Source organism: Bradyrhizobium sp. LA2.1 (assembly GCF_040547725.1).
In the GTDB taxonomy this organism is placed as follows: domain Bacteria; phylum Pseudomonadota; class Alphaproteobacteria; order Rhizobiales; family Xanthobacteraceae; genus Bradyrhizobium; species Bradyrhizobium barranii.
The window spans coordinates 1-52,862 of sequence record NZ_JBEPQI010000042.1; the positions used below are offsets into that span (position 1 = coordinate 1).

Genomic DNA, 52,862 nt, shown 5'->3' on the forward strand with positions numbered 1-52,862 from the left:
GACGTTCGGCGTCACCTCCACGACACGTGATACGACCACGACGCGCCCGTTCGGGCTGAGATAATTCAGCATCGCCATGAAGACGTGAAGACGGCAAGAATGGCAATGCCTGCAAGGGCCGCGACGGCTCCGGACGACCAGGTCAGGCGTATCAGCTTGAACTTCGAAAATGCCAGCCAAATCAAGACAAGGTAGCTGACGAGAATGATGAACATCGCTTGTCCTGTCGTAGCGGTGGCGGGCTGACGCTAACGTTCTTCAGTCAGTGCCGTTAGAACGGTTTTTTCCCTTGTCTAGGGCGCACGACGTTACTCCGGCTTGGCTGGGAAGATGTCTTGCCATTTCGCGCCAGTCGCGACGGCTTCTGCTGATTGCCCGCATGCGGCTCCTTGCCGAGTCGGGACTTGTCATTTCTTTGAACAGCTCGCTGCCGCCGATAGATGACAGGCTGTATCTTTGTCAAACGCATGAAGACACGGCTGAAGCTACTCGTTCCCGCATAGCCGAGGCGCAAGGCGATGTCCGATATACGCTCGTTGGAATCTAGAAGCAGGAAGCAGGCTGTATCGAGGCGCACTTCCGCAACCAAGTCACTGTAGCTGGTGCCCATTCCGGCGAGATGACGCTGCAACGAGCGCGGGCTCAACCCCAGTTGGAGTGCTGTGCGTTGAAGGGCTGCGTCACCGTGACACAGTGAGGCAGCAATCGCTGCCCGCACCGAGTATCGGGAAGGTATTTGAACTGGCTTCATGGGACCGAAGACATCTGGTGAAGAGCCGTGACGCCTCGTCTAGCCTTCTTCTTGCTGGAGCATGAGTGGGGAATCGTGAGCGGTCTTGCCATAAGCCGCCAAGCCGAAACCGAACAGCGCGCCTGCTCCCAGCGGTCAACCCAGACCCTCCCCCCTTCCGCCTCCAAATGCATCTGGCAACATTTTGCAATACGCGCCAACCGAGAACTGTTAGGCTTTCGACAGTTCAGCCAAGCCGCATCTCGAAACGGGAGAGGCCGCCGAAACTCAAATTCTGCACGAAAGACAGAAAATGACCATTCCTTTGACCCGTTGCCAATTCATCATTCCTGTCGCTGCCATTTGTGACGAGATCGGGGCTCCAACAGAAGCGTTGCTGACCAAGTTTCGCCTTCCAGCTTCTTTGGAAGAGAAGGCCGACCGCTATATCCCAATCCTGCAAGCGGTACGTTTCGCGGAAGCCGCACAGCGGTCGCAAGCCATCACAGACATTGGATTTCAAGCTGCGCGCCGGCTGCAATTCTGCCACGTGAGCGAAAAGATGCGCGCCATCATCCGCTTCTCACCGACGCTACTTGTTGCCCTGCGGCAATTGTGCAAATGGGCGTCGCTTGAAGACACGACTGTGAGTGTGTGGCTGGAGCGCAACGGCGATCACGTGAGAATTTGCAGCAAGATCGCGGGCACGGCCAAGATGCCGCACCTTGAGCATTCGCAGTGGCTTCAGAATGTTTACATGATGCAGATCGTAAGGCAATTTTCCGGCCCCCATTGGGTTCCGGCGACCATGGCCTTCGAGGCCCGCTATGAACCGAGCCTTGAGACTCGGTCGTTCTGGCAAAATACCCGCTTCATGTCGGATCAGGATTCCTCGTGGATCGATATTCCCGTTTCATTTCTGGATCTCCCCAATCTCGCCGTCGAGACGTCGGCGCCTTCACATAGCGACGACGTTGGGCCGTCCGGCCACGAAATCGTCTCAGCAGTCAAATTGATGCTGCCGTCCTACCTGGACGATAGAATTCCAACTATCGCAGAAATCGCAGAGATGGCCGGCATCAGCATCAGGAGCTTTCAGCGCAAACTTTCAAGCGCGGGCGTTACATATTCTGACTTGCTCGATGGCGTCCGCTTTGAGAATGCCGCTAAACTTCTGCGCGACACGAATGCCAAGATTATCGATGTCGCATTTTCCTCGGGCTACACCGACCCTGCGCATTTCACTCGCGCTTTCCGTCGATTTTCCGGAATTACACCGAGAGAGTTTCGCGGCAAATGGAAGCCGCAATAGGCGTCGGTCCCGTGATATGAGCTTCCAACGCGAAGCTCGGCTTTCGATCGGCGTATACTGGTAATTTTCGGCAGCATATGTCCGCTGCTGAGCGTGAGGCCTCGGCCTGTCGCCGCATGCAAAACCAAAGATATTACAGTTGCGAACCGACGCCTTGGTGGACGGCCACCGGCAATATCAAGTGGGGCTCAACGTTCCCGTAAGACCTCGAGTCGTGGGACGATTTGGTCGCGTTGATGGAGGTCAGCCCACTTCGACGGGCGCACGAAATCGCTGAAAGTCGTAGGATCGCAAGCAATATCGCAGATTGGTGGCGGAAGACCCTACCGCCTTTCCCCACACGGAGCGAATCTGCGATATTTCCTCCGATCGTCCGCCTAAAACTCAAAACCTTGTCGAACGGTAGGTTCAAATCGGGGATAGGATTTGAACCTATGACCTTCAGGTTATGAGCCTGACAACTACCAAAGGGGCTATTCGACACGCTGGCCCGCGCGCCAGCCCATCTCCCAGAAGTCTGCCTCGAGTCGGGTGGCTTCCTTGAAGATCGCAATCAACTCTGCCTCGCGGGCCGGCCGGCGATCGCGGCCGCTTCTGGTACGTCCAGTATCCCTTCGGTTTCGCGCCCCATCTGGTCGAATATGAACCGTTTTTTTCGGGCAAGCGGTTGCTGCTCACCCCGAGCTTCCGCGAACTCTACAAGGCGCAGCTGGTGGATGAGGGCGAGAGCATCAAAGTCTCAGACATGACTTTTCTGTTCACCGATCTGAAGCAGTCGACCCCGCTGTATGAAAGCGTTGGTGATGTGAACGCGTATTTCTTGGTTCGCCAACACTTCGAGATCTTGAACAGGATCATCAGTGAGCGATCCGGCACCATTATCAAGACGATTGGCGACGCGGTCATGGCCGGGTTCGAGCGTCCCCAGGACGCGGTGTGCGCCCTCCATCGAGATGATCGAAGAGCTGTCGCGATTCAACCGGACTGCTTCGCGACCGCTGGGCCTCAAGGTCGGTGTCCACAGGGGGCGGGCGATTGCGGTGACGCTCAACGACCGGATCGACTATTTCGGACAGGACGTGAATATCGCCGCACGCGTGCAAGGTCTCGCAGAAGTCGACGAAGTTTGCATCAGTGCAACGGTGATGGAGGCGCCAGGCGTGGGTGATATCGTCAAATCAAGCTCGGTGTCGCGCAACTACGAAAACCTGAAGGGCATCGGTCAAAAGATGGAAGTCCATCGCATAACAATCAGTCCCATGCCGACATACGCGATCGCAGCAATGCGGCGAGGCGAAGGCCGACGGTTCTCACGGAAGAACCTGTTGCGAGAGTACAAGAGCACGATGCGCGCTGCGTTAAGTCGCGATGGCTCGCGTCGCTCTCTCGCCGCAATGACCTACGGCTTCGATCCAGGAACGTCTGCAGGGCGCCATTACGCAGAGGAAGCGTTCGCCCGGGCCCGTTCACGCGCCTCGCGCGCACGCTCGCGACGTTCGCGACGGCGCTTCGCCCGCTCGGCCGGCTGCGGCAGCGGCGGCAACGGCGCATCTACGGCCGGTACCGTCTCTATCGCCAGGTCGGCGACCGGGCGCGCCTCCATGAGTTCCAGCACCGTCCGCCCCTCGGCAGTGATCTTCCAGCCGCCACTCTCGCGCGCGACGAGGCCTTGCGAAAAGATGTCCAGGTCCGGCACGCGCGCCGCCAGCCGCTTGGTGCGGTCGGCCCAGTCCCGACCGCTGGTCGCCAGGATCGCCATGTCGCGCTTGAGGTCGGCCATCACGGCAAATCCATCCGGGTAGCTCACCAGGATCTTCAGCACCGTGACCTGAAAATTCACCCCCGCCTCCTCGCCCGGTCAGCGCCACATGGTCGGGGCTTGCGAGAGAGCTTGACGCCCGACCTGCTTGAGAGTTTCGGGCGACACCTCTCCGCGGGCGGCGGCTTCCAGTATCTTCGTGGCGACGTGGGTGCGCGCTCCGATCTCGCGGCGCGAAACGCTCTCGCAGACTTCGTCGAGAACCGCGCGCAAAAGCGCGGTGGTGGAGGTGTCGAACATGAAATGCCCCTATGCGGGAAAGCCCGATCCTAGCGCAATTTTTCGATTTTGGGATTCGGAATCTTGAACAAGGTGAGCGGTCAGAGTAGCTGCCCCAATTCCCCCAAAGACAGGCGACCCAGTCCCGAAACCACGGAGGACAAGGTCGTCTCTACCGGCGGACCTGCGCTGAAAACCGGTTCGCAATATTGCTCTCATTCAGCGCAACCTCCGGGAGAGCGCAATCGAAAGCTCGTGAAGCGCGGTGGGGCGGCCACCGGCGGAGCACCCTCTGTTCGACTTCGCAGCCACCGGGGCTGGCGCGCAGGCCGGCCACTCAGTGCGACCGAGCGGCAATGGTATACGAGCCCTGCTCCTCGGCTCCGTTCGCGGCGGACCGCTCGCTAACGGCCTGGTGTTTCACGTCGGACGGCTTCGAGGCCAGATCGCACGCGCGCGCCCAAACGTCGCCATTGTTGCTTTCGTGCATGAGTCGTTCGGTCATTCCGGTCGTCGAGGGGATGACTTTCCGTTCCCGATTACGCAGGCGACGCCGGTCCCTCACCTGTGCCATCATTGGCCGTTTCCCACCGGCGCCGGTAAAGATGCTGGCCATAGTGCCGCCGCCTCAGCAGCGCCATGGGGCTGAAGAAAGGGACCGATCATGTCATCCGAGCAACCCGATCCAGAGCCATCGGAAACCACGGCGCAGCAGATCAACGATCTCTTCGACTCGGCGGAACTCTCGAGGGCGCTCGAGACGGAAGAGTTCAAGCAGTTCCTCGATTGCATCCCCATTGCCATCGTGGTGTCGAAGTTCTTTCGCGGCGATCAGCGCATCTGTTACGCGAACAAAGCATTTGAAACTCTAATCGGCCAGGACGTGAACGATTGCCGCGGCAAGGGCTGGTCGATTCTGGCTGGGTTCAGGGACGAAAACGATTCAAACGTCACGCTGGATCTGTCCGTGCTGAAAAGCGAAGAAGAGTTTCTCGGCACCTTCCGGGCGGAGCACCCAAGGGCGCTTGTCGTCGAAGCGTTCTCCGGTCTCATTCAAAACGAGGACGGGACCGAGAAATTATCGCATCGCCGCGCTGATCGACATAACCGACAGGGCGCGCGCGGAACGGGAGGAGTACGCACGGCAGATTCGCGACAAGGATATCCTGCTCCGGGAACTGCAGCACCGCGTGAAGAACAATCTTCAACTGATCGTCGCGCTGATGCGGCTCGAGGCCCGCAACGAAAGACGGGGCGAAAAGGTCAACCTGCAGACGCTTGCCGGTCGCATCGAGTCCTTGCATCTGCTTTACCAGACGCTTTCGAACGACGGCGCCGGCGATGAGATCGACCTCGGCCACTACTTGAGCCAGATCGCCGCCGCGGTCATGAACACCTGCGCCGTCGAGGAATTAGGCTCGAGCAGAAAATGGAATATGCGCCTGTCTCCGTCAACACCGCGCTGTCGGTCGGACTAGTTGTAAATGAAATCCTGACCAACTCCTTCAAACGTGCATTCGATGGTCGCGAACAGGGCGTGATCACGATCGAATGTCTGCGCCGGAGCGACAACCGGTATCGCGTCTTCGTCGCGGACGATGGAGTTGGATTGCCGGAAGGCATTTGCTGGCCGGTTCCGGGAAAGATCGGCGCACTTATTGTTCAAACGTTGAAGGAAAATGCGAAAACGGACTTCAATGTCGAGTCCGCGCCCGGCCGGGGCGTTCGGGTGACGATGAATGTCGATCGAAAGCTCGTGGCGCGAAATCCTTCCTAATGTTGGCGCGACCCAGAGTCCGTCGGGATCGTCCGCCAGCGAGAACAACTGAAAGTTCGGCGGGCTTGGGGACGCCATTTGCCCGAATCGATGGCGGCATCAACGAGGGCTCGCCTGGCCCTCATACATGAAGGTCATAGGTTTCAGTCCATTCATGTAACCGGTGTGCATCACTTCGATATCAAAGCCGTTTCTGCGAAGCACGTCAGCAATGTCTCGATTGAGATGACAACCGCCTGAGATGCGCCTCCATGCGGGCGTCAGGCGATCTTGCCACCACCGCACGCGCGGTTCGGGCGCGCGGCCGTGCTCGACGAAGACCAACTTGCCGCCCGGCGTCAGCACCCGGCGGGCCTCCGCGAGAGCGCGGTCGATATCCGGGATGCTGCACATAGTCCAGGTCGTCACAACGGTATCCATGCTGCGGTCCTCTATCGGAATCGCCTCGGCCGAAGCTTCGACGAATTCGACGGGAATATCCGGCTGTCGGGCGTGGCGCGCCATCTCGAGGAGCTTCGGACCGGGTTCGAGCCCCACGACTTGCTTCACGGCCGGCCCGTAGAAGGGGAGATTGCGGCCAGATCCGATGCCGATCTCGAGCACCCGGCCCCGTGCCGCACGGATCGCCCGCTCGCGGTAGGGCAGTAGATCCTTGTTCCGCATCGCAAGATCGCAGAGCCGCGGCAAAATGACGTCGTTGTAGAAGCCCATTGGGAATCTCCTAGCAGTGCGGTTCGATTGTCTTGCTGATCTCGGCGGGCGCGGCAAAAATCACATCGGCGCGGTCGCCCATCATTCCCGCACGAGCGCAGGCGCGCCGCTTTGCGGGCTATCTTTGCCGGAATCCGTCTTCATGCGAAGATTGCGTTCCCAGAATGCGCGCGTTTTGCCGTCCGCGGTGGTGACGCGATAGGTGTCGTGGCAGTAGGTGATCGCCTTAACCTGCATGTTCGGATCGAGACTTTTCAAGTTGGGATCGCGGCCGCCCCCACCCATCATTCCGCCCATCATGCCTCCCATACTGCCCATCGGAGCCTGGGCATTCCGCTGGGCCGGGCCGCCGGGTTTCGTGGCTTCCTTAAGGAACGCGAGCAGATCGGCACGGGCGCGGCCATCCTTGATGCCATTGAAAGGCATTTCGTTGCCCGGCACCATGCGATCCGGGGCAGTCAGCCAGGCGTCAAGGGAGCGGTCGTCCCAAATGATTCCGGACGACTTGAGCGCGTCGGAGTAGCGCTCCAAGCTTTGCAGGCTACCCGCCTTGCGGCCCCACACGCCTGCGAGGCTGGGGCCGGTCATGTTCCGATCCGGCTCGAGGGAGTGACAGGGCATACAGGCCCGGAAATCCCGTTCGCCTCGCGCGGCCGCATCCTGCTCCGCGAGAACAGGTGAGCACATCAGGGTGGCAGCCAATGCTGCAAGAACGGGACGACGCATCCTCAATCTCCCTTGGAGAGATATTTGATCAGCGCCGCAGCCGCCAAGACCAGAACGATGACGACCAGGGCGAACGTGAGCCCCATTCCTCCCATCATTCCTGACGTCATGTCGTTCATCATGGTTCACCTCATTCGGCTCGCTCGGGAATCGGCTCCCGACGCCGTGTGGACCTGATCGGCGGCAGAGGCACAACTTCCGCGGGCGACTCGGGCGGCAGACCGACGCCCTTGATCAGCCCGAAGATCGCTGGGATCACGATCAGCGTCAGCAGCGTCGAGGAGGTCATGCCGCCGATCATCGGCACCGCGATGCGCTGCATGATCTCGGATCCGGTGCCGGTGCTCCACATGATCGGCAGCAGGCCGGCCACGATGGCGACCACCGTCATTCCACGAACATTAGTCGAGCTCAAGGCTGTCCGGAGCGTCGGATCAATTCCTCTGCGCGGTCCAAGTGCCTGCACAGCGCGACCCGTCCGCGCGACCGCATCCAGATGCCTCTGCCCGACGCTCCGGACAGCCTGCCCGATCCCGATGCGTACTTCTGTCCGACTCTGACCGAGGCGCGAACGGCCCCGGACGGCGTCACACGGCCTCTGAAGGTCAGGATGTTCGGGTGGCTGACGTTGCCATTCACGACATTGACCGTAAAATTGTAGGTCGAGTCGCAAGCGCCGCGCTGGGTGATGAAGACCAGATTCCAAGTCCCGTCGAAGCGGGAGCCTGCGAGCGCCTGGTTTTGGAGTCCCAGGCCGGATCCGCCGAGCACGAGGTACAGGGCGAGCATCCGCGCCGTCCGATGAATGGCCTGCCGCACTTGGTCGCTCATGGCTATTCCTCCTTGACGTTGCCGCCAGCGATGTCCACCGGAGTCACAGCGCGCTCAAATCGTGCCGAACGGATGACCGCTCCTTGAGAGCGGCCCTTCCGTACAAATCAATCGGTCCGGGCGGCGGCCGTTCCATCGGATGTGGGTCGCACACTCGAGCTGCTCCTCGGCGATTCCAGGTTGCATCATCGGCCGAAGGGGCCGTCGCAGCCTCAAACGCGCTCCTTTGTAGGAACTGCCGGACGCGGCCAGGCTTCGGTCGGGGAAGCAGCGAAGGCGATACTGATCGCCGCGAGTGCGGCGACAAGGACGGGCGACGAGCCGGATTGAGGGAATAAATTTCGTCCCGTAAACAGGAGCCGCTGCGCGGCGAACGCGTTGGGCAGCATGCGTAGACGTTCGGCCGAGATCGGCGGTGAGTTCAGATGGGCAGTGATCCTGCTCCTCGTCCTCGGGATCTGCCTGGTCGAGGCGTGGCGGAGGCGCAGCACGTGAAGACGACTACGCCATGATGCGCTCCTAGGCCGCGGTGGCCATCGTCCGAGGAAGTCTTTTGCGGAGCCAGCCGGCCTATCGCCACATGGTGGGCGCTTCGCTCAAGGCTCTCCGCCCGACCTGCTTGAGATTGACCACCGAGGTCTCGCCCCTGATGGCGCATTCCAGGAGCTTCGAGGCCACGTGTGTCCTGGTGCCGGTTTCATAGCGGGACACGGTTTCGCAGACCTCATCGAGGACGGCGCGCAAGCGCGCTGTCGTTTCGGCGTCGAACATGGAGATCTCCCCCTGCGGTGGCCGCATGATGCATCACTCGTCCGCTGCCGGGATTCAAACAAGTTAAATGCTGCAAGAAAAACTCGCCCGAAACCGGACTTCCCGCGATGCAGGATGAGCGTGGCCCCGCCTTTGGGGACTGGGGGGGCTTGAGGGCGGAGCCGCGCAGGCCACGCATTTGCGCGCGGCCTGACGAAGCAACGGCACCGGACCGGCGTCGTTCCTCGCTACGGGAAAAGCTCCGCTCACGAATATTGCAGACTCCGGCTCCGGACGTCGTATGATCCGCGCCGGGGATCACAGGGATGATCGCATCGAGCACCGATCGGCCGATGTGTCCGGTATGCAAGCACCGGATGGCGCTGGCGCGCATCTCGCCTGGCGCACATGGCTTCGAAGAGCGCACGTTCGAGTGCTCGACCTGCGAGCGGACCGAAAAGATCTCGATCGTCGTGGATCCGATGCAGACGGACGCGGTCGGCTGGCTCGCCGGCGAGCTCAAGCCTCCGAAGTGAAGCGGCTTCGGCCATAGCAGTACGGAGAGCCGCCGAGCGGCGTGGATCGTCAATTAGATCTCCCTCGCGGACATACCGCGCTCAGCCGTCGCCGCACCACGACTGGGACTAATCCCAGCCCGGGGACCGATCCACATTCGGCTGGCGCGTGAGAGCTTCACACGCGCTGGCGCGAACATCCGCTACCCTTGCCGTCGTCACCGTTTTCTTCGAGGAGATCGAAGCATGGATTGGGCGGCCAAGGCGCTGGCGAGCGCGACCGGCACGGATGTGGACATCGAGCAATTCACGACCGTCGCGATCTTCTGCGGCGCGGGTCTGCTGCTGTCCCTGGCGGCGGTCATGACCTTCGGCCTCGAGCTCGGAGCCGCTCTCTTCTGAATGACTGCCGGGAGTGCCGCGTCTTGACTCCCCGGCCGCGGATATAGTCAACTCCTGCGAGCAGTGATTTCGTAGGAGTGCGTCATGGAGCGGAAGGAGTTCTACAGAGGTCTGGCGCAGCGCGTGCGCGACCTGGCCGAGAAGGCCGATCCCTTCACCAGAAGGCGTTTGCAGAAGCTGGCGGAGCAATACGACCTGAAGGGCGGTAGCGCCGTACGGCCAGCGAGAGCGGTCGAGCGCCCGCTGCCGGTGCCGCGCACGACGCCGCCGGCGTCGATCTTCTCCGGACCGGGCGAGGCCTGACTGGTCCACCCGCCCGGCCAAGTCTACACGTCGTCCTCGGTGAGCTTCGTCTCGAGCCGGAGGCTGTTCAGCCTGACGCTGCGGTGGCGAAACCGGGACCCGCGCATCAGCACGAACTTGAGCCGACCGGCGACCAGCATCTGCAGGATCGGCGTCAGCGCGTCCTAGGGGATTCCGATGTTGCCGGAGACCCGATCCGTCAGGACGCTGAGGGATCCTAGCGCGACGGGCTCGAACGACTTCCGACGCTCCTCCACGAGATCGGGCGCGGGCAGCAGCGAAATCTCCGCCTGGTCCGGCTTCATCCCGCCGCCGCAGGCTATTGTTCTTCATCGCTGCATTGTCTGGAGGAGGAGACCGATGATGGCCGCACTGGCGAAAGTGCTATCGCATTCCATTGGCGCGGACGTCGACGCCGACGGACTGAAGACCATCCTGATCTTTTGCGGAGCCGGTCTTTTCCTGTCGCTGATGGCCGCCATGACATACGGCCTGAACATCGCGGCGGACCTGTTTTGAGCGGCTGGCCGCCTGGTGTCCGGTTTACCGCCATCAGCGGCCAAAGAGCGGATGGTCTCCGAGGTCGCAGATGGGCCAAACCCAGACATAGCGCCCACACGGGACTTAGGACGCTCTTCACCACGCATTTATAATCAACCTATACGGTTCTATTATAATGAAGACAACCGAAACGAAAGGCGCTAAAGTTTGCTTGCGATCCAGCGTGTAATGGGGAGAGGCGCTCATGGCTTTATCGGACCCAAGCTCGGCGATCCAAAGCATCATAGACGCCGCTGTCAGCGATTACATGGCGATGGCAGTATACGTCTTTACGGATTTTGACGGCTCCGGCGTCCCCTCTGCAAAGTTCTTCTCTCCCTCTAAGATTGAGGTTTGGGACTCAAGCCATAGTTTCGTGAGCGCTGCGAACCTGCCAAATACTCTGTTCGAAATCGGATCCATTTCAAAAGTTTTCACATCCAGAATTTTTTACGGTCTTCAAGGCACATATGATGGAAATACGGTTGGGTCCTGCATGCCCTCGATTTCCCTGCCTGCAGCAATCAGCGGGATTCCGGTTGCCGACATCGTCACTTATGCTTCGGGGTTTCCGCAGGACAATGGCCTGCCTCCCGATCCGCGTGGACAATTCTGCCCGGCCAGTAACTTGCAGACCTTCGCCGAGCTCGTCGATTGGTTCAACAGCGGACAGAACTCGGCTTGGATCTGCCCCGCGGGCCAGTGCTACACGTATTCAAACCTTGCCTGGTCCCTCCTGGCTATCGTCGGCCTCAACCCGCAGAACCCCTACGTCGACGTCTATAATGCGTACAACGGGCAACTCGCGGAGCTGTGCGCGGATCTGGGCATGGGCAACACCGCGTTGTTCAATACGAGCCAAGTTCCCAGCATGGCGTGTGGATATGACGGGACGACGGCTTTCACCGTAAACCAGAGCTACCTGCCGTGCCCACCGATGGTGTTCGGGAGCGGATCGATGGTCAGTAGCGCCTCGGACATGCTTCAATGGCTGCTCTACAACATGGGCCAACTGCAGCCTTCGCCAACGGAATTCGCCATCCTGCAGACGCAGCAGCAGACCGGCTCGGCCCGTGGCCAATGCGGTACGACGGGCACCTGCAGCGTACAGGCGCAGGGCCCCACGGTCGGAATTGGATGGTTCTTTCCGAATATCGCCGGCGCCGCGGGACGTGTCCTGTCGAAAGATGGGGGCGTACCAGGCTTCAGCTCGTGGATGGGGTTTGAGAGCTGGGTTCAGAACGGCGCAAACGCTCCGTCGTGCAATGGCGTAGTGGTTCTGTCCGCTGGCGCCCTCGCTTCGCCAGTGGGACAGAAAATTATGTCCACTCTTCTGAACGCCGAGGTCGAGGCTGGTTTGTCGTCGAGTTGACCTAAGTCCGGGCCCGTCCTTTCGACGACAGTGTGACGGATAATCCTGCGAAGGGCCTGAACGTCCATGATTTCGATGATCCGGCCTCGCTCTCAGGCGGAGCTGAATCGCCTGCCGCAACTCATCCATGACGCGCCGTGCTTCCCGTCGCATGAGGCCATTACGCGCCAACCAACCCGTCGGTCCTCCGGCGCGCCACCTCGGTACCGAACTGGGTCGCTAAAAGCACTCCTGTTTGGGCCTGAAGAGGCGAATAAAGGTGCGAAGAGGACGCACGACAGTTTGTTCCTCGATTTCGCGCAAAGTCCCTGCAAATCGACCTGTAAGATGCACTAGCAGGCTGTTGAAGAACTCAGCCGCGTTCGCAAACGAAGCCTGAATCGTCGCCATTATGTATGTAGAAGTGGCCGACGAGCCTGCCCGCAGCGCCGATCATAACCCATCCGCGACCGCAGGCCGGGTCATTCTCGTCGTGTCCTTCCCATGAGAACTCCGCGCAGGCCGAACCGTCTCGCGCGCCGTAGCGGACGTCGAGAAAGCCCTTCAGCGCTCCGAAGGCAATTTCGCCGTCGGACTTACCCTCGAAGGTGAGATGCGCCTCTTCGACAAGATCGAGAAAGTCGCTGTCCCAGTTGTCCATTTCGACGATGCGCCAGCGGCCGGCAAAGGCCTTGGTGAAGCCGGGTACCCTGGCCATCAGCCGGCCTCCGCTATCAGCTTCGGCAGCCGCACCAGATTGTAGGCGGCGGCAGCGAAGGTAAAAGCCCATGCGACGCGATCACGGCCACGGAAGCTCGTCTTCTCTTGCCGTGCGATCGTCTTGATCCAGCCGAATGCCTCCTCGATGCGCTTGCGGATGCGCTGGCTGACGGCATAGCCGCCGTGTCGGGTCGTTCGCCCGTCGATCGCAGAGCTGCGGCCGCTGGTGTTCTGTGCAACATGCGGCGTCACGTTCATCGAGCGCAGCTCGTTGACGAAGTCTTCTGCATCGTAGGCTTTGTCGGCGCCAAGTGTGATCGCTGTCGGTCGGTCGGCACGAGGCTCAATCATGTGCAGCGCGGCCACCCGTTCGGCGTGCCCGTCCGCCAGCGTCAGACAGGCATCGACCAGCAGGCTGTGGCGGTTCTCCATCAGCCCATGCCCGATGAAGCACAGCTTCGTCTCCTTGCCTTTACCCTTGCGATAGAGCCTAGCATCGGGATCGGTGATCGAAGCATGGGTGTCGTTTGAGCGTCTCTGGCCATGGAAGTCCGCTTCGGCATTGCGCCCGCCGCCTTGCGCCGGCGGCTCGCCCGAGCCGTCCTTCGGCTTGACGCTCTTCATCGAGGCCCAGGCCTCGATCAGCGTGCCATCGACCGAGAAGTGATCGCTCGACAGAAGCTTCTTCACCTTGGGCTGCGCCAGCAACGCCGCGAGGAACTTGGCCGAGATGTCGCCTTCCAGCAGCCGGTCGCGATTCTTCGAGAACACCGAATGGTCCCAGGCTGCGTCGTCAACGCCGATTCCGACGAACCAGCGGAACAGCAGGTCGTATTCCAGCCGCTCCATCAGAAGCCGCTCCGAGCGGATTGAATAAAACGCCTGCAATAGCATCGACCGCAGCAGCTTCTCCGGCGGGATCGACGGCCGCCCAATCGGCGAATAGAGCGCGGCAAACTCGCGCTCCAGCGCCGAAAGCGCCTCGTTCACAATCGTCCGGATCGTTCGCAGCGGATGGAAGCCGCGCAAGCCGAGACGCAGCGCCGTCTCGGCCTCATCGAGCGCCAGATCGCGTCACGGGCCGAACGGCTGACGATCACCGACCGGACGAAGCGAAGGCAGCGCGGCCGTAACGCATCGAGCTGGACGAATGCGGATGAGCGGCTGTTTCAGCAGCATGTCGCGGAGCTCGCCTTGGCTCGTCGCGGCGAGATCGACGCTCTCACGCGCAAGCTCGATCGGCAGGAGACGGCGATCGCCCAGTTTCGGACGCGTCATCGCGTTTCCGCTGCGTGGCGGTGAGAGGCGAAGGGCCCACCAATTGGAGCGCGAGCGGCGCGCGCGCAAACACTTCATGTCTAGGCGGAGAGTTTCAGCGGGTTTGGTCCAACCTCTCACGGTTTCGGCGCGCCGCTGACCCTTGCCCGTCACTCCCTCGGTTTGTGCTGCGGTCTGAACCGGCCGCGATCCGCTTCAAGGGCAAGTCGCGAGGCGATCGGCGGCCGCCGTCTCGCGATGGGGGCCGCGTTCTTCGCAGGCCTGAAGGCCCGCTCGCCCGCAACCCACCCATGCTCGCCTTGGCAGCCACCGCCCCCTGAAGCGGCTCGCTGAAGCCGGTTCTGGTCGACCGCACCCGAGGGGGCGACGGACAAGGGCCCGATCGCTTCCCAAGGCGAAACCGAGAAAGGATCTCATGATGACCAAGACCGCCCGCTCTCCCCGCTCCTCGGCCCGTGTCATCCCGCTCCGCCGCGGCACGACCCTCGAAATGGTCCGCCTCGTCTGCCCCGACTCCGCACAGACACTGCGCATCTCCGAGAGCTTCGGCCTTGCGGTCCTCGACAGCGACGGCATCCGCGACTTGCACAAGCGGCTCGTCATCGAGACCGCCGACGCACTCAGGGATGGCCTGAGTGAACGCGCCATGCAGATCCACCTGCAACGGATCGTCGGTGCTTATGTCGGGTCGGCCCACGGCGCCGGCCAGTTCTACACCCGGGCAGTCACCGAAGCGCGAGATGCGACCGCCAAGCTCGCCAACGACAGCCGCGATGAGGACCTCGATGGTCCGGTCGGCTTCGATAGCCAGGCACAGCGCAAGCGTGAATTCGCCGCCGACATGGGCGCGCAGGCTCACGCGCTTCGCATGGCCGCCGAAGGCGCCGTCGCCGCCTACGAACAGGTCGTCGGCGAGACCTGGAAGCCTTTCGAGCGTCCCATCGACAACACGGCCGACACCGTCGGCCGGAAAGCGGCCAAGGCGCAGATATCGGCGTTCGACTGACCGCCGGCGCGGGGCCTCGGCCCCGCGCCTCTTCCACAGTAGCCACGTGACGGGCCGGTCGTCGAGACCGGCCTTTTTCATGTCGCTGCTTTAACAAAGGGAATCGCCGCTCGTGCTGCTCGCCATCCTCGGCCCCTCCCCGTGCGTGGTCCTGCGCCGGACCCGATGTCCGCGCAACGGCTTCGCCGTCCTTCGCTCTGCTTCGGCCCTTCGGGTGCGCGGACTTTGGGCCCGGCGGTGGCGGACCCCGTGAGGGGCCGTGATGGCGCGGCCTCCCGAACGGAGGTTATTATAATGAGCAGGAACGGAGAAAAGTCGCGAAGCGACCTGTACACCCGCATCACGGACCGCATTATCGCCGAGCTCGAACGCGGCGTGCGCCCCTGGGTTCAACCCTGGACCGCCACGAATATGGCGGGCCGCATCACCCGACCGCTGCGACACAACGGCCAGCCCTATACGGGCATCAACGTCTTGCTGCTTTGGTCAGAAGCCATCGCGCGCGGCTTCTGCTCGCCGATCTGGATGACGTTCAAGCAGGCCAGTGAACTTGGTGCGCATGTCCGTAAGGGTGAGACCGGCAGCACTGTGGTGTATGCGAGCCGCTTCACCAAGACGGAGACCGACGCTCACGGCGACGAAATCGAACGGGATATCCCCTTCCTCAAAGCTTATACCGTCTTCTGCGTCGATCAAATCGATGGCTTGCCCGCGCATTACTACGGTCGTCCGCCCGCCGTCGCATCAACGATCGAGCGCAACGCGCACGCCGACGCTTTTTTTGCCAACACCGGGGCGATCGTTCGGCACGGCGGCTCGATGGCGTTTTACGCGCCTTCGTCCGATCATATTCAGATGCCGCCGATCGAAAGTTTTCGCGACACGGGTTCCTATGTCGCCGTCAGAGCCCATGAGACCGTGCATTGGACCGCTCCCGCTCACCGCGTTAATCGCGATCTCAGCCGTTACGGCAAGGATCGGAGCGAACGCGCGCGCGAAGAGCTGATAGCCGAACTCGGGAGCTGCTTCCTCTGCGCGGATCTCGGGATCGTTCCCGAACTTGAACCGCGGCCGGATCATGCAAGCTACGTCAAGTCGTGGTTGGAGGTCTTGTCTAATGAGAAGCGCTTTATCTTCTCGGCTGCTGCGCAAGCGCAACGCGCCGCCGCCTATTTGCACGACCTGCAGCCGAAGGCAGCAGACGTCGAGGAAGCGGCATGATGAGCGCACAGCGTGATTGGGGCCGGCGCTTGCCGGCCCTTACTTATCCGGCGATCAGCGCCGAGACTGCTGCCCCTTGCTTGGCCGCTCGACGGCCAGCGCCCTCTGTTTCTCGTGCTGGATACCGCGACCTGACGGCGATCTTGCTTGCCTTCCTTCGAGGGTACGACTTCTGGCTTTGCACGGGTCGTCGCTTTGCCGCGCAAATCACGCTCGTGGTCTGCGGGTTTACTTTGCGGGCCGTGTGACTCTTGAGGGCCGAGCAGCGCGCCCGCCTTCCCGGTTCGTACCTCAACGCGCAAGCCTGGCGGTTTGCCAGATGTGTGCGATGAGCCGTGATCGGGTTCTTTCCTCGGTCAAGGTATTGATGATCGCAATTCGTGTTCCTCAGCCGTTTCTTCTGGCACGCCCACGTCGTCCTCGATTTGGCATGTCTGACCGTAGGGCGTCGTCGCTTAAGCGCCGCCTCGCTCTTACCCCCGCAACAGCCGGTTACGACTTTCTTCCCCTGGACTGCTGCGCGTCCATTCCTCGCGCAAAACAAGAAAGTCGCGCCCTGGCTGCCCTCTACTGCGTGCCGGCCCCTTCGGGGTGCGGGTCGACCGCCTCCGGTCTGTCGCCAGCCATCGAGGCCGCGAGGGGCGCGGCCCGGGAAACTGAAAAAAGGACACCACAATGGCGACCATCGGCACCTTCACCTCGACCGGCAAGGGCTTCACCGGCACGGTTCGCACCCTCGCCCTCAATGCCAAGGCCAAGCTGGTTCGGGTCGAGAACCCCTCCGACAAGGGACCCCACTTCCGCATCTTCGCCGGTAACGTCGAGCTGGGCGCGGCCTGGCAGAAGACCGCCAAGGACACCGAACGCGATTACCTCTCGGTCAAGTTGGACGATCCGAGTTTCCCGGCTCCGATCTACGCCACCCTGATCGAGGTGGAAGGCCAGGACGGCCTCCAGCTCATCTGGTCCCGCCCCAGCCGGGACTGAGGGCCCGCGACAGCGGCCCCGCCAAAAGGCGGGGCCGTTTTGCCGTTGTGCTCCCCGGTCACGGGGCTGTGACGCCTCTGGCGCATGTCATTCAAATGCATTACATTAGCCGCGAACAAAGGAGGTCGCTATGGCTTCGAATGCCCTTGTCCAAACCCGAATCGATGCGGACGTAAAGGAAAAGGCCACCGCGGTTCTGGAAAACATGGGTCTCACAGTATCCGACGCTGTGCGGATCCTGCTGACACGCACGGCCAACGAAGGGATGCTTCCGCTGGAACTCGTGAGCAACAGCCAAGCTTACGATAGCTGGTTTCGCGAGAAGGTGCGCCAGGCGCTGGCGGATACCCGGCCCAATCTCGATAATTCCGAGGTCGAAGCGCATTTCGCGCAACGCCGTGCCGCAGCGCTTCGAAAAGCGGCGGAGCATGAACGGTGAAACTCGTCTGGTCGCGCTTCGCGTTGTCCGATCGCGACGGCTTTTTTAGCTACATCGAAGCCGAGAATCCCCGTGCGGCGGTTCATGTTGATGAACAGATTGCCGATGCCGCGCGGCGCCTGCTCGACTTTCCCGACAGTGGTCGGCCCGGGCGTGTCGCTGGCACGCGCGAGTTGGTCATCCCGCGCACGCCTTATGTCGCGGCCTACCTGGTCGACGGTGAAACCGTTCGCATCTTGCGCGTGCTTCATGGCGCGCAGATGTGGCCCGACGAACTTACCAATGACGATTGAGGCCGGCTCCGTACAGTATCCTGCGACCGGAGCTGGATCCCTTTTTGCGGCTATTCTTGTCAATGCTCCGGGTTCGGCTGGAAGAGGTGGCCGGAGAGTTTGTCGGATGCCTTTGGTGTCCGTACTCGGGCTCCCAAATGCTGCTGTTGATCAAGCGCGGTGTTAACTCAGGCTCGCCACGGACTTTCAGCGCCGGCCTTAGGGCACTGTTGGTCTGGAATACATGATCAGTTGCAACGTCGCGGGGAGCGTTGTCCGCCATCGCGTCCCACGGCCGTTTCTTCTGGCACACCCACGTCGTCCTCGATTGGCATGTCTGACCGAAGGGCGTCGTCGCTGCGCGCCGCCTCGCTCTTACCCCCGCAACAGCCGGTTACGACTTTCTTCCCCTGGCCGCTGCGCGTCCATTCCTCGCGCAAAACAAGAAAGTCGCGCCCTGGCTGCCCTCTACTGCGTGCCGGCCCCTTCGGGGTGCGGGTCGACCGCCTCCGGTCTGTCGCCAGCCATCGAGGCCGCGATGGGCGCGGCCCGGGAAACTGAAAGGACACCACAATGGCGACGATCGGCACCTTCACCTCGACCGGCAACGGCTTCACCGGCACGGTTCGCACCCTCGCCCTCAACGCCAAAGCCAAGCTGGTTCGGGTCGAGACCCCCTCCGACAAGGGACCGCACTTCCGCATCTTCGCCGGTAACGTCGAGCTGGGTGCGGCCTGGCAGAAGACCGCCAAGGACACCGAGCGCGATTACCTCTCGGTCAAGCTGGACGATCCGAGCTTCCCCGCTCCAATCTACGCCACCCTGATCGAGGTGGAAGGCCAGGACGGTCACCAGCTCATCTGGTCCCGCCCGAACCGGGATTGAGGGCCCGCGGCAACGGCCTCGCCGAAAGGCGGGGCCGCTTCTGCATTGACACCAGCAGATGTGCGCACGCTCAGGGCGCCGGCGCGGGTATGGAGCCTGTTTAGCTTATCCCTGTGAATCGCCGCCTTGCTACGGGGATATGAACCGACCAGTTTGAACTGGAGGCCAAAGTCGTAGTTGGACTACGATAACTAACATTAATCTAAGCGAGGAGAGTGACCTTTATTGATCCGCACCAGGGCACGATTACAAAACGTCCCACGCGCAATACGTCGCTGTCTGGTCGCCCTGCGCAGGCCGGGCTCCGCGACGAGATCCTGCGTCGCGCCGGGGTGGCGAGTTGCTCCGCTACCATCCGCCGAGACGCCCGAACCCCACCGAACGCTCGGTTGCTGGCCGAGCGAGAGCTATGTCTTAGGAGCGGCGCGAGCCAGCCGTTGCTTCGCCGAATCTGCGCTCGCCGCCGCGAGCAGGTTGGTCCAGCTGTCGGGCGGATTGCCGCGATTGAGCATCCTGCGAAACACCGCGTAGGCGTCGTCTGCGCTCTCATAAGCGCGCAACGTCGTGTCGTCATTGACCCAAGCCAACACTATCACCTTCGCGTCCGCGGACTGCTGGTAGCGAAAGAACAGCCGGAACTGCTGCAGGAATTTTGCCCGGAACCAATGCTTGTACGCGTCGCCGAGCGTGCCGCCCTGGCGGTAGGTGTCGCGCGTCGGGTCGCTCGGAATGTCTTCGAACGCGACCTTGAGAACGGCCGCGAGCAGTTTTGTAGCGCGCTTCTTCTTGTATCCTTGCGGGTCTTTCTTCCGCGCTTTTTCGACGGCGCCGATCATCGCCTCAAGCTGGTCGAGAAACAGCGGGTGCGCGTAGATCGTCCAGCCGTTGATTTCGAGCGTCTTGTCGCTCACGCCTCGTCATCCGCAAGCGGCGCGTCGAGATCGACTTTAACGCCCTTGACCAGGTCCTTGCCGCGGGACACGAGTGAGCGCGGCACCGGCCGAATCCGCGACGGCTCTTTCGCCATGTCGCGCGCGAGAAATGAGAGAAACTTGCCGATCACCGGATCGCCATCCTCGACCTGAGCCACCTTCTTCGCGATCACGACGGTGCCATCCGCAAGCCCGCGAAACACCACCTGATCGCGCTTGCCGAGCGCGAGCATTTTCCGGATTGCCGCGGGCACGGTCGTCTGGCCACGCTCAGTGATGGTGGCGGGGATTTCGAGAATTTCAGCCGTTTTCGCCATGGCCGGCTCCGGGGTTGCACACTCTTCGATGTAATGCATTTGCATTGTATGTCAAGCCGCCAGCGGGCGTGATCGAGATACAGCAAGAGCCACGGTGCGCGATGCACCGACCGCCTCCGTTCTGACCGGCTACGACGAAGAGCACCTGGTCACCTAACTGCGCCTGCTCGACGCCGAAGCCGACGGCGCCGACTGGAAAGAGGTTGCGCGGATCGTGCTGCACCTTGATTCGGCCCAAGAGCCTGATCGTGCCCGCCGCGCCTGGAGATCCCATCTCGCCCGCGCCCACTGGATGACGGAGCACGGCTATCGGCATCTGCTTCGTGGCGGGGCACCGCACTAACTCGGCGTCCTACAGGATGCCCCAGGCCCGATAGCGTCCACGCCCGGTCGCCTCGCGCAGGCCGAGCTCGGCAACGAGGTTTTGGGCCGCACGGGGCGTGATCCCGAGCTCTTCGGCGATCATGCCCGCCGAGACGATCGGCCGGGTCAGCACGTAATCGAGGAGCGCCGGCAGCTTTGAAGTGGCGCGCCGGCCGGCGAGTTTGCGGGCGAGCAGGTTTCTGGTCATCAGCCAGCGGTCGTGGTCCTTGCGGCCGGCCTCGGCGGCGGCCGTCATCGCCTCGAGCTGCACGGCAAGCCGCGCTGCGGCGTCGCGCGGCCGCCGGCGCTCACGCGAGATGCCCTTCAGCCCGGCATGCAGGCACGGCAGATGCCAGCGCGTCTTGCCGCGGGCCCGCAACACGCTAGCTGCGAGCAGGCGGCCGAGCCAAGGCGTGTGCTCGAGCGGTTGGATCGCGTTCCAGGCATCCGCGGCGATCGCCGCCGCCAGGGTCGGCGGCAGCGTGCGGGTCTCGTCAACGACGGCGCGCCAGTCGTCGAGGCGGCCGTCCTCGTCCCAGTCGGGATCGTAGACGAGGGAATCCCGCTCCGGCCGCGACCGGGCCTCGTCGGCGAGCCTGCGCTCCGCCCTGGCGTTCGCGGCGTCGACCGCGGCGAAGGCGGCGGCCAGGTGGGGATCGGTGTTGATGGCGCCAAGCGGTCCTTCGAAACCCGCCTCCTCCCGCTCCGCGTCCTCGTCAACCTCAAAACTTCCCTCATCTTCCTCCCGGTTGCCCGTCCCCTCCTCTCGCTCGCTCCGTCCGCGGAGGCCAGCGAGCCCGGCAACGGACAGCACCCAATCGGGCTTCGCCTCGGCGATGCGCCGACGGGCGCGCAGCACGGCATGAGCCCGGGTCAGCTCGTGGGTCGGGGCGCGGACGTCCATGCCGGCGTCGTGGAGGACGAGGTCGTCGAGGTGGACAAGTTCGCCGTCGAGCCACAGACTGGCGCAGGCATCAGTGAAGTGCATCCGGCTGATCGCGCCGTCGCGTATTGGGCTTTTGGCCAGCCGCTCGTCGAAGCGGGCGAGCGCATCCTCGGCGACGGCGAGCGGCCCGGCGAGCTGGGCCCAAGGTAGCGGTTCGGGGATTTTGTAGCTGGGCAGCAAGGTCTTGATAACCTTAACAGGAAGCGGCGCAACGGAAGCTAACATGGCTTTGGCTTCCGTCATAGCGAGGCCTGTTCCCGGCCAGCTCTCCTAATCGAAACCACCGCTTATCGATGGTGTTGGGAAATCGCGTTTCCAGGCCCCTGAGGTCGACCAAAGGTCGTCCCTCCTCCTCTGTTGCGGGGGAGCCTGTTCTTCCCGGATGCTCTGTCATCTCGAGTGCCCGCTTGGCGCCAACTATGATAGGCTGGCGTTGCGATGTCGAGGTGAAACGCATGAACGAGTTTAGGCGAATTACGCAAGATCCTGCCGTGATGGGCGGGAAACCCTGCATACGTGGCCAGCGCGTTACCGTCGGCATGATCGTCGGCCAGATCGGCGCCGGCCGCAGCATCGATGCGCTGCTTGCCGACTATCCCTATCTCGCGCGCGAGGACGTGCTTGAGGCCTTGCGCTACGCCGCCTGGCGGGCCGAGGAGCGCGAGGTCGATCTGCAGCACGCATCCTGATGCGATTCCTGATTGACATGAACCTGTCGCCGAGCTGGGTTCCTTTCCTTCAGAACGCGGGGTTCGAAGCGGTGCATTGGTCGGCGGTGGGTGCGGTGGACGCGTCTGATCGCACGCTGATGCAATGGGCGGCCGGGCACGATCATGTAGTGGTGACCAACGACCTCGATTTTTCGACGATCCTTGCCGCGACGCAGCGCCGCAAGCCGAGCGTCATCCAGATTCGGGCCGATTTGCTGACGCCAGTGGCGATCGGCAGCGCCGTGCTCCGTGCAATCGCACAAACCGAGCGCGAGCTCGCCGAAGGCGCCTTGATCTCCATCGATCTCGACCGGGCGCGGGTGCGTATCCTCCCGCTCGGGTCGTAAATTTCATGACAGGGGCGGAAATCAACCCGCAGAATCGGCGATTCTGGCGCCAAGGCACCTGCAAATCCCGTCCGCCCAGGCCCCGGATGGATGAGAGACGACCACGTCAGCCCAGCCCCCTCCCCTTCCGCCGTTTTTTCGGTTGGCGCCGGTCGTCTGCGCGGACGCGATCGAGGTCAGGCGTCGTCGAATAGACCGTCACGAAGTACCTTATCGGCCCCCCCCCCCCGCGCATTGCTGCGGGCACGCAGCTTCCGGCCAAAGTCGACACCAACATCAAGCAGAGTCACCCCGGTATCGTCGAGTTCGGCGTTGCTTCCTCGTACAGGCTGTCGCGGAACGCCTTGTCGGCAGGTTTGCCGTTTTGCGGATTGGCCTTTGTCCTCAAATCGCGACAAAACTGGACGCCTAGGTCGACCAGGGACGGCCTGCCCTGCTCGCGCTCATGGGCCAGCGCGTCGGTTTCCGGCTTCTTGATATGGAAGGCCATGAGGCGCTCCTCCAGCGCGTATCGTGTATCCTTATACAACATTCCGGATGCATCTCGTGAAGGCCGAGGATTCTCGCCAAATCTGATGGAGAAGTTCATAAGAAGTCGGCGGAGGCCTAAATTATTATGGTTAACGTTCTATGAGCGCCACCCCTCTTCGCATTCCCGATGCGGCCTCAATCGAGGCCGTTCTGGCAGGGCTAGATCCCGCCTCGGCCGACGCGGATCTCATGCCCGCACTCGCCGCGGCCTTTCCGAGTTTCGATTTCAGCCTAGCCCACGTCGACGATGATTACTGGCGCGACACCCGATCGGTCATTCGACCCGACTGCACCCGAGTCGGGGAGCTGCGGCAGTGGATGACGGCCGAACTCGTCAAAGATTGCGGGGATATCAAGGCGCTCTGGACGCGCCTGAGAGACACTGATCTGCAGATCACCGAGTGGCGCGGGACCCGCGCCTTCGTCTTCGCCCCGACCGGATCCGGGGCCGCCGATTATATCCAGATCGCACTTGGACGAGAAATCGAGTGGCGCGCTGGTCCGATCGTTAATCCGGACTATCGACCTTGGGGCGAAGAGGATCTGCTCGATCCCAGTTGGCCCAGCCAGTCCCTGCCCGAGACGGAGCGGCTCGCCGGTCCAGTCTACCGCCTGCTCGACCGCGCCGGCGGCGCATTCGTCCATATCCGCAGTTTCCTCGATCGCTGCAGTCGTGTCGAGCGCGAGAAGCGGGAGGCCAAGCGGCCCGAGATCGAGCGGCGCGTGATCCGTGAAGTCGGGCCTCAGGGAACGCGCGAAACGCCATTCCTCGATGCGGTTCCCGACTGGTTCGAGTACGTGCCGCGCGAGGTGCGCTTCATTCAAGACTGGGAGGGATCGAGCGCCCGCGCCCATCGCGTCTTTGAGCATTGGGCGCTCGATGTTCGAGATTATAGCCACAGGGGCGAGCGCGAAGTCGGTTTCATCCCCCGGCCGCTGAAGCCCCCGAAGGAGCGGCTGCTCATGTCATCGGATGTTTCGGTGCATCTCCTGATGGATCGGATTGAGGCCTTGGACAGTGAGGTCGGCCTGTCCTTCGGCTGGTTCTTCCTGATGACCCACGGCCATTGGGTTGATTCCGACATCGGCATGGCGATTGCGCAAGGCCTGAAGGCGCAGCGCATTCGCCTGCCCGATCCCGACGCTCGCGTGCTGCTGCGCTGGGCGGATCGAAGCTACGGCTTTTGATGGCGCCGTCCATGGACGATCTTAGGTAGACTTCATGAAGGCCGATTCGGCCCAATTCAAGAAAGTTGACCGCGGTCAACTTTGGCCGGTCTCGCGCGCGAGTTGGCCAGAGCAAACGGATGAGGGGGCGGGCACGTCGAATCTCCCAAGTTGACCGCGGTCAACTTTTCCATTCGCATGTGGCAACCTGAAGTGACCGGTTAAGGATTCGTTTACCCTTTAATTGTTGCGCGACCGCTCAGAATCGGGCGTAGTAGCCACGCTTTGCGCATGCCCTGCATCCGAAATTCGTAACTACGCGAGAAAGCCGTGGCCCTGAACGACCAACAAGCGATGGCGTCAATCCCATCTGCCGCACCCCAGGCGATCCACGATACGATCGCGGCAGACGCGCGGGAACTATCCGCGAAACTTCACGCCCACCGAACGAAGCTGTTCCCGCCAAAAGCACGCAAGCATCTTCGCCGGTTCACATCTGGCGAAGTCGCTAAACTCGTCGGTATCAATGACGGTTACCTCCGCCAATTGTCGCTGGAGGGTAGGGGCCCTCAGCCGGACACCAGTCCATCGGGTCGAAGATCGTACACATTCGAGGACATCCAAAGCCTTCGTGCTTATCTCGACGAATCCGGCAAGGGCGTGCGCCGATACCGACCGCATCGCGTCGCGGGCGAACAGTTGCAAGTCATTGGCGTCGTTAATTTTAAGGGAGGATCGGGTAAGACCACCACCGCCGCGCATCTCGCTCAACATCTCACACTGCAGGGCTATCGAGTGCTCGCAATCGATCTCGATCCGCAGGCCTCGCTCTCCGCGCTGCACGGCTATCAGCCAGAGTTTGACGTCGAAGAGAACGGAACTCTCTACGGCGCCATCCGCTATGACGACGCGCGTCGCGAGCTGAATGAGATCATTCGGCAGACTTACTTTTTGGGGCTCGACATTGTTCCCGGCAATATCGAACTGATGGAATTCGAACATGAAACCCCGAAAGCTTTAGCTGGGCGCCAGTCGGGTGACCCGCTTTTCTTCGCCCGCGTTGCGCGTGCCCTCGCCACGGTCCAGGACCGTTACGACGTCGTCGTGATCGATTGTCCGCCTCAACTTGGATTTCTCACGCTCTCCGCGCTCTGTGCAGCAACCGCAATTCTGATTCCGGTGCATCCGCAAATGCTCGATGTCATGTCGATGTGCCAATTCCTAATCATGACATCCGACCTCCTTGCCGTCGTCGCCAAGGCGGGCGGCAACATGAATTACGATTGGATGCGCTATCTCGTCACGCGCTATGAGCCCGGCGATGGACCGCAGGCCCAAATGGTCGGCTTCATGCGCTCGCTGTTTGGCGACCGCATGGTCACCAATATGATGCTCAAAAGTACGGCGATCTCGGACGCCGGCATCACGAAGCAAACGCTCTATGAGGTCAGCCGCGATCAGTTCACACGCGCTACCTACGACCGCGCGATGGAATCGCTGGATAGCGTCAACGGCGAAATCCAAAGCCTTATCCAGGCTGCATGGGGGAGGGCCTAATGGGTCGAAAAAACCTGCTTGCTGACCTCATGGACGACAAGTTGACCGCGGTCAACGAACAGCCGTCAGGTGAGCCTAGCGACAATTGGAGACCATCCCAACCAACACACGGGTCGCGCGGGGCAGTCGGTGCCATGAGCCGTTCGCTCGAGATGTTGTCCGCGGAGCGCGATGCCGCCAAGGCCTTGACCGAACGACTCACCGCCGGTCAAACCGTCGTTGAAATCGCCCCAGATTTGATTGATGCCTCGATAGTTCCGGATCGCATGACGAGCGTCGACGAGAAGCACTCCGCTCTCGTCGAATCGATACGCGCCAATGGGCAACTGGTTCCGATCCTCCTTCGCCCGCATCCGACCAGCCCAGGTCGGTTTCAGATTGCCTACGGCCATCGTCGCGTCCGTGCGCTCGCCGAACTTGGCCGCCCCGCGCGGGCCGTGGTTCGTGACCTCAGCGACGAAGACCTGGTGGTAGCACAAGGCAAGGAGAATGGTGAGCGGGAGGATCTCTCCTTCATTGAGCGGGCAACATATGCCACCGCTCTCGAGGATCGTGGATTCAAACGTGAGATCATCATGGCGGCGCTGAGCGTCGACAAGACGGAGCTTTCCCGCCTCATCACTGTCGCGCGGACCCTTCCACGGAGCCTAGTCGATGCGATCGGGCCAGCGCCGAAGACCGGCCGCCGGCGCTGGATGGAGCTCGCAGAGCGGATTGTAGGTCGCCACGATCAAAAGGCATTGGCTGACAGCATTGCTAGCGATCGTTTTGTGCGCGCCACTTCCGATGAACGGTTCGCGATAGCGTTCGCCGCGCTCGCGCCCCGCAAGCCAAAAGCTCCACGGCCGACAACTTGGGCCGATGACGACGGCAAGAAGATTGTGAAGATTGAACGTCGCGAAGGTCGCGTCACGCTAGCGCTCGACGAAAAGGCCGCGCCTGCGTTTGGAGACTTTGTGATTTCGCGGTTGCCGGAACTCTACCGATCTTTTCGCGAGGGGCGCACCGATGAATGACATCACGCGTGCCGCCGCTTTGGATATGGCGCCGACCGGACCTCTCATGGTCGGGCAGCGCGATGCGTACCCGCGTTTCCGTCCTCTAACCGTAGGAGCATAGCGGAAAAGAAAAAAGGCCCCCGGAATGTCTCCGTCCGAAAGCCTTCTCTCGTCACGTTTGGCGACTGACAGAGAATCACTTTCGCGAATCGCAGTCAAGCGTCTTTAGCAACGGCGCCGTTTCGGCGAGCAGATTTTCTTTGCCCGCATGAGGCAAAGACATGCAGTCACACTCCCCAACGACGCCCTTTGGGCGGCGATCGCTGACGCTTGCCCATGTGACAAGCCAGATGGTCGCAACGGAACGTCCTCCCGAAAAGATCGTGCACAAGTGGAAGATCTTCCACGCCATCTGCACGGCGCGGCCGCGCCTTGGCGTGTCGGAGCGCGCGCTGTCGGTGTTAAACGCGCTGCTGACCTTCCATCCTGAGACGGCGCTCACGGGGGAGGATGATCTGATTGTTTTTCCGTCAAACCATCAACTCACCCGGCGGGCGCACGGCATGCCGGCATCGACGCTTCGTCGTCACCTTGCTGTGCTGGTCGACGCGGGCCTGATCGTTCGGCGCGACAGTCCGAATGGCAAGCGCTATGCGCGGAAGGACAATGCCGGCGAAATCGAGCTCGCCTTCGGCTTCGATCTGTCGCCGCTAGTCGTGCGCTCGGAGGAGTTCGAGAGCCTGGCGGCCGATATCGAAGCCGAGGCCCGCGCACTCAAGCTCGTACGAGAGCGCATCACGCTGTGCCGGCGCGACATAGCGAAGATGATTGCAACTGGCATCGAGGAAGCCGTCCCGACGCGAAGGCGAGGGCAGGGGCCTGCCGATTGGCAGGTTGTCCATGCCGCCTTCCGCGCGATCGTCGATCAGATTCCGCGCACGGCCACGCGCCAGGAGCTCGAGCCGATCGCCGATGAGCTGTCTCAGCTTGCCGACGACGTACTCAATCTTCTGGAAGCACACATCAAATCCAAGAATTCGAGCGCCAATGAGTCCCATTCTGAGCGCCACATACAGAATTCAAATCCAGAAGCCATTATTGATCTTGAACCTGTCCTTCGAGAAGGCAGGGCGGCGGGAGCTGAGCCCAAACCTCAACCCTCGCGAGTCGAGGAAGGGGCGTATCCGTTAGGAATGGTCCTGAGTGCGTGCCCCGACATCGTCGATTATGCGAAGGGTGGCGTGTCGAACTGGCGCGATTTCCTGGCCACAGCGGCCGTTGTGCGATCGATGCTGGGGATCAGTCCGAGCGCGTGGGAGGAGGCTCAAAAGGTTATGGGCGAGGTGCCCGCAGCCATCGTCGTTGCGTGTATCCTGCAGCGCGGGACGGCGATCAATTCCGCCGGCGGATATCTGCGCGGTTTGACGCGAAAAGCCGAGGTCGGCGAATTTTCGCTTGGCCCGATCCTGATGGCGCAGATCAATTCTCGCCGGCGAGACAAGCAGCGGGCGTGAGGCGATGAGGCGCCGTCCCAAACGTTGCCTTTTTCGTGTGATCGAACTACCCGCGCTGACCCGGCTGCTGCGCCGGGTCGACGCAAAGCCGTTCGGAGAGATCGTCACACCCTCCAATCATCCTCACGCCGTTCAGCCTCGTGATGAAGGCGCCGCGGAGCAACGGATGCACGTGGCGGGGTTCGCGGACGAGGCGGGCGAGGCTTGGGGGACGCTGATTCCGTTGGATGCGGAGGTGGTCGAGCACGCCGTTTTGGAACAACAGACATTCACCGTCTGGTGCAACTCCGACGGTCGCATCCAACCGCAACCAATCAGCGATCATTTGTTCGATGAGTTTCTGGAGAAAGGCCAATTGAGGGAGACGCCACTCGATGAACTTGTCGCCGAAGCCATCGAACAGGGCAAAAATGAACCCAATGAAGAGATCCTCGATATGTTCGAGACCCTGCATGAGCGGCTGGTGCGGGCGGAGGGCATGGTCGCTGACGAGATCGCGCGGCGCAGGCGATGACCCTTCGCGGCGCGCGTGCGCGGTTCAGTGCAGTAGGGCTTAGCTTGTACTAACGCGAGCACCGCGACCGCGGGCGGCCGACACCCGGATCGGTCGATGAACACATAGAAAACCGACGACCGGGCCGCGCTCGGACTAGTCTTAAGTTTCGCCGGAGCCGGAAAACAGCGCCGTCGGTGGCGTCGCGCGCGCCGGCGGGAGGGTCCGACCGCCCGGGGCTCCCGGTCTGCTCTTGAGATCGTATAGCTGGGCTAGGTCGAGTAGCCGCCGCTTGGTGAACGGATCCGCGTTCTCCGCCAGATCGCGGGCCCGCTGCGCGAAGCCCCTGTAAAATTCTTCCACGACGCCACCCTCGCAACATCACTGAAAATCGGATTTCAGTGTGAGACGCGCTCCGCGTCAAGCGGTCTGGTGCATGCGGACAATTTTCGTCGATTACTTGTGCTCGCGGCGCACACGGAACTAAGCTGGTCCCGGCAGGCAAAAACCATGACTCCGCTCTACCTCAGCCGGAAGCTATGCCCGAAGTGCGGTAAGCCGATGACGGCCGTGCCCGGCCGGCCGCGCTACGTCTGCCTGGTCTGCGAGGACGATCCGCTGCGCGATCCCGCTGCCCGGAAGTGGGCGGAAAGCCCGCTGCGACCGCCGGCCAAATAACGTTCGTTGAAATCGAGCCCGGCAGCCGGATTGCTGCAGAGGCCGATTGTGCTCACAACCCTCTCCAACGCTGTGGCGTTGCAATCCTAACGCTCAGCTTCGTTCCAACGCGCGTGCCGGCGGATCGTCCCGGATTCGAAGGCAGGCATGTCCAGCGACGCTAGCATCTGTTTCACGCCTCGCAGGGCGGTCGGTCGCATGGATGCGGAGGGCGGGGTTGCATCTACATGGCGAGTACGGCGCCAGCCTCGTTATCGATTTTGCGATGGCAAGTTCGACAGGTGCGCCGACGTTGCTGACAGCGACGGTTTCCATTGCGGGTGATGACCCGGCGCTTAGGTGGCCTGCTTAAGGTGAACTACGTCTCGCTGCGACGCCCGTTGCCTTGAGATGCGAATGAACCGACCAGGGCCGCCTGTCTTCATTCCATGTGTTTTCGCGACGGGCGCACCCATCTGCGTCCTCGATACAGGCTGGTCTGACCGAAGGTTGATCCCGCTTCGCGGGCTCTCGATCTTGTCCCTGCAACGTCCGTCCTCGACTTTCTTCCCCTGGCGCTGCGCACCATTCCTCGCGCTCCAAGAAAGTCGCCGCCGGCCGCCCTCCATTTCATTTCGGCCCTTCGGGTGCAGGTCGATCGCCTCCGGTCTCACGACCGCCATCGAGGTCGCGATAGGCGCGGCCCGAGAAAACAAGGAAATGAGACAATGGCTACCATCGGCACCTTCACCTCCACGGGCAACGGCTTTTCCGGCGCAATCAAGACGCTCAACCTCAACGTCAAGGCCAAGCTGATCCGCGTCGAGAATCCTTCCGACAAGGGACCGCACTTCCGCATCTACTCTGGCAACGTCGAGTTGGGTGCGGCCTGGCAGAAGACCGCCAAGGACACCGAGCGGGACTACCTCTCCGTCAAGCTGGACGATCCGAGCTTCCCCGCTCCGATCTACGCCACCCTGACCGAGGTCGAAGGTGCGGAAGGTCTCCAGCTGATCTGGTCCCGGCCGAACCGGGACTGAGGCTCCGCCAGTGGGCTCCGCCGCAAGGCGGGGCCTGCTCCCTTCGACTGGAGATGCGATCATGACCATCGACACTATCGAAGAACTGCGCGCCGAGCTCCGCGAATGCGTATTCACGCCGGCGGAGCGCAAGGCGCTCGAGCTTGAACTCGCCGAACTCATCCGCCAAAGGGACGAAGCGCTCGCGGCCGAGGAGGGGGCATAAGCCCCCTCGTCTTACGTCTTACGATGCACCCTCGTTAGGGTGCCGCTTCTCCGTTCAGTAGATCCTTGATGGCTTTGGCAGGCGCAAACGTCAGCTTTTTCGAAGCTGCGATCGTAATCGTTGCGCCGGTCGTCGGATTGCGGCCCTCACGCGCGGGGCTATCCCCGACCTTGAACTTGCCGAACCCGGGAGGCTCGTCTCGGCTCCGCTCACGGCCGCATCAGCGATGGCCTTGAACACGCTATCGACGATGGACTTCGCCTGAGCTTTTGTCAGGTCGTTCTCGGCTGCAATCTTTTCGGCCGATCTCATTGGCAGTCGCCATGGGACGAGCTCCGTCTCGTTTCGATTTTGCTCGTCTGACATTAAGGCCGTGGAACAGATAGCGCCGGCATCACAAGTAGAGCCGCAATCCCCGAAACTTGCCAGACTATGACAGTTTTCCGTCCGCTGCAGCATAGCCACGCCTCCGCTTGGCGCGCTCCAGCCGTTCGAATGCTTCGACTGCCTCTGCACTGCCATCAAAAGTCTGCACCATGGTCTTGCAATTCGTGCCGATCCGGCCCCGGCGGCGGATCAGCGACACTTCCCCGAATAAGGTTGGCAGCGTAGACAACGCTTAAAACCGCCGCATATTGAGCCGGGCATTCATGCGGCGCAGATGAAGCGTTCTGGTTGCGGTTTTGCTTCCATCGCAAACCCCGTCCAATGAGTTTTATGAATCGACCGGGCAGATCGATTCATTCTATCGATAGGTCAATTGCGTCGGAAATTGACTCCATCCCTGCTGGACTAAATCTTTCCTCAACGGTGACTTCGCTGTCACGACGCGCGCGGCGCAATGCCTAGCTTGCGACTGCGGCAGTCGCTATCGCAACAGCCAGTCGTGGGCGAGCTTGAGCCGGCGACACGACTCTTGCTCGGTAGAATGCCTTACTCATCGATCAGATAGCCGTCGCATAGACGCATTCGTGTCCGGTAGGTCACTCTTGCAGCAGTGAAGGCTTGGGCGAGCCCCTTCGGGGGACGGCTCTACTCGCGCCGCGCTGCGGCGCTCCCGCAGCCCGCAAGCGGTCTCCGCGCTTCGCGTGACGATCCTCTCGCGACCGTGTCGACAGCAGTGGTCCAGCAACCAGCCCGATTTCCAGTCTCGCTTCCCGGAATTTGTTCCATCGATCGCTATGGGCTGACCTGACTCTTCTGGCAGGGGATTCACGGGACGAATTTCGGGATCGTTCCGGTGGTCGGATTCGCAATCGTCTGTTGGTTCAAACCAACATTCCCCACGACATGAGGACAAGGACATGACTCCCGCGCCGTTAGACCCATTTCGGGCCTCAAGATGAAGACCATTGTCATCAACAATCAAAAGGGCGGGGTCGGCAAGACGACCCTTGCTGTGCATTTGGCTTGGTTCATGGCGGAAGCGCACCTCCGCGTACTCGTGATCGACGTTGATGCGCAGAGCAATGCGTCGGATACGTTAAGGCAGTATGCCGGTTCAACGTTGGCTGCGGATTTGTTCAAGCCGGGGATACGGATCGTGCCTCGGGAAGACGAGGGCCTGACGCTCGCGCCGGCCGATAGCTCTCTGACTGATCTCGATCGCAGCAATGCGGCCGCCATAACGACTCTGCAAGAAAACCTCGCCATCGCGTCGGATCAATTCGATGCCTGCGTCATCGATACGCCGCCATCACTTGGACTGCGCAGTGTCGGCTGTTTGGTTGCGGCGTCGCATGTGCTGGCCCCCATCTATCTGGAGGACTATTCGATCAAGGGCGTCAAAGGTCTGATGCAGACCGTGATCGGCGTGCAGAGGCGCTATGGCCGCCAGGATACGAAGTTCCTCGGGTTGCTGCCCTCGAACTTCAACACGAAATCGCCCCGTCAAAGGACGCATCTTGAGCAACTCTTGCGCGAGGCCGGCAAATATGTGTTCCCGGGCCAGATCGTTGCGAGGGACGGCTACGCTGAGGCCGTCGCGGAACGCCTGCCGGTCTGGAAGTTGAAGCGCCGCTCCGCGCAGGAGGCTGGTCGGGAAATCCGCGATGTTCTCGCCAAGATCGTTGCGCAGATGGATGAGACAGCACATGGCGCTTGACCTCAGCTTTAAGCAACTCATCGATGCGGCGGTGGATGGTCCTGCCGCAACCGGGCAGCCGATTTCCATCTCCATCGACCGTATTGACGAAGACCCGGATCAGCCCCGTCGTAGCTTCGACGAACAGAAGCTCGAGGAGCTTGCGGAATCGGTCCTTCAGCATGGCGTGCTGCAACCGATCGTGCTGCGACAGGCGACCGAAGAAGGCCGGTACGTGATCGTCATGGGTGCGAGACGGTATCGCGCCGCCAAGCGCGCCGGACTCCGTGACATCCCGGCTTTCATTCATGCCGTTGGTTCTGCGGATCGTTATGTTCAGATGATCGAGAATATCCAGCGCGACGACCTCAATGCCCCCGAAATTGCGGCGTTCATCGCGGACCGCTTGGAGCAGGGCGACAACCAAGCTGGCATCGCGCGCAAGCTCGGTAAGCCCAGGGACTGGGTATCTCGCTACGCGTCCGTCCAGAGTATGCCGGAGTTCCTCCGGTCGAAGCTTGCTGGCTCGTCAATCCGTGCTGTGTATGAACTCTACCAGGCGTGGCGTGAGAAGCCCAACGCCATCGAGACCTTATGCGCAGCGCAAGAGAGCTTTACCGATGCACACGCACGTCAGCTGGCTCGCAAAATTCGGACTGAAGGCCTCGGTTCTGATGCTGATGGCGAAGGTGCCCCTGCAGCTCAACCGGAACGAAGTCCAATTGCACCGCGGGTGGCATTGCGATCGACAGAGACGGATCCAGTAACACCGAGCGCGGAAAAGCGCTCGAACTCTTCGGTCCATCGAAACGAGAGAATGAGTCCGTCACCGACGATCAGAGTGCGTCACCAAGATCGCACGGGCTGTCTTCTGGTCAATCGACCAGCCTCTCAAGGCTCACGTCATGCCGTGCTGCTGATGGATGGCGCAGACGAAGCGGAAGAGGTTCCAGCATCGACCATCACAATCGAAGAGATCCTTTTCGCATGAAGCTGGTCTTAAAGAGTCTCCGCAGAAACAATGCTGCAGTTGGTGCGCCGGCGGAGCGGATTTCCCATCCGAAAGATGGCGCGTCAGCGCAGCAGCCGGAGGCCGAACGCGCCCCCCACAGCGCTGTAGAGAGGCCGGAGGCTGCTGGAAAGCCGCGGTCCACATGCTCGGTGCCAATGTTGCCGATCTCGACGCGCGGAGTTCATGGAGTAGAAGTATCGCGGAGGACGGCTGCGTCATTCCATGAGGAATTCTCCGCATCGATCGTCGGCCGCGTTGGATCTCACCGGCAGCAACTCCCGCGCTTTGAATGCCGCGCGCGTTGGTTTGAACCAACATGGAGGGGGTGGAAGGATTCGTGCTTTCTAGTGCAGGATAGGCTTCGCGCCAGCGATGTATTACATCGCGATTGGGATCGGAGTGCATGGCTCTGATCTCGCTTCGTGTCTCCGACGAAGTCGCGGCGGAGTTCTCAGCTCTTGCAGCGACTCAAGGCGGCAAATCCGCGCTGTTGCGGCGTCTCATTGCTGATGCACTGGCTGCACCAGCGCCGCGCATCTTGGCGTTGCCGGTCGGACGGCCGGAGAAGGTGACAGTGCGATTTCGCGAGAGCGAGATGCGGCAACTCGCGGAAGTTTCACATCAGCGCGGCATGACCCGCACAGGCTGGATTGTTGCGCTGGTGCGCTCACGATTGTCGTCGCCCGTGCAGCATTCCCCGAACGAGCATGAGGCGCTCCGTGCGATCGTTCGCGAGCTCAACCGGATCGGCGGCAACATCAACCAGATCGCGCGGGCGGCAAACACCAGTGTGCTGCAGGGCAGGGCGGTTGAGCCCGATCTGTCCGCAATTCAAGAAGCCAAATTGGTCATCGAAAGAGAGCTCGCCCAACTACGTCACGCACTGCACGACAACGCAGATTATTGGGATGGGCGGCGATGAGTCGGCGCTCCTCGCCGCGGCCAACCGACCTGGCCGCCGAGCTTCCGCCGATCTCGTATGTCTGGGAAACGCCCAATCGGCGCCCACGGCGGGCCGAGTGGGATGTCCCCGATCCTGCCGCTCCTGGCCGCCTTACGCCGGCGATGCGCGCAAAGCTCGAACGCATCGTGCGTCGAACACCAGAGGTGATGGTCAAGATTACCGGTCGTACCAAGGACGCGGCGCATCTCAAGTCGCACCTGGCGTACATCACCCGAAATGGCGAGCTCGATGCAGAAACAGAGCAGGGCGCGACCTTGGCGGGTCGTTCTGGATTGAAAGATCTGCAGCAACGCTGGGAGGACGATGCGGGTCTCGACGACAAGCGCCGCCGCGATGGATCGCTTTCGATCAACATCATTCTGTCGATGCCGGCTGGTACCGACGCCATTGCGGTCAAAGATGCAGCCCGGGCATTTGCCATCGAGACGTTCGGGGACAATCACGACTATGTCTTCGTACAGCACCTCGACGACAAGCATCCCCACGTGCACTTGACCGTTCGGTCGCTGGGCCAGGACGGCAAGCGCCTTAACCCCCGCAAGGCGGATCTTCAGGCGTGGCGGGAACGGTTCGCTGGCGAACTCCGGCTTCGAGGGATCGCCGCGGAGGCAACGCCGCGGCGAACCCGCGGACGCGTCCGAAAGGCCGATCGCGGGGCGGTCCTCGCTTTACGCAAGCGAAAGATAATCCCCGATGTCGATCGGCTTGCCCGCGAGCAGGTGCTTTCGGAGGTGAGGGACGGCAAGGCGGCCAAACATCCCTGGGACGACCAAACCAAGTCACGTCAGGATGCGATCCGAAGGCGATATCTCGATTATGCAGCCGAGCTGCAGCGCTCTGGAGTGGCAGCAGATCACGAGTTGGCTCGCCAAGTTCGGCAATTCGTCAACGACATGCCTCCTGTTGAAACTCGTCGGCGTGCACTGAAGAACGAGCTTTCTGAGCTTGCCAACAGCCGGCGCCGCGGCGCGGAGCAGGACGTCGATACCAATCGGCGCGAGGAACCACGAGGCGACGAGCGGAACAGATAGGTCGACCCGGAAGTTCACATGTTCTTCGAGCTAGGCCGGATTTCACGGTGCGATCGAGACGTCTGGAATATATCTGAGTTGCTGTTCCACGGCGGCCAAAGTCAGGGCTGCATCCAGCTTCGCAGTAGCCTCGCGCGAGGCTACCTGCGCTCGGTCCGACCGCAACACCACTACCGAGCCCATTTCTTTCAAACAGGCTACGCTTGCGAGCTGGCTGGCGCGCCTTTTTCGAGGAGGGTGCAACCCAAGTGAGGCAGCATGCTCGTCAGCGCTCGATGCGCAGACCAAGGCGATGAGGCGTGGATCTGGTTTCGATGAGGTGGGCAATGGTAGCTCATTGCGCGCCCCCAGCGGGAATTTCCCCTCAATCCCGCCGGGTGCTAATAAGAAGCCTTCTCTTCCTTGGAGCTCACCTCTGCCGCGCTCGATCGTTGCCTGGTTCGCCGCCTGCTGGGGACTGTTTCTCGTTGCCGCCTTGGTCGTAGGCGCGATGCTTATCGCGCTTTACAAAGAGACAACGAGCCAACGAACCGAGCGAGCCGCGGCAAATCTAGGGCGAGCCTGCGAGGCGGTTCTTCGCGAGATCCGCGGGCCCCCATCCAGCGGAGGCAACGCGGCTGCTCAACCGGACTACTTGTCTTCCGTCACACGGGCCCTCGAACCGTTTGCAGGGGTGGAGGGCGGCATCTGGAAAGCTTCCACGGGTTCGCTCGCCTATGCGTTTCCGAGCTATGAGGGCAGCGGTCAGAAGACCGACCTCCCACTGGCCGAAGAACCAACCATTCGTCAGGTCGTCGAAACTGCCATCATCGGCCGCCGTCCGGTCGAATGGAAACGTGATGCGCGCTCACAGATTCTGCTGATCCAGGCTTGCCCGCTTGCTGACGGCGATGCCGGCATGGCCGCCTGGACCATGACTCGTGTCGTCACGGTTGGCGGCCGGCCCTTTCTTCTCGCAACTACCGGCTTGGCATTTCTGCTGATCGTCCTTCTGGCGTCGGCCGTATTGTTGGCGCGGGTTCTCTGGCGCTGGTCGCAGCGGCTGCGGACCGTGGAATCGGCGCTCGCGACCGGCGCAGAAGATTTGCCGGTGCTGCAATTGACGGGGCAGCGCGACCTCGACCGCATTGTGAAGGCCATCAACGGCGCGGGGGCCAAGGCGCTGGAATCCCGCCGCCGGACCGAGATTTTGCAGCAGCGTATTGCGGAAAGCGAGCGCCTGGCGGCGCTTGGGCGCGTCGCCGCCGGTGTCGCGCACGAAATCCGGAACCCGATCGCCGCGATGCGGTTAAAGGCCGAGAACGCCCTTGCCAATGGGGCGGATCCGACCAGATCGGCGGGTGCCCTGCAGGTGGTGGTCGAGCAGGTGGGGCGGATGGATCAATTGTTGAAAAACCTGCTTCGGTCGGTGCAGCGCTCCGAAATCAAGCGCGAACCGATCGCTGATATGCGCGAATTCCTTGCAGGCCACGCCTCCCTGTTTCGCGAACAGGCTGGACGACGGCCGATTTCAGTGGACGTTCCGGACAACTTTGCCTCGGTCGAATTCGATACGGCGGCGGTCGGCGGCGCGCTGGACAATCTGATCCTCAACGCCATTCAGAATTCGCGTGATGGAACGCCGATCGTACTGAGGGCGTCGATCGAGGCCGGTCGGCTCCGACTGTCGGTCGCGGATGCCGGCGACGGCGTTCCGGAAGCGATCCGGGCGCATTTGTTCGAACCCTTCGCAACCGGCCGTCCGGACGGAACGGGACTGGGTTTGGCGATCGTCCGGGAGGTCGCGGAAGCCCACGGCGGGAGCGCGCAGGTTCAACACCGCAGCGATGGCACGACGTTCATCCTGAACATTCCGGTCGGACCGCATCAATGAACGCCACCGTGCTGATCGTCGACGACGAGAAGAACCTGCGCGACGGACTTTCCGAGGCCGTCCGCGATCTCGGATATGAAGCTCTCGTTGCGGCTTCCGGACGCGAAGCGCTGGCCGCCGCGGCAACAAACAAGCCCGATGCCGTACTGCTCGACCTGCGGATGCCGGACATGGACGGTCTTGAGGTCCTGACCCGGCTGCGTGCAGCCGCAGATGGAGCCAACATTCCGGTTGCCATCATCACCGCCTACGCAACGGCGGCGAATACCATCGAAGCGATGCGGCTCGGCGCCTTCGACCATCTGACCAAGCCCATCGGCCGCGAAGATCTGGCGTCGTTGCTGCCGCGAATGATCAGATCGCGAGCTCCGAAATCTCCGCCCCGAGACTTGCCCGACGCGGACGGCTCGTCGGAAACGTTGATCGGCTCAAGCCCCGGCATGCGCGAGGTGCAGAAAACCATCGGCCTGGTCGCCGACAGCGACGCCACGGTGCTTATCACTGGCGAAACCGGCACCGGCAAGGAAGTCGTTGCACGGACCATTCACCGCGTCGGCGCGCGCAGTTGCGGTCCGTTCATGGCGCTCAATTGCGCGGCGATACCGCCGGATTTGCTGGAGAGCGAACTCTTTGGACACGTCAAAGGTGCGTTCACCGGCGCCATCCTCGAGCGCAAGGGCGCCTTTCGTGAGGCCAATAGCGGTACGCTTTTTCTCGACGAGATCGGCGACATGGATCTGGCGATGCAGGCCAAGATCCTGCGCGCCCTCCAGGAGCGCGTGGTGACGCCGGTCGGCGGCAAACCGCAGAAGATTGACGTGCGGATCGTCGCGGCCACCCATCGCGATCTACAGCAGTGGGTAAAGCAGGGCCGCTTCCGGGAGGATCTGTTCTATCGTCTCAACGTGGTGCCGATCGAATTGCAGCCGCTGCGCGAACGGACCGCGGACGTCCTGCCGCTCGCCGAACATTTTCTGGCGATGGCGTCATCGCCGACAAAGCAATTGTCCGCCGACGCCGCTCGGCGGCTTGCCGGTCATACTTGGCCGGGCAATGTGCGCGAACTCAGGAATGCGATGGAACGCGTCGCCGTGATGTGCCGCAGCAACATGATTGAGGCGCCCGATCTCGGCTTCCTGGTGACTTCGCCCGCGCCCAATGCCGACGAGGATAGCGACGACGGCAACCTTCCGTCTGCGCTGGAGCGGCTCGAGCGCCGGTTGATTGCCGACGCGCTCGTGGAATCGAAAGGCAACCGCGCCGAGGCGGCGCGGCGTCTCGGTATCCACCGACAACTCCTGCACGCCAAGGCTGAAAAATACGGGCTGGGCCAACGCAAGAACCCGGATTGATCCGGCTCGCAGCATCGTCCGGTTTTGTGACGGCAAGCGTCGCGAAAGACGACGGATCTGATCTCCGTAAATTCGATAATTGATTATAAATCAGTTGCTTAGCTCTTGGCACGCGCCTTGCGAAAAGATCGTCAGGACACTCTGACAGTCGAACGCAAGGAGCTTCGCAATGCATTGGATCGATCCCGACCATCTGCCTGAAATCACCGGCACCGTAGACCAGTTTCTCGTCAACAAGCACGGCGAGGCCGACGGGTTTTTGCTGACCGACGGCGAGGAGGTCCATGTGCCGCCGCATCTGTCGGCGCGGCTGCTGCGCGACGTCCGTCCCGGCAGCCAGGTCAAGGTGCGGGGAGTTCGCCCGCGTGGCGTGCAGATGGTCGCCGCCGTCGCGATCGATACGCCGAAGGGCCGCATTCTCGACGAAGGTCCGGAAGCGCGCGACGACGGCGAAGCCTTCGAGAAGGCCAAGCACGGCCCGATGAGCGCGCAAGGTATCGTCAAGCGACCGATTCACGGACCGAAGGGCGAGACCCGCGGCGCGGTACTGGAGGACGGTCGCATCGTCAGGCTGCCGCCGCATGAGGCCGAGCGATTTTCCGATCTGTTGGCCAAAGGCGCAAGGATTTCCGCAGCCGGCGAAGGCGCAACGACCTCGTTTGGAACGGTTGTCGAAGCCCGCGAGATCGGCGCCTCAGCCGACACTATGAAGGCCGTCGGCCCGAAGACGCCGAAGCATGGCCCGGATCGCAAGGAGCCGAAGCACGACGGCAAGAAGCACGGACCCAAAAACGCCCACGCTTGATGACGGTTGCCGTAAGGCGACGCGATCGTCGCCGCCTTACGGCGTTTGCCAACGGGACCCAAAACAATGTTGGACAAAACCGAAAAGCCTCTTCGCTTCCTTCAAATCGGAGACCTGCACGTCACCGATCCGGGTTTGCAGAGCCATGCCGATTTGCGCCGCATCGTCGACGAGGTGAACGGAAATACCGCGGGAAAAATCGATTTCGTCTATCTGCCCGGCGACAGCGCCGACGATGGCACGCCGGAGCAATTCGGCCTCGTCCACGACGAACTGTCGCGCCTGATCCCGCCGTGGCATGCGATTCCGGGCGACCACGACTTCAAGCCAAGATCGCTCGACAATTTCTATGCCGGCCTTCATGTCCGAAAGCTGCCCTATGCGGTCGAGATATCCGGTTGCCGCTCTGTCTTTCTTGACGTGGTGTCGCGCGGCAGCGGTGGTCCCGATTTTCGGCTCGGCGCCGTGCGCCTGGTTTGGTTGCGCGGCCTGCTCGAAGCCGCGCAGCGGGACGGCAAAGCGGCGGCTGTGTTCATGCACGCCTATCCCGCCGACCTCGGCGAGGAGGCCTCCGAACTGGCGGCGATGCTCGATGACAGCCCCGTTGCATTGGTCAGCATGGGTCACACTCATTACAACGAGATCAGCAACGACGGACGGACCATCTATGCCGCGACGCGCTCGACGGGGCAGATCGAGGAAGGCGACGTCGGCTTTGCATTCGCGGCTATCGATCGCGGCGCGGTGAGCTGGCGCTTCAAGCCGCTGCAGTCGTCGTGGCCGTTTGTGATGATCACATCGCCCGCGGACCGGCGGCTCGCGATCGCGCCGCACTCGGCTGAGGGAAATGCCTGCTGCGAGATCAGAGCCTCGGCCTGGGGCGCCGTCCCGATCGCACTTGCCGAATTCAGGATCAACGATCAGGCGTGGCAACCGATGTATGGCGGCGATGGCGGGCTTTTCGGCGCCGAATTCAAGGCTCCGGAAAAACCATTCCGGCTGATCTTGCGGGTGATCGATCAGCAGCGCAATCGGGACACCGACACCATCGATGTGGCGCCGTACGTGGTGGCAGCGCGCAAACCGACCGGCAGCGATGAGGGCAGCATCGGCGCGTGGCCGGAACGGCATCTGCTCGGAACCCAGCTCGGTCCCAACCGGAACGGAAGGAAATGGTGAGCGCTCCGATCATCCATCGGTGCCGATTTGAGCGAAGGGATTTGCAAGATGCAGAACATCAGTGAGGGCTGGCTCTATCCCATCATCCTCGTCGCAGGCGCCTTGCAGGCGTGGGGTCCGCCGATGAACCACACGCTGCGGGTGTCGCTGGAAAATCCCTGGCTTGCGAGCCTCGTCTCATTCCTGCCGATTGTTGCGCTGCTGGCCTGTCTGATCATGTGCCTTCCTCATCCGCTGCCGACGGCGGAAGGCCTGGCAGCGATGCCTTGGTGGGCGCCGCTCGGCGGCGTCATCGGCGCCTTCGCGGTCGTCGCCGGCTTGCTGTTCGTCGGCGAAGTAGGTGCCGGCGCATTCGCCGGCCTGACCATCACAGCGAACATCCTGATGTCGCTTGCGATCGACCGGTTCGGAATGTTCGGCATGCAGATTCATGAACTCAATGCCGGCCGTGTCGCCGGTGCAGCGCTCATGGTCGCCGGCATCACCCTGATCTCCAAGTTCTAGGAGGTTGGTCCGCCGGCAACCGGGCTGCCGACCTGACGACTGAGCGGAGTGCAACGTGACCAAAGCGCTGAATAAACCAGGAGCGAAAGCCATCTGGCCGCTGCTCTCACTGAACTTCTTTATGGCCGATATGCAGGCGGGCATCGGCCCGTTCCTGGGTGTCTTCCTGTTGGCGCATGGCTGGCAGAGCGGCCTGATCGGAACCGTGATGACCGTTGGCGGCGTGGCGGGGATGGTGATGACAACGCCTGCCGGTGCTCTGGTCGATTCGACCAGGCACAAGAAGCTCTATGTCATCATACCCGGCATCTGCACGGTGGTCGCATCCGGGATCATCCTATTGTCGCAGAGTTTCTGGCTGGTGGCGACATCGCAAGTCGCGACGGCCGTCGCGGGTGCTGCAATTGGGCCTGCTGTGTCAGGCATCACGCTCGGCATGGTTCGTCAGGCCGGCTTCAACCGCCAGAACGGACACAATCAGGCGCTCAACCATGCAGGCAACATGGTGGGGGCCGGTCTGTCAGGTCTGCTCGGCTGGCAATTCGGCTTCACCGCCGTGTTCTGGCTGGCGGCCGTCTTCGGCGCTCTCTCCATCGCTTCCGTGCTCATGATACCCAGCGAAGCCATTGACGACGACGAGGCGCGCGGCCTCGATACCAGCGGCGGCCAAAACGCGAAGGTCGGCGGCATTACCGTGCTGCTGGAGTGCAAGTCGCTGCTGATTCTCGCCGCTGCGCTGGCCTGTTTCCACCTAGGCAACGGCGCGATGCTGCCGCTGTACGGGTTGGCCGTCGTTGCGAACAAGCAAGGCGACCCCGCCGGATTTGTCGCGATCACGATCGTCGTAGCCCAGAGCACGATGATCCTTGCTTCCCTAATTGCGATACGGCTCGCCGAGAAGGACGGCTACTGGCTGGTGTTGCTGGTCTCGTTCATCGCGTTGCCGATCCGTGGCGTCCTCGCCGCCCATGTCATGAACAAGTGGGGTGTCTATCCGGTGCAGATCCTCGATGGGATCGGGGCGGGACTTCAAAGCGTGGCCGTGCCTGGCCTTGTCGCGCGCATCCTCAATGGCACCGGGCGTGTCAACGTCGGGCATGGTGCCGTCATGACCGTGCAGGGTCTCGGCGCCTCGCTCAGTCCGGCGATTGGCGGATGGATCGCCCAGGAGATCGGCTATAGCGCGATGTTCGTTACCCTCGGTAGCTTTGCGCTGGCGTCGATCGCGTTGTGGCTTGGCTTCGCATCGCTGCTACGGCCTGCCTGTGCACGGCCGCATGATACATCCGCGCCGGCACTAGCTGGCGCGCTTGCCGCGGGAGCACGCTGATGGTCGGTGTCAACGCAGCGACCTGGGGCATCGCCGGATTGGCGACGTTCGGCGTGATCGCGCGACCCTGGAATCTTCCGGAGTTCATCTGGGCGGTGGCGGGTGCGGTGCTGCTGGTGCTGCTCAATCTGCTGCCTTGGCCGGATGCGCTGGCGGCTGCGGCCAAGGGCACCGATGTCTACTTCTTCCTGATCGGAATGATGCTGCTGGCTGAGGTGGCCCGCAAGGAAGGCCTGTTCGACTGGTCGGCGGCGCAAGCCGTGCGATCGTCGAACGGCTCGGTGAAGCGGCTGTTCCTGATCGTATACGTCGTCGGCACCATCGTCACGGTGTTTCTGTCCAACGACGCCACGGCAGTGGTGCTGACGCCGGCGGTCTACGCGGCGACGCGCGCCGCAAAGATCGAGCCGTTGCCGTATCTCTTCATCTGCGCCTTCATCGCCAACGCGGCGAGCTTCGTGCTGCCGATTTCCAATCCGGCCAATTTGGTCGTGTTCGGCACGCAGATGCCGCCGTTATCCGAGTGGCTGCATTACTTCGCGTTGCCGTCGGCGGTCGCGATCGCCACGACCTATATCGCGCTGCGGTTGACGCAGCGTCGCGGACTGAATGCTGCCGTCGCCGCCGTCGACAAGATGCCGCCGTTTACGCTGGGCGCCAAGCTCGCAGCAGCTGGGATCGCCATGACCGCAGTGGTGCTGCTCGGTGCTTCGGCACTCGGCCGTGATCTCGGACTGCCAACGTTCGTAGCCGGCGCCGCCGTGACCGTCATCGTGCTGCTGATCGGCCGGCAGTCCCCTATGCCGATCCTGAAAGGCGTTTCATGGTCGGTGCTCCCGCTGGTGGCGGGGCTGTTCATCTTGGTCGAAGGGCTGAATCGGACCGGCGTACTGCCGTCGCTGGCTGGCGTCCTGAAAGATGCTGCGATGGCTTCGCCGCAGACTACATCCTGGATCGCTGGGATCGTCGTCGCCTTCGCATCGAACCTCGTCAACAACCTTCCGGCGGGACTGATTGCTGCGACCGTCAGTCAGGCCGCGCAGGTGCCGGCGCATGTTACCGGCGCGATCCTGATCGGGGTCGACCTCGGACCAAACCTCTCCGTCACCGGCTCGCTCGCCACCATCCTGTGGCTGATCGCGCTGCGCCGCGAGGGAGAGCATGTCGGGGCTTGGCAATTCCTCAAGCTCGGCCTCGTCGTCATGCCGCCCGCGCTGCTGCTGGCGCTGCTTGCCCTCTCTGCGGTGTCGTCATGAACGTCCGCGCCACCCGCCACCAATCCGTTCGCGCTCATTTTGGAGCGATCAACCAGAGGAGACTATCATGAACAACGACGACAACTCAAATCCTGATGTTACCGGCGTGTCTCGCCGCGCCACCTTGACGCTCGCCGCGGGCGTCGCCGCGCTCGGCGTCGCGCTTGGCATGCGATCCAACGCCTACGCGCAGGGAAAGGGCGAAGGGAAAATGGAAGGCAAGGGTGAGGGAAAAGTCGAAGCCAAGGGTGAAGGAAAGGGTGAGGGTAAAGGCGAAGGAAAGGCTGAGGGAAAAGGAGAGGGCAAGGGTGAAGGCAAGGAAAGCCGCCGCGAAGGAAAGGCCGGGCGTATCAGGGTCGACATCGACGGCGAAGGTGCGACGACCGTTGACGTAAAATGCGCGGAAGGTGAGCCGATGCGCGCCTGCGCCGACCTGACCAAGGAGATCGTCGACAAGATCCGGGCTGCCCCGGTCAAGCAATAATCAGGTCTTGCGCGGGTCCGCCATTCCCGCATCACTTCAGGAGGCGATATCATGACCTACGGCGATCTGGTCTCCCACGTCAAATTCGACATGGAGCGTGACAGTCCGTTCTCCTACGCCTGTCACGCCTGCAATCGTTGCTGCCGCAACAAGGCCATCCGCGTCAGCCCCTACGAAATCCTGCGTCTTGCAAGGTATCTCGGCCTATCGACGACGCAGTTCATCGAAAATCACACGGAGGCCGGCGGCACAGTCCTACGGCCGAAGGAAAACGGCGATTGCGGTTTCCTCGGCGAGCGCGGCTGCAGTGTTCATCCGGATCGACCGCTGGCCTGCCGTATCTATCCGCTGGCGCGATGGGTTTCACCAGATGGCGAGGAAACGTTCGGCCACCTGACGCCGCATCCTAAGACCGAGGGCGTCTACGGCATTTCGGGAACCGTGCAGGACTATCTCGATCACCAGCAACTCGCGCCTTTCTTCGAGATGAGCGAACGATACGGCAAGCTATATCGAAAAATGGTCGACCTGCTGGAAAAGCTCGATCCCGAAGAACTGGACCGACGGTCGGACCGGCGTGCGGTAATCGACGAGCTGCCGGCAGGGACGCTGGCATCGATGTGGGTGGATATCGACGCGACCGACGGCATGAGCTTCTCTAAGCGTCAAGGCTCCGATCTCGCCATCGATGAAGCCGTGGCTTGGCACATCCGTGCCATCGAGGACTGGCTTGATTCTCTGGATGCGGCATCGCGAAACTAGACGTTAATCGACTGCCTGCGGCAGAACATCATTGCTCGATCGCCCAAAACAGCGCTCCCGTGACACGAGGTTTCGCGATGTAGCGGACCTCCGCCAGCGTGCCACCACTCACGCCGCCCTACTAAGGGCAAACAGCGGTTCGTCGTATTGATGGTTGCGTATGAGTCTCTCCCTGGCGCCACTTTGGTACTCGCTATTGCCGCCAAGTCCGGCGGATTACTTGCCTCGAGGCACCCACTGTGTTCGTCGGTCGCGCGTGTCGTGGGAGCCCGACGATGTGCCGATCGGTCGTCGCTCAGATCGGCTTTGTTGGCACTGAAACACCAGAGTCCGCCGAGCGGTCGTCCGCCGCGAGGCGCGTTAGTACGTCCATGAACTCGCTGAACCGCTCGCAGTCGCGCAAGTACAACAGGAAGCGCATCCGCGGCATCTTCGTCTACGACGAGACCGGCCGCTGGCTCGCCACGACGGAGGACGTCGATCTCGCCGGCCTCAACAACAGCGATCGCGACTACTTTCAATACCACCGCGTCAATACCGACCGGGGCACCCTCATCGGCAAGCCGGTCAAGAGCCGCTCGGGCGGACAGTGGATCATCACCGCCTCGCGCCGGTTCAATCACCCGGACGGCAGCTTCGCCGGCGTGGTGCTGACGAGCATCGATGTCGCATATTTCACCGAGTTCTACCGACGCTTCGATATCGGGCCGAACGGAGCGGTGTCGCTGCTGAACACCGGCGGCATCCTGCTGGCACGGAGCCGCGACGACGATGGCGCCTACGTGGGACGCGACATGTCAGGCTCGCCGCTCTTCCGGACCCTGAACAGCCGCCCCGACGCCAGCGTCTACTACTTTAAGTCTCCGCTCGACGGCCGTCAGCGGCTCAGCTTCTATCAGGTCAGCAGTCACTATCCGATCGTGATCCTGGCCACCAAGGATCAGGACGACGTGCTGGCCCCTTGGCGCGAACAGGCCTTGATGCGGATGGGCATCGTCGCCGGCCTGACCTTGGCGCTCGCTCTGCTAGGTCTTTGGCTCGTACGATACCTGTCGCAGCGGCAACTGATGGCCGCGGCCATCGTCGCCAAGGAGGCCGACTTCCGCCTCTTGGCCGAACAGTGCAGCGACGTAGTGATGCGGATCGGTCTCGACGAACGCATCCTCTACGCCTCGCCATCGTGTGCGCGGATCCTCGGCTGGGATCCCGCCAAGCTGCTGGGAACGTCCGCCCTCGCCGGTCTCAACTCAGAGGACCGGCCGCGGGTCGAGCAGGTCGTCGCGGCCCTGAAGAACGGCGAGGCGGAGGAGGCGCGGATCATCTACCGGTCGCCTCACCGCGAGAAGGGCGAGATCTGGGTCGAGACCGCGCTGCGCGTTACCCGGTCGACCGAGACCAACGAGATCGACGGCGTGGTGGCGATCTCGCGCGACATGACCGAGCAGAAGGATCTGCAGGACAAGCTCGCCGCGCTCGCCATCTCCGATGGCCTGACCGGCCTTGCCAATCGTCGGCATTTCGACGAGCGTCTTGCCGAGGAATGGGCCCGGGCCAAGCGCGACGGCGCGCCGCTGTCGCTGCTGCTGATCGACGTCGATTACTTCAAGAAGTTCAACGACCAGTATGGCCACCAGGCCGGCGACGCCTGCCTGCGCGCGCTGGCGCGGATCCTGGAAGCGCACGTACGACGACCCGCCGACCTCGCCGCCCGCTACGGCGGCGAGGAATTCGCACTGCTGCTGCCGAACACGGACTCCGAAGGCTGCGAACAGGTCGGGGAAAGGGTGCGCGGGGCGCTGCGCCAGCTCGCAATGCTGCACGCCTCGAATCTACCTTCAAAGATCGCAACGGTCAGCCTTGGGGGCGCGACGAACCTGCCGGCGCAAGGCGCGAGCGACTGCGGTACTCTGGTGGCCGCGGCCGACCGGGCGCTCTATGCCGCGAAGGATGGGGGCCGGGATCGGCTTATCATGGCCGGACGGGTGATTGCCTGGCCCGACGTCAAGAGGGCTTAGACGGTAACGGATTCCGTCGACGCAGCGTGGGCTCAACTTGCTTCCTGAGGGTATCGTCGCAACCTGACTGGGCCGACCACCTGCAGGCGCCGATGGCCGAAGCGATCGAGGTTCATCGACTGATCACGAGCGCCGCTTTAAGAGCGGCGCCTGCGGCTCGCGTGAGCACGGGATCGAACCTTAAGGATCGCGGCGACGCAATCGTCGCGTTCCCCCGGCCGCCTTAGGGGGAGGTACGCGCAGCGGCGTTGCCAACTATTAGCTCGCTCTCCGCTCAGACTCCGCCAAGGACTCAAGCCGCGGCACTTCGAGGCTCGGTATCTCCGGCATGGCCTTGCCGGCGATCGCCTGCAGATCGCCGACCATGCCGACCGTCGACTCCACGACGGCCAGGATCTGCGTCTCGCGTTTGGCCCACTGACGGCTCATGAACTTGCGCTCCTTGTCCAAATCGTCGCGCATGTCGTTGAATTTCTCAACCACAGCTTCGACCCGCTGCCGGAACTTCATGCCGGTCAGGTAATGATAAACCTGCTCCATCTTGGTCTGCTGACCCTGCTGAACGAGGCGAGAGCTGCTCACGTCGATCAGAGCTTGGCGGAGCGCCACGGCGACAGGCAATGCGCAACGCGGATGAGCCACCCATACACCGTCAACCAGGTCAAATTGCTCTATATGTTTCGGCAACGTATGCGAGATGATCAGAGCGACGTCGGCGCCGGAACGACGCTGGTCGTCGCGTAATTTGGCGAGCCACCCGTCACTCCACGCCTTGGTGCGCTTGGTTTCCCAAAGGATGATGCCGGCAGATTGGCCAATAGCACCATTGACCTGTTGAATAACGTCCGCCCCAAGCTCACCTTTGCCAACCGGCTCAATCGAATCGGTTGGAAAACGCCCGCGCAGAAGCTCTTCCAGCTCGAGTTCGAGAACCTCTCCCTGAGATTGCTGTGATCCCTGTTCGGCCTTGCGCTTAAGTTCCTCGATGGTGCGTGTCATCGACTCGATGGTCTGGTCCTTTTCGGCAACGCGCAAGCGCGCCGCCTCATCGGCTTCCTGCCTGGCCTTGATCTGGATTTCACTGATTGAAGCCTGAACGCGCTTCTCTATCGTCAGGTCGAGTTCGCGCTTTTCTTCTTCGAGCGCCCGCTGTTGCCGCATCAGTTCGGCCTGCTGCTTTTGGGCCTCGGCAAGCTTCGCGTTGTTGGTAAGCAGGGCGGCCCGTAGCTCAGCGGCTTCCGATTCCTTCGCCTGGAGCTCGGCCGCGGCCGCCTCCCGCGCCTTCTTGCTTTCGGCCGCGACCAGCTGGGCGCGTTCGGCGGTCAATCGGTTCGCAACCTGGTCCTCGATTTGCTCGCGGTCCTTGGCCACCTGCGCGCGTTCCAGCCGCAGCACCTCGGTCTTGCGCTCCATCTCGGCATCTTTGCTGGCCAGCTGCTGTTGAAAGCGCTGGCGGGTTTCAGCGAGGAGGGGAGCGGCCAGCGACTCCGTCAGCCGGATCTCGTGATTGCAGTTGGGACAATGCAGGGTCGGTTCGTGCGAAGCGCCGGCGGCGGTTGCTTTGAAACTCATGAACATCCCCTGTCATCGGTGCGGCCGGATTCAACATGATCCGCGCGCGATTGCGATGTCGCCGCCCTCGATGTCCACATTCGTGTCGTCAATCAGCGGCTTGATCGACCGGTTTTCCACCGAATCCGCATCATCGACATGTCAACGTACCCGCCTGCCTGCGCGAGGAATAGCCGGCGGTTCATTGGTCGAAGGAATCATCCCTAAATCTCCGACGCCGATCTTGACCGCGTTCTTCCGGGGCTGGAGTGTTTAGCCATCATCAGTCCAACCGCGAACCTTTTCACCGCACACCTCCAACGAAAACCAGCGGGGGGAATGTCGTGAGTCGACAGAGGCTCACGAATACTCCTAAGATGTAGAGGAAGTAAGTTCGCGGAAGCCGAGTACGGGTGGGGCAGTGAACTTCCAGGTGACGGTTCTCAAGGTGCTGGTCAGCTATCCAGACGGGTTCGCCGCCATGGCGGATCTCAAGCGCGATATGGCGATTCTGGCGACAAGCGGACCGGACTGGGCCGAACGGACAAAGCGATTGGCAGCCCGCGTGCCCGACCTGGATATCTTCTCCCAAGGTCTCATCGAGCGGATGAACGGCGGCTGGCGTGTCACTGATAAGGGACGCGCGGTTCTCGAGATCATGGAGGCTCGGCCCGCGCCCGCCCAAGCAACGGAGCTGCATGTCCGCGCGGTCGAGGAGCCGACCCCAGCCACGACTCTGAAGATGCCTTTGATAGCGCCAGTTCGACGCATGCGGAAACGAAGCCGACGCGACGCTGTCCGGCGAAGACAAGCGACTGCGTCGTAACAAAGCTCGATTAGGGGCTGACCAGCGAGTCTCGGCTTTCGGAAAGGCGGTTCCAAGGGCCGGTGGAAGGAGGTTTGCTGTGGGTTTATGTTGCCCCAATTTTGCTTAGCTGGACTGCGCAAAACGGTCAGATTTGAAACTTTGAGGTTGGTTTGAGAACATGCTAATTTACTTAGTATGACTGAGCAAAATGAAAGAAAGCTAAACAAGCTCGAGCGAACCCTCCCGCAGGGGCTTCTCGTCGATGCCGCCTGGATGGAGCGACATGGATACTCCACCAGCCTACGCAGCCAATACGTATCGGCTGGCTGGCTGGTTCAGCCGGCGCGGGGATCCTTCAAGCGCCCGCTCGGCGAACTCTCCTGGCAGGGTGTCGTCGTTTCACTTCAGCGACTGCTCGGCTCCGATCTCGTCGTTGGCGGACGTACCGCCATCGAAGCGCAAGGCTTTGGCCACTACTTGAGCCAGGCGGGTCCTTCGGCCGTACATCTATATGGAACGCGGCCTGCTCCCGGCTGGCTCGGCAAACTCCCCCTCAAACAGAAATTCCGCGTTCACCGCGCGCAAAGTCTATTCACAACGCACGGGAGCACGCACGGATCAAAGTCGGGTACAACGCGGGAAATACCGGCACCATTCGACTGGCCTCTCACGGTGTCGACGCCCGAACGTGCGTTCCTCGAACTGCTCGACGAATTGCCCCGCCACGAAAGCTTCCATCAGGTCGATGCACTCGCGGAAGGCTTGAGGAGCCTGAGTCCCCGGCGGCTGCAAACGCTTCTGAACGACTGCAAAAGCGTCAAGGTCAAACGATTGTTCTTCTGGTTCTCGGAGCGGCATCAGCACGCCTGGCTCAAACAGATCGACAAGTCGAAAGTCAATCTCGGCACGGGAAAGCGCATGCTCGTCAAGGGCGGCAAACTCGACACCAAATACCTCATAACCATCCCAGACGACCTCAATGCCCCTGTCTGAACAATATCGGCATCAAGTGGCCTTGTTGCTCGAGACGATTCCGTTCGTCGCGACGGAGCCCGATTTTGCGCTCAAAGGCGGCACCGCCATCAATCTCTTCCACCGCGACATGCCGCGCCTGTCGGTCGATATTGACCTGACCTATCTGCCGGTAGCTCCGCGCCCCGAATCTCTTGCTGCGATTGATGCAGCGATGAAGCGCGTGGCAGCGGCCATCAGGAAAGGATTGCCGGGCGCGCGGGTGACGGAAGTCGTCAACGCTCGTGAAAAGATCGCCACCAAGCTGACCATCCAGAAAGGCGACGCGCAGATCAAGATCGAGGTCACGCCCGTGATCAGGGGCTGCGTCTTCGAGCCGGAGCTGCGCGATGTCTCGCCTGGCGTCGAAGAAACGTTCAGCTTCGCACAGATGAAAGTCGTTTCGTTCGCCGATCTATACGCCGGCAAGCTCGTCGCGGCGCTCGACCGGCAGCATCCGCGCGACCTCTTCGATGTCCGCGATCTGCTCGCCAACGAAGGCATCACGGACGATCTCCGCAAGGCGTTCATCGTCTACCTCATCAGCCATGACAGGCCGATTTCCGAGGTCGTGGTTCCTCGCCGCAAGGACATCCAGCACGAATTCACGCACGGCTTCGAGGGCATGACCGCAGATGAAGTAAGCCTGGACGAGTTGCTCGATGCCCGGGAAACGCTGATCGCCGAAATCGCGGGAAAAATGCCGCAAGCTCACAAGGATTTCCTCACAGGGTTTAAGCGCGGCAAGCCGGATTGGAGCCTGCTGGGCGTCCCTGGCGCGGCGGAGCTGCCGGCGGTGCGCTGGAAGCAGATCAATCTGGACAAGCTTCCTGCCGAGCACCGGGCGAAGCTCGTGGCGCAACTCGAGGAAGTCTTGCGTGATGCCTGAGGTTGGAGGAGGGGGATCTCCGTCGAGCACGCGTGTGGCAACTTGTTCAGACGACATCTCCGGGGTACGCCGCCACCCAGCGAGCCCCGGAGCTTGCGGGCTTCAGCTCAGTTGCCTATCGCGAGCCTGACCCCGACTGTCTCATAAAACTTTTGAATCGTTGGCTCGGATCGATTCATTTATTTAATTGGACGGTTGATTCGGGAATTGCGATTCTGGCGCATGTCCGAACTCACCGTGCAATATCTCGTGCTCGAGCGGCGCGATCCGGCCCGCAACATGGCGCGGTTTTACGTGCTCACGATCGAGCCGACGCTGTTTGGCGATACGGCCTTGGTGCGCGAATGGGGTCGTCTCGGTGGGCGCGGCCGACGGCGGCTCGATCTGTTCGATGGTCAGGTGCAGGCCGTCGAGGCCCTCGAGTCCTGGCTCAGGCGCAAAACCCGTCGTGGTTATGTCCAGCGGCAATTTTCGCGCGCGGAATCCGGGTGCGACGCGCCGCAAGCCGGCTGATCTGGACAAAATGTCCGCGCAAGTCTATCAAAGTAATCCGAAGTCATCTCCGGTCATATTCCAAGAATTGCCAAAGTATTCCATAATGAAGGTTATGCGAATCACTAAAATTGCTGTAAATCAATAACTTAGCTGCATGATTCCAAATATGACGCTGTGGATGGTCCAAAAAAATTGGGAGCGGATTGAAGGCGGCGAGGCTGAAGCGGCCCGCTCGCGCGGTGACTGAAGTTCAAAACAACGCCTGGATGGTTTGCACCTGCTGCTGTCCCTAGTGATAAGGACTCGGCCTTGAGGTGGGTCTCTTCTGAAGCAGCGAAGGGGTGCTCGGATTCCTTGCTCGCGAATGTAGAGCCTTCCTAGGAGGCGTTCGCCCTCGATCGTTCGCGAGCCGCGCGGCGGCGCTGCCGGCGTTCGCGCCGGCGCGGGTCCGACTCCGCCGGAAGCCGCTGCGGAGGCACGGCTGGTTTGGGCGGCGCGGGTCGAACCTCTTCGACGCGCTGCGGCTCGTTGGCGCCGGGCCGAGCCTCCATGAGGTCGAGCACGGAGCGCCCTTTGTCCGTGATACGCCAGCCGCCATTCGGGCGTTCGATGAAGCCTTGCGAAAAGATATCAAGATCAGGCACGCGGGAAGCTAGGCGTTTGGTGCGTTCGGCCCAGTCCTTCCCGCTAGTCGCAAGGATCGCCATATCGCGTTTGAGGTCCGCGATCGAAGCGAACCCGCCCGGGTAGCTCACGAGGATCTTCAGGACTGTGACCTGGAAATTCACCGGACTAGTACCCGGAATCAGAGCTGAGTGATACGGCGGCCTTTGAAGGGGCGTTGACGAACCTTTTTCTTGGTCCAGACGAAGGGCTCGGCTTTGTCA

64 protein-coding genes and 6 pseudogenes are annotated in these 52,862 nt (G+C 61.9%); 47 read left to right on the forward strand and 23 right to left on the reverse strand.

The window, feature by feature from the left end; genetic code table 11:
- Positions 1-65: 65 nt before the first annotated feature.
- Both ABIB95_RS44110 and ABIB95_RS44115 read right to left on the reverse strand, forming a co-directional pair.
- The gene (locus ABIB95_RS44110; RefSeq protein ID WP_354121977.1) at positions 66-215 is read right to left on the reverse strand and encodes a hypothetical protein; all 150 of its coding nucleotides are present in this window, start codon (positions 213-215) and stop codon (positions 66-68) included.
- A 56-nt stretch (positions 216-271) separates the two neighbouring features.
- Positions 272-751 (reverse strand): helix-turn-helix domain-containing protein, encoded by a 480-nt coding sequence (locus tag ABIB95_RS44115; RefSeq protein ID WP_354248820.1) that lies wholly within the window; start codon positions 749-751, stop codon positions 272-274.
- 292 nt (positions 752-1,043) lie between these two features.
- On the opposite strand from ABIB95_RS44115, the gene ABIB95_RS44120 reads away from it, so the two are divergent.
- Positions 1,044-2,042, forward strand: a complete 999-nt coding sequence (locus ABIB95_RS44120) for an AraC family transcriptional regulator (RefSeq protein WP_354121979.1) — start codon at positions 1,044-1,046, stop codon at positions 2,040-2,042.
- A gap of 473 nt (positions 2,043-2,515) precedes the next feature.
- On the opposite strand, the pseudogene ABIB95_RS44125 reads toward ABIB95_RS44120, so the two are convergent.
- A pseudogene (locus ABIB95_RS44125) lies at positions 2,516-2,617 on the reverse strand (thiaminase II); the annotation flags it as partial.
- A 170-nt stretch (positions 2,618-2,787) separates the two neighbouring features.
- Here ABIB95_RS44125 and ABIB95_RS44130 point away from each other — a divergent pair.
- Positions 2,788-2,913, forward strand: a pseudogene (locus ABIB95_RS44130) (hypothetical protein); the annotation flags it as partial.
- An 82-nt stretch (positions 2,914-2,995) separates the two neighbouring features.
- Positions 2,996-3,223 (forward strand): annotated as a pseudogene (locus tag ABIB95_RS44135) (adenylate/guanylate cyclase domain-containing protein); the annotation flags it as partial.
- Positions 3,224-3,477: 254 nt separating this feature from the next.
- Here the strand turns inward: ABIB95_RS44135 and ABIB95_RS44140 are convergent.
- From ABIB95_RS44140 to ABIB95_RS44150, 3 genes are all read right to left on the reverse strand, one after another.
- Positions 3,478-3,882, reverse strand: coding sequence for a hypothetical protein (locus ABIB95_RS44140; protein ID WP_354121980.1), 405 nt, complete (start codon positions 3,880-3,882; stop codon positions 3,478-3,480).
- 18 nt (positions 3,883-3,900) lie between these two features.
- The gene (locus ABIB95_RS44145) at positions 3,901-4,101 is read right to left on the reverse strand and encodes a hypothetical protein (RefSeq protein ID WP_247314869.1); all 201 of its coding nucleotides are present in this window, start codon (positions 4,099-4,101) and stop codon (positions 3,901-3,903) included.
- A 316-nt stretch (positions 4,102-4,417) separates the two neighbouring features.
- Positions 4,418-4,657 carry a hypothetical protein gene (locus ABIB95_RS44150; protein WP_354121981.1) on the reverse strand — a complete coding sequence of 80 codons (240 nt, stop codon included), beginning with the start codon at positions 4,655-4,657 and terminating at the stop codon, positions 4,418-4,420.
- A gap of 87 nt (positions 4,658-4,744) precedes the next feature.
- Here ABIB95_RS44150 and ABIB95_RS44155 point away from each other — a divergent pair.
- The 3 genes and pseudogenes from ABIB95_RS44155 to ABIB95_RS44165 all read left to right on the forward strand — a co-directional run.
- A pseudogene (locus ABIB95_RS44155) lies at positions 4,745-5,005 on the forward strand (PAS domain-containing protein); the annotation flags it as partial.
- Between the two features lie 100 nt (positions 5,006-5,105).
- Positions 5,106-5,558, forward strand: coding sequence for a histidine kinase dimerization/phosphoacceptor domain -containing protein (locus tag ABIB95_RS44160; RefSeq protein WP_354121982.1), 453 nt, complete (start codon positions 5,106-5,108; stop codon positions 5,556-5,558).
- A complete protein-coding gene (locus tag ABIB95_RS44165) occupies positions 5,510-5,857 on the forward strand; it encodes an ATP-binding protein (RefSeq protein ID WP_247314865.1) in 348 nt (115 codons plus the stop codon). The genes ABIB95_RS44160 and ABIB95_RS44165 overlap by 49 nt, the downstream gene beginning before the upstream one ends.
- 99 nt (positions 5,858-5,956) lie before the next feature.
- On the opposite strand, the gene ABIB95_RS44170 is transcribed toward ABIB95_RS44165, so the two are convergent.
- The 5 genes and pseudogenes from ABIB95_RS44170 to ABIB95_RS44190 form a co-directional block, all read right to left on the reverse strand.
- Positions 5,957-6,568 (reverse strand): class I SAM-dependent methyltransferase, encoded by a 612-nt coding sequence (locus ABIB95_RS44170; RefSeq protein ID WP_354121983.1) that lies wholly within the window; start codon positions 6,566-6,568, stop codon positions 5,957-5,959.
- 81 nt (positions 6,569-6,649) lie between these two features.
- Positions 6,650-7,294: a c-type cytochrome gene (locus ABIB95_RS44175; RefSeq protein ID WP_354121984.1), complete on the reverse strand. Its 645-nt coding sequence runs from the start codon at positions 7,292-7,294 to the stop codon at positions 6,650-6,652.
- A 130-nt stretch (positions 7,295-7,424) separates the two neighbouring features.
- A pseudogene (locus tag ABIB95_RS44180) lies at positions 7,425-7,688 on the reverse strand (efflux RND transporter permease subunit); the annotation flags it as partial.
- Positions 7,689-7,705: 17 nt separating this feature from the next.
- Positions 7,706-8,125, reverse strand: coding sequence for a hypothetical protein (locus tag ABIB95_RS44185; RefSeq protein WP_354248821.1), 420 nt, complete (start codon positions 8,123-8,125; stop codon positions 7,706-7,708).
- Between the two features lie 570 nt (positions 8,126-8,695).
- Positions 8,696-8,896 (reverse strand): hypothetical protein, encoded by a 201-nt coding sequence (locus ABIB95_RS44190; RefSeq protein ID WP_247314858.1) that lies wholly within the window; start codon positions 8,894-8,896, stop codon positions 8,696-8,698.
- A 305-nt stretch (positions 8,897-9,201) separates the two neighbouring features.
- On the opposite strand from ABIB95_RS44190, the gene ABIB95_RS44195 reads away from it, so the two are divergent.
- The 3 genes from ABIB95_RS44195 to ABIB95_RS44205 all read left to right on the forward strand — a co-directional run bounded on the left by ABIB95_RS44195 (position 9,202) and on the right by ABIB95_RS44205 (position 10,095).
- Positions 9,202-9,411, forward strand: a complete 210-nt coding sequence (locus ABIB95_RS44195; RefSeq protein WP_247314857.1) for a response regulator — start codon at positions 9,202-9,204, stop codon at positions 9,409-9,411.
- A 225-nt stretch (positions 9,412-9,636) separates the two neighbouring features.
- Positions 9,637-9,792, forward strand: coding sequence for a hypothetical protein (locus ABIB95_RS44200; RefSeq protein ID WP_247314856.1), 156 nt, complete (start codon positions 9,637-9,639; stop codon positions 9,790-9,792).
- Positions 9,793-9,876: 84 nt separating this feature from the next.
- Entirely contained in the window at positions 9,877-10,095 is a 219-nt protein-coding gene (locus tag ABIB95_RS44205; protein ID WP_247314855.1) for a hypothetical protein, read from the forward strand.
- A gap of 164 nt (positions 10,096-10,259) precedes the next feature.
- Here ABIB95_RS44205 and ABIB95_RS44210 read toward each other — a convergent pair whose 3' ends face one another.
- A complete protein-coding gene (locus ABIB95_RS44210; RefSeq protein WP_247314854.1) occupies positions 10,260-10,400 on the reverse strand; it encodes a hypothetical protein in 141 nt (46 codons plus the stop codon).
- A 55-nt stretch (positions 10,401-10,455) separates the two neighbouring features.
- Here ABIB95_RS44210 and ABIB95_RS44215 point away from each other — a divergent pair, with 55 nt between their 5' ends.
- Together ABIB95_RS44215 and ABIB95_RS44220 are read left to right on the forward strand one after the other, a co-directional pair.
- The gene (locus ABIB95_RS44215; protein ID WP_247314853.1) at positions 10,456-10,614 is read left to right on the forward strand and encodes a hypothetical protein; all 159 of its coding nucleotides are present in this window, start codon (positions 10,456-10,458) and stop codon (positions 10,612-10,614) included.
- Positions 10,615-10,840: 226 nt separating this feature from the next.
- The gene (locus tag ABIB95_RS44220) at positions 10,841-12,007 is read left to right on the forward strand and encodes a serine hydrolase domain-containing protein (RefSeq protein WP_354181113.1); all 1,167 of its coding nucleotides are present in this window, start codon (positions 10,841-10,843) and stop codon (positions 12,005-12,007) included.
- 352 nt (positions 12,008-12,359) lie between these two features.
- Here ABIB95_RS44220 and ABIB95_RS44225 read toward each other — a convergent pair whose 3' ends face one another.
- Entirely contained in the window at positions 12,360-12,704 is a 345-nt protein-coding gene (locus tag ABIB95_RS44225) for a hypothetical protein (protein ID WP_247342836.1), read from the reverse strand.
- The gene (locus ABIB95_RS44230; RefSeq protein WP_247342876.1) at positions 12,704-13,774 is read right to left on the reverse strand and encodes an IS5 family transposase; all 1,071 of its coding nucleotides are present in this window, start codon (positions 13,772-13,774) and stop codon (positions 12,704-12,706) included. The genes ABIB95_RS44225 and ABIB95_RS44230 overlap by 1 nt, the downstream gene beginning before the upstream one ends.
- Between ABIB95_RS44230 and ABIB95_RS44235 the strand changes: the two genes are divergently transcribed.
- The 7 genes from ABIB95_RS44235 (at position 13,721) to ABIB95_RS44265 (ending at position 18,794) form a co-directional block, all read left to right on the forward strand.
- Entirely contained in the window at positions 13,721-14,008 is a 288-nt protein-coding gene (locus ABIB95_RS44235) for a hypothetical protein (RefSeq protein ID WP_247342839.1), read from the forward strand. The genes ABIB95_RS44230 and ABIB95_RS44235 overlap by 54 nt on opposite strands.
- A gap of 394 nt (positions 14,009-14,402) precedes the next feature.
- On the forward strand, positions 14,403-14,990 hold the full coding sequence (locus ABIB95_RS44240) for a hypothetical protein (RefSeq protein ID WP_247342843.1): 588 nt from the start codon (positions 14,403-14,405) through the stop codon (positions 14,988-14,990).
- A 294-nt stretch (positions 14,991-15,284) separates the two neighbouring features.
- The gene (locus ABIB95_RS44245; RefSeq protein ID WP_354121730.1) at positions 15,285-16,211 is read left to right on the forward strand and encodes an ArdC family protein; all 927 of its coding nucleotides are present in this window, start codon (positions 15,285-15,287) and stop codon (positions 16,209-16,211) included.
- A 675-nt stretch (positions 16,212-16,886) separates the two neighbouring features.
- Complete coding sequence (locus ABIB95_RS44250; RefSeq protein WP_247316004.1) at positions 16,887-17,198, forward strand: DUF736 domain-containing protein; 312 nt, start codon at positions 16,887-16,889, stop codon at positions 17,196-17,198.
- Between the two features lie 130 nt (positions 17,199-17,328).
- Positions 17,329-17,637, forward strand: a complete 309-nt coding sequence (locus tag ABIB95_RS44255) for a type II toxin-antitoxin system RelB/DinJ family antitoxin (RefSeq protein ID WP_247316005.1) — start codon at positions 17,329-17,331, stop codon at positions 17,635-17,637.
- Positions 17,634-17,930, forward strand: coding sequence for a type II toxin-antitoxin system RelE/ParE family toxin (locus ABIB95_RS44260; protein ID WP_247316006.1), 297 nt, complete (start codon positions 17,634-17,636; stop codon positions 17,928-17,930). The genes ABIB95_RS44255 and ABIB95_RS44260 overlap by 4 nt, the downstream gene beginning before the upstream one ends.
- Before the next feature lie 552 nt (positions 17,931-18,482).
- Complete coding sequence (locus ABIB95_RS44265) at positions 18,483-18,794, forward strand: DUF736 domain-containing protein (RefSeq protein WP_247316007.1); 312 nt, start codon at positions 18,483-18,485, stop codon at positions 18,792-18,794.
- 407 nt (positions 18,795-19,201) lie between these two features.
- On the opposite strand, the gene ABIB95_RS44270 is transcribed toward ABIB95_RS44265, so the two are convergent.
- Positions 19,202-19,705: a type II toxin-antitoxin system YhaV family toxin gene (locus ABIB95_RS44270; protein WP_247316008.1), complete on the reverse strand. Its 504-nt coding sequence runs from the start codon at positions 19,703-19,705 to the stop codon at positions 19,202-19,204.
- Positions 19,702-20,043: a type II toxin-antitoxin system PrlF family antitoxin gene (locus ABIB95_RS44275; protein WP_247316009.1), complete on the reverse strand. Its 342-nt coding sequence runs from the start codon at positions 20,041-20,043 to the stop codon at positions 19,702-19,704. Before ABIB95_RS44275 ends, ABIB95_RS44270 begins: the two co-directional genes overlap by 4 nt.
- Positions 20,044-20,200: 157 nt before the next feature.
- On the opposite strand from ABIB95_RS44275, the gene ABIB95_RS44280 reads away from it, so the two are divergent.
- On the forward strand, positions 20,201-20,386 hold the full coding sequence (locus ABIB95_RS44280) for a DNA -binding domain-containing protein (protein ID WP_247316081.1): 186 nt from the start codon (positions 20,201-20,203) through the stop codon (positions 20,384-20,386).
- A gap of 9 nt (positions 20,387-20,395) precedes the next feature.
- Here the strand turns inward: ABIB95_RS44280 and ABIB95_RS44285 are convergent, their stop codons facing one another.
- On the reverse strand, positions 20,396-21,595 hold the full coding sequence (locus ABIB95_RS44285; protein WP_247316010.1) for an RHE_PE00001 family protein: 1,200 nt from the start codon (positions 21,593-21,595) through the stop codon (positions 20,396-20,398).
- Between the two features lie 212 nt (positions 21,596-21,807).
- Between ABIB95_RS44285 and ABIB95_RS44290 the strand changes: the two genes are divergently transcribed.
- Together ABIB95_RS44290 and ABIB95_RS44295 are read left to right on the forward strand one after the other, a co-directional pair.
- On the forward strand, positions 21,808-22,041 hold the full coding sequence (locus ABIB95_RS44290; RefSeq protein WP_247316012.1) for a DUF433 domain-containing protein: 234 nt from the start codon (positions 21,808-21,810) through the stop codon (positions 22,039-22,041).
- Positions 22,041-22,409, forward strand: coding sequence for a DUF5615 family PIN-like protein (locus ABIB95_RS44295; protein ID WP_256468597.1), 369 nt, complete (start codon positions 22,041-22,043; stop codon positions 22,407-22,409). The genes ABIB95_RS44290 and ABIB95_RS44295 overlap by 1 nt, the downstream gene beginning before the upstream one ends.
- A gap of 286 nt (positions 22,410-22,695) precedes the next feature.
- On the opposite strand, the gene ABIB95_RS44300 is transcribed toward ABIB95_RS44295, so the two are convergent.
- Positions 22,696-22,899 carry a transcription factor gene (locus ABIB95_RS44300; RefSeq protein WP_247316016.1) on the reverse strand — a complete coding sequence of 68 codons (204 nt, stop codon included), beginning with the start codon at positions 22,897-22,899 and terminating at the stop codon, positions 22,696-22,698.
- Between the two features lie 140 nt (positions 22,900-23,039).
- On the opposite strand from ABIB95_RS44300, the gene ABIB95_RS44305 reads away from it, so the two are divergent.
- The 5 genes from ABIB95_RS44305 to ABIB95_RS44325 all read left to right on the forward strand — a co-directional run bounded on the left by ABIB95_RS44305 (position 23,040) and on the right by ABIB95_RS44325 (position 28,690).
- The gene (locus tag ABIB95_RS44305; protein ID WP_354121728.1) at positions 23,040-24,128 is read left to right on the forward strand and encodes a hypothetical protein; all 1,089 of its coding nucleotides are present in this window, start codon (positions 23,040-23,042) and stop codon (positions 24,126-24,128) included.
- 333 nt (positions 24,129-24,461) lie between these two features.
- A complete protein-coding gene (gene repA / locus ABIB95_RS44310) occupies positions 24,462-25,664 on the forward strand; it encodes a plasmid partitioning protein RepA (RefSeq protein ID WP_354248833.1) in 1,203 nt (400 codons plus the stop codon).
- The gene (gene repB / locus ABIB95_RS44315) at positions 25,664-26,680 is read left to right on the forward strand and encodes a plasmid partitioning protein RepB (RefSeq protein ID WP_354248822.1); all 1,017 of its coding nucleotides are present in this window, start codon (positions 25,664-25,666) and stop codon (positions 26,678-26,680) included. The genes repA and repB overlap by 1 nt, the downstream gene beginning before the upstream one ends.
- A gap of 263 nt (positions 26,681-26,943) precedes the next feature.
- A complete protein-coding gene (repC, locus tag ABIB95_RS44320; protein ID WP_354248823.1) occupies positions 26,944-28,176 on the forward strand; it encodes a plasmid replication protein RepC in 1,233 nt (410 codons plus the stop codon).
- 4 nt (positions 28,177-28,180) lie between these two features.
- Positions 28,181-28,690 carry a hypothetical protein gene (locus tag ABIB95_RS44325; protein WP_354248824.1) on the forward strand — a complete coding sequence of 170 codons (510 nt, stop codon included), beginning with the start codon at positions 28,181-28,183 and terminating at the stop codon, positions 28,688-28,690.
- A 141-nt stretch (positions 28,691-28,831) separates the two neighbouring features.
- Here the strand turns inward: ABIB95_RS44325 and ABIB95_RS44330 are convergent, their stop codons facing one another.
- Entirely contained in the window at positions 28,832-29,032 is a 201-nt protein-coding gene (locus tag ABIB95_RS44330) for a hypothetical protein (protein WP_354248825.1), read from the reverse strand.
- Between the two features lie 147 nt (positions 29,033-29,179).
- Here ABIB95_RS44330 and ABIB95_RS44335 point away from each other — a divergent pair, with 147 nt between their 5' ends.
- The 3 genes from ABIB95_RS44335 (at position 29,180) to ABIB95_RS44345 (ending at position 30,571) form a co-directional block, all read left to right on the forward strand.
- Positions 29,180-29,347 carry a hypothetical protein gene (locus ABIB95_RS44335; protein WP_354248826.1) on the forward strand — a complete coding sequence of 56 codons (168 nt, stop codon included), beginning with the start codon at positions 29,180-29,182 and terminating at the stop codon, positions 29,345-29,347.
- 707 nt (positions 29,348-30,054) lie between these two features.
- Positions 30,055-30,366 (forward strand): DUF736 domain-containing protein, encoded by a 312-nt coding sequence (locus ABIB95_RS44340; RefSeq protein WP_018273795.1) that lies wholly within the window; start codon positions 30,055-30,057, stop codon positions 30,364-30,366.
- A 61-nt stretch (positions 30,367-30,427) separates the two neighbouring features.
- Entirely contained in the window at positions 30,428-30,571 is a 144-nt protein-coding gene (locus ABIB95_RS44345) for a hypothetical protein (protein WP_354116355.1), read from the forward strand.
- Between the two features lie 34 nt (positions 30,572-30,605).
- Here ABIB95_RS44345 and ABIB95_RS44350 read toward each other — a convergent pair.
- Positions 30,606-30,896: pseudogene (locus tag ABIB95_RS44350) on the reverse strand (HU family DNA-binding protein).
- Positions 30,897-31,001: 105 nt separating this feature from the next.
- Positions 31,002-31,157 (reverse strand): WGR domain-containing protein, encoded by a 156-nt coding sequence (locus ABIB95_RS44355; RefSeq protein WP_502917942.1) that lies wholly within the window; start codon positions 31,155-31,157, stop codon positions 31,002-31,004.
- A 756-nt stretch (positions 31,158-31,913) separates the two neighbouring features.
- Between ABIB95_RS44355 and ABIB95_RS44360 the strand changes: the two genes are divergently transcribed.
- From ABIB95_RS44360 to ABIB95_RS44425, 14 genes are all read left to right on the forward strand, one after another.
- A complete protein-coding gene (locus ABIB95_RS44360; RefSeq protein ID WP_354248827.1) occupies positions 31,914-32,675 on the forward strand; it encodes a ParA family protein in 762 nt (253 codons plus the stop codon).
- The gene (locus tag ABIB95_RS44365; protein ID WP_354248828.1) at positions 32,665-33,645 is read left to right on the forward strand and encodes a ParB/RepB/Spo0J family partition protein; all 981 of its coding nucleotides are present in this window, start codon (positions 32,665-32,667) and stop codon (positions 33,643-33,645) included. The genes ABIB95_RS44360 and ABIB95_RS44365 overlap by 11 nt, the downstream gene beginning before the upstream one ends.
- A gap of 424 nt (positions 33,646-34,069) precedes the next feature.
- A complete protein-coding gene (locus ABIB95_RS44370; RefSeq protein WP_354248829.1) occupies positions 34,070-34,588 on the forward strand; it encodes a MobC family plasmid mobilization relaxosome protein in 519 nt (172 codons plus the stop codon).
- Positions 34,585-35,661, forward strand: coding sequence for a relaxase/mobilization nuclease domain-containing protein (locus ABIB95_RS44375; protein WP_354116359.1), 1,077 nt, complete (start codon positions 34,585-34,587; stop codon positions 35,659-35,661). The genes ABIB95_RS44370 and ABIB95_RS44375 overlap by 4 nt, the downstream gene beginning before the upstream one ends.
- 634 nt (positions 35,662-36,295) lie before the next feature.
- Positions 36,296-37,534, forward strand: a complete 1,239-nt coding sequence (locus ABIB95_RS44380) for a sensor histidine kinase (protein ID WP_354116360.1) — start codon at positions 36,296-36,298, stop codon at positions 37,532-37,534.
- Positions 37,535-37,542: 8 nt separating this feature from the next.
- Positions 37,543-38,886, forward strand: coding sequence for a sigma-54-dependent transcriptional regulator (locus ABIB95_RS44385; RefSeq protein ID WP_502917941.1), 1,344 nt, complete (start codon positions 37,543-37,545; stop codon positions 38,884-38,886).
- A gap of 169 nt (positions 38,887-39,055) precedes the next feature.
- Complete coding sequence (locus ABIB95_RS44390; RefSeq protein ID WP_354116362.1) at positions 39,056-39,691, forward strand: hypothetical protein; 636 nt, start codon at positions 39,056-39,058, stop codon at positions 39,689-39,691.
- Positions 39,692-39,757: 66 nt separating this feature from the next.
- Positions 39,758-40,870: a metallophosphoesterase family protein gene (locus ABIB95_RS44395; RefSeq protein ID WP_354248830.1), complete on the forward strand. Its 1,113-nt coding sequence runs from the start codon at positions 39,758-39,760 to the stop codon at positions 40,868-40,870.
- A gap of 48 nt (positions 40,871-40,918) precedes the next feature.
- A complete protein-coding gene (locus tag ABIB95_RS44400; RefSeq protein ID WP_354116364.1) occupies positions 40,919-41,374 on the forward strand; it encodes a DMT family transporter in 456 nt (151 codons plus the stop codon).
- Positions 41,375-41,429: 55 nt separating this feature from the next.
- On the forward strand, positions 41,430-42,704 hold the full coding sequence (locus tag ABIB95_RS44405; RefSeq protein ID WP_354116365.1) for an MFS transporter: 1,275 nt from the start codon (positions 41,430-41,432) through the stop codon (positions 42,702-42,704).
- Positions 42,704-43,960, forward strand: a complete 1,257-nt coding sequence (locus ABIB95_RS44410) for an arsenic transporter (protein WP_354248831.1) — start codon at positions 42,704-42,706, stop codon at positions 43,958-43,960. Before ABIB95_RS44405 ends, ABIB95_RS44410 begins: the two co-directional genes overlap by 1 nt.
- A 67-nt stretch (positions 43,961-44,027) precedes the next feature.
- A complete protein-coding gene (locus ABIB95_RS44415) occupies positions 44,028-44,444 on the forward strand; it encodes a hypothetical protein (RefSeq protein ID WP_354116367.1) in 417 nt (138 codons plus the stop codon).
- A 51-nt stretch (positions 44,445-44,495) separates the two neighbouring features.
- Complete coding sequence (locus tag ABIB95_RS44420) at positions 44,496-45,206, forward strand: YkgJ family cysteine cluster protein (protein WP_354116368.1); 711 nt, start codon at positions 44,496-44,498, stop codon at positions 45,204-45,206.
- Between the two features lie 371 nt (positions 45,207-45,577).
- Complete coding sequence (locus tag ABIB95_RS44425) at positions 45,578-47,221, forward strand: diguanylate cyclase domain-containing protein (RefSeq protein ID WP_354116369.1); 1,644 nt, start codon at positions 45,578-45,580, stop codon at positions 47,219-47,221.
- 258 nt (positions 47,222-47,479) lie between these two features.
- On the opposite strand, the gene ABIB95_RS44430 is transcribed toward ABIB95_RS44425, so the two are convergent.
- On the reverse strand, positions 47,480-48,793 hold the full coding sequence (locus tag ABIB95_RS44430; protein WP_354116370.1) for a DUF2130 domain-containing protein: 1,314 nt from the start codon (positions 48,791-48,793) through the stop codon (positions 47,480-47,482).
- 400 nt (positions 48,794-49,193) lie between these two features.
- Between ABIB95_RS44430 and ABIB95_RS44435 the strand changes: the two genes are divergently transcribed.
- The 4 genes from ABIB95_RS44435 to ABIB95_RS44450 all read left to right on the forward strand — a co-directional run bounded on the left by ABIB95_RS44435 (position 49,194) and on the right by ABIB95_RS44450 (position 51,993).
- On the forward strand, positions 49,194-49,598 hold the full coding sequence (locus ABIB95_RS44435) for a hypothetical protein (protein WP_354248832.1): 405 nt from the start codon (positions 49,194-49,196) through the stop codon (positions 49,596-49,598).
- A gap of 177 nt (positions 49,599-49,775) precedes the next feature.
- Complete coding sequence (locus tag ABIB95_RS44440; RefSeq protein WP_354116372.1) at positions 49,776-50,573, forward strand: type IV toxin-antitoxin system AbiEi family antitoxin domain-containing protein; 798 nt, start codon at positions 49,776-49,778, stop codon at positions 50,571-50,573.
- Complete coding sequence (locus ABIB95_RS44445) at positions 50,560-51,480, forward strand: nucleotidyl transferase AbiEii/AbiGii toxin family protein (protein WP_354116373.1); 921 nt, start codon at positions 50,560-50,562, stop codon at positions 51,478-51,480. Before ABIB95_RS44440 ends, ABIB95_RS44445 begins: the two co-directional genes overlap by 14 nt.
- A gap of 222 nt (positions 51,481-51,702) precedes the next feature.
- Positions 51,703-51,993, forward strand: a complete 291-nt coding sequence (locus tag ABIB95_RS44450) for a WGR domain-containing protein (RefSeq protein ID WP_354116374.1) — start codon at positions 51,703-51,705, stop codon at positions 51,991-51,993.
- 359 nt (positions 51,994-52,352) lie between these two features.
- Here ABIB95_RS44450 and ABIB95_RS44455 read toward each other — a convergent pair whose 3' ends face one another.
- Positions 52,353-52,763, reverse strand: a complete 411-nt coding sequence (locus tag ABIB95_RS44455; RefSeq protein WP_354116375.1) for a hypothetical protein — start codon at positions 52,761-52,763, stop codon at positions 52,353-52,355.
- Positions 52,764-52,862: the final 99 nt, after the last annotated feature.

Bases quoted from the DNA above. Each gene is read 5' to 3' on its own strand.
- ABIB95_RS44300 (WP_247316016.1), bottom strand. From the start codon at position 22,899: ATGGCCTTCCATATCAAGAAGCCGGAAACCGACGCGCTGGCCCATGAG.
- ABIB95_RS44345 (WP_354116355.1), top strand. From the start codon at position 30,428: ATGACCATCGACACTATCGAAGAACTGCGCGCCGAGCTCCGCGAATGC.
- ABIB95_RS44305 (WP_354121728.1), top strand. From the start codon at position 23,040: ATGAGCGCCACCCCTCTTCGCATTCCCGATGCGGCCTCAATCGAGGCC.
- ABIB95_RS44200 (WP_247314856.1), top strand. From the start codon at position 9,637: ATGGATTGGGCGGCCAAGGCGCTGGCGAGCGCGACCGGCACGGATGTG.
- ABIB95_RS44415 (WP_354116367.1), top strand. From the start codon at position 44,028: ATGAACAACGACGACAACTCAAATCCTGATGTTACCGGCGTGTCTCGC.
- ABIB95_RS44240 (WP_247342843.1), top strand. From the start codon at position 14,403: ATGACCAAGACCGCCCGCTCTCCCCGCTCCTCGGCCCGTGTCATCCCG.
- ABIB95_RS44205 (WP_247314855.1), top strand. From the start codon at position 9,877: ATGGAGCGGAAGGAGTTCTACAGAGGTCTGGCGCAGCGCGTGCGCGAC.
- ABIB95_RS44215 (WP_247314853.1), top strand. From the start codon at position 10,456: ATGATGGCCGCACTGGCGAAAGTGCTATCGCATTCCATTGGCGCGGAC.
- ABIB95_RS44390 (WP_354116362.1), top strand. From the start codon at position 39,056: ATGCATTGGATCGATCCCGACCATCTGCCTGAAATCACCGGCACCGTA.
- ABIB95_RS44295 (WP_256468597.1), top strand. From the start codon at position 22,041: ATGCGATTCCTGATTGACATGAACCTGTCGCCGAGCTGGGTTCCTTTC.
- ABIB95_RS44225 (WP_247342836.1), bottom strand. From the start codon at position 12,704: ATGGCCAGGGTACCCGGCTTCACCAAGGCCTTTGCCGGCCGCTGGCGC.
- ABIB95_RS44375 (WP_354116359.1), top strand. From the start codon at position 34,585: ATGAGTCGGCGCTCCTCGCCGCGGCCAACCGACCTGGCCGCCGAGCTT.
- ABIB95_RS44365 (WP_354248828.1), top strand. From the start codon at position 32,665: ATGGCGCTTGACCTCAGCTTTAAGCAACTCATCGATGCGGCGGTGGAT.
- ABIB95_RS44245 (WP_354121730.1), top strand. From the start codon at position 15,285: ATGAGCAGGAACGGAGAAAAGTCGCGAAGCGACCTGTACACCCGCATC.
- ABIB95_RS44210 (WP_247314854.1), bottom strand. From the start codon at position 10,400: ATGAAGCCGGACCAGGCGGAGATTTCGCTGCTGCCCGCGCCCGATCTC.
- ABIB95_RS44175 (WP_354121984.1), bottom strand. From the start codon at position 7,294: ATGCGTCGTCCCGTTCTTGCAGCATTGGCTGCCACCCTGATGTGCTCA.
- ABIB95_RS44285 (WP_247316010.1), bottom strand. From the start codon at position 21,595: ATGACGGAAGCCAAAGCCATGTTAGCTTCCGTTGCGCCGCTTCCTGTT.
- ABIB95_RS44145 (WP_247314869.1), bottom strand. From the start codon at position 4,101: ATGTTCGACACCTCCACCACCGCGCTTTTGCGCGCGGTTCTCGACGAA.
- ABIB95_RS44400 (WP_354116364.1), top strand. From the start codon at position 40,919: ATGCAGAACATCAGTGAGGGCTGGCTCTATCCCATCATCCTCGTCGCA.
- ABIB95_RS44395 (WP_354248830.1), top strand. From the start codon at position 39,758: ATGTTGGACAAAACCGAAAAGCCTCTTCGCTTCCTTCAAATCGGAGAC.
- ABIB95_RS44275 (WP_247316009.1), bottom strand. From the start codon at position 20,043: ATGGCGAAAACGGCTGAAATTCTCGAAATCCCCGCCACCATCACTGAG.
- ABIB95_RS44195 (WP_247314857.1), top strand. From the start codon at position 9,202: ATGATCGCATCGAGCACCGATCGGCCGATGTGTCCGGTATGCAAGCAC.
- ABIB95_RS44410 (WP_354248831.1), top strand. From the start codon at position 42,704: ATGGTCGGTGTCAACGCAGCGACCTGGGGCATCGCCGGATTGGCGACG.
- ABIB95_RS44425 (WP_354116369.1), top strand. From the start codon at position 45,578: ATGAACTCGCTGAACCGCTCGCAGTCGCGCAAGTACAACAGGAAGCGC.
- ABIB95_RS44370 (WP_354248829.1), top strand. From the start codon at position 34,070: ATGGCTCTGATCTCGCTTCGTGTCTCCGACGAAGTCGCGGCGGAGTTC.
- ABIB95_RS44220 (WP_354181113.1), top strand. From the start codon at position 10,841: ATGGCTTTATCGGACCCAAGCTCGGCGATCCAAAGCATCATAGACGCC.
- repC (WP_354248823.1), top strand. From the start codon at position 26,944: ATGCAGTCACACTCCCCAACGACGCCCTTTGGGCGGCGATCGCTGACG.
- ABIB95_RS44360 (WP_354248827.1), top strand. From the start codon at position 31,914: ATGAAGACCATTGTCATCAACAATCAAAAGGGCGGGGTCGGCAAGACG.
- ABIB95_RS44115 (WP_354248820.1), bottom strand. From the start codon at position 751: ATGAAGCCAGTTCAAATACCTTCCCGATACTCGGTGCGGGCAGCGATT.
- repA (WP_354248833.1), top strand. From the start codon at position 24,462: ATGGCGTCAATCCCATCTGCCGCACCCCAGGCGATCCACGATACGATC.
- ABIB95_RS44165 (WP_247314865.1), top strand. From the start codon at position 5,510: ATGGAATATGCGCCTGTCTCCGTCAACACCGCGCTGTCGGTCGGACTA.
- ABIB95_RS44110 (WP_354121977.1), bottom strand. From the start codon at position 215: ATGTTCATCATTCTCGTCAGCTACCTTGTCTTGATTTGGCTGGCATTT.
- ABIB95_RS44340 (WP_018273795.1), top strand. From the start codon at position 30,055: ATGGCTACCATCGGCACCTTCACCTCCACGGGCAACGGCTTTTCCGGC.
- ABIB95_RS44120 (WP_354121979.1), top strand. From the start codon at position 1,044: ATGACCATTCCTTTGACCCGTTGCCAATTCATCATTCCTGTCGCTGCC.
- ABIB95_RS44265 (WP_247316007.1), top strand. From the start codon at position 18,483: ATGGCGACGATCGGCACCTTCACCTCGACCGGCAACGGCTTCACCGGC.
- ABIB95_RS44445 (WP_354116373.1), top strand. From the start codon at position 50,560: ATGCCCCTGTCTGAACAATATCGGCATCAAGTGGCCTTGTTGCTCGAG.
- ABIB95_RS44420 (WP_354116368.1), top strand. From the start codon at position 44,496: ATGACCTACGGCGATCTGGTCTCCCACGTCAAATTCGACATGGAGCGT.
- ABIB95_RS44185 (WP_354248821.1), bottom strand. From the start codon at position 8,125: ATGAGCGACCAAGTGCGGCAGGCCATTCATCGGACGGCGCGGATGCTC.
- ABIB95_RS44335 (WP_354248826.1), top strand. From the start codon at position 29,180: ATGACTCCGCTCTACCTCAGCCGGAAGCTATGCCCGAAGTGCGGTAAG.
- ABIB95_RS44450 (WP_354116374.1), top strand. From the start codon at position 51,703: ATGTCCGAACTCACCGTGCAATATCTCGTGCTCGAGCGGCGCGATCCG.
- ABIB95_RS44290 (WP_247316012.1), top strand. From the start codon at position 21,808: ATGAACGAGTTTAGGCGAATTACGCAAGATCCTGCCGTGATGGGCGGG.
- ABIB95_RS44430 (WP_354116370.1), bottom strand. From the start codon at position 48,793: ATGAGTTTCAAAGCAACCGCCGCCGGCGCTTCGCACGAACCGACCCTG.
- ABIB95_RS44235 (WP_247342839.1), top strand. From the start codon at position 13,721: ATGGAAGCCGCGCAAGCCGAGACGCAGCGCCGTCTCGGCCTCATCGAG.
- ABIB95_RS44250 (WP_247316004.1), top strand. From the start codon at position 16,887: ATGGCGACCATCGGCACCTTCACCTCGACCGGCAAGGGCTTCACCGGC.
- ABIB95_RS44255 (WP_247316005.1), top strand. From the start codon at position 17,329: ATGGCTTCGAATGCCCTTGTCCAAACCCGAATCGATGCGGACGTAAAG.
- repB (WP_354248822.1), top strand. From the start codon at position 25,664: ATGGGTCGAAAAAACCTGCTTGCTGACCTCATGGACGACAAGTTGACC.
- ABIB95_RS44440 (WP_354116372.1), top strand. From the start codon at position 49,776: ATGACTGAGCAAAATGAAAGAAAGCTAAACAAGCTCGAGCGAACCCTC.
- ABIB95_RS44325 (WP_354248824.1), top strand. From the start codon at position 28,181: ATGAGGCGCCGTCCCAAACGTTGCCTTTTTCGTGTGATCGAACTACCC.
- ABIB95_RS44150 (WP_354121981.1), bottom strand. From the start codon at position 4,657: ATGATGGCACAGGTGAGGGACCGGCGTCGCCTGCGTAATCGGGAACGG.
- ABIB95_RS44170 (WP_354121983.1), bottom strand. From the start codon at position 6,568: ATGGGCTTCTACAACGACGTCATTTTGCCGCGGCTCTGCGATCTTGCG.
- ABIB95_RS44190 (WP_247314858.1), bottom strand. From the start codon at position 8,896: ATGTTCGACGCCGAAACGACAGCGCGCTTGCGCGCCGTCCTCGATGAG.